Annotated in this window: 63 protein-coding genes and 3 tRNA genes (2 of these 66 running past the window's edge); 13 read left to right on the plus strand and 53 right to left on the minus strand. The window is 51.2% G+C overall.

Annotated features, from left to right (window positions below; genetic code table 11):
• The 8 genes from NST84_RS22355 to NST84_RS22390 form a co-directional block, all read right to left on the minus strand.
• Positions 1-1,256, minus strand: the 5' portion of a protein-coding gene (locus NST84_RS22355) for an ABC transporter substrate-binding protein (protein ID WP_342562339.1). It extends 370 nt beyond the left edge of the window; the window shows 1,256 of its 1,626 coding nt (coding positions 1-1,256); it begins with the start codon at positions 1,254-1,256; its stop codon lies beyond the left edge, outside the window.
• A gap of 105 nt (positions 1,257-1,361) precedes the next feature.
• Positions 1,362-2,258 carry a carbohydrate ABC transporter permease gene (locus tag NST84_RS22360; protein WP_342562340.1) on the minus strand — a complete coding sequence of 299 codons (897 nt, stop codon included), beginning with the start codon at positions 2,256-2,258 and terminating at the stop codon, positions 1,362-1,364.
• Between the two features lie 13 nt (positions 2,259-2,271).
• Complete coding sequence (locus tag NST84_RS22365) at positions 2,272-3,189, minus strand: ABC transporter permease subunit (RefSeq protein ID WP_342566494.1); 918 nt, start codon at positions 3,187-3,189, stop codon at positions 2,272-2,274.
• A 195-nt stretch (positions 3,190-3,384) separates the two neighbouring features.
• On the minus strand, positions 3,385-4,353 hold the full coding sequence (locus tag NST84_RS22370) for a LacI family DNA-binding transcriptional regulator (RefSeq protein ID WP_342562341.1): 969 nt from the start codon (positions 4,351-4,353) through the stop codon (positions 3,385-3,387).
• A gap of 393 nt (positions 4,354-4,746) precedes the next feature.
• Positions 4,747-4,832: transfer RNA gene (locus NST84_RS22375), tRNA-Leu, on the minus strand.
• 607 nt (positions 4,833-5,439) lie between these two features.
• Complete coding sequence (locus tag NST84_RS22380) at positions 5,440-5,967, minus strand: WGxxGxxG family protein (protein WP_342562342.1); 528 nt, start codon at positions 5,965-5,967, stop codon at positions 5,440-5,442.
• Between the two features lie 76 nt (positions 5,968-6,043).
• Positions 6,044-6,724 (minus strand): M15 family metallopeptidase, encoded by a 681-nt coding sequence (locus tag NST84_RS22385; protein ID WP_342562343.1) that lies wholly within the window; start codon positions 6,722-6,724, stop codon positions 6,044-6,046.
• 146 nt (positions 6,725-6,870) lie between these two features.
• Positions 6,871-7,053, minus strand: coding sequence for a hypothetical protein (locus NST84_RS22390; RefSeq protein ID WP_342562344.1), 183 nt, complete (start codon positions 7,051-7,053; stop codon positions 6,871-6,873).
• Positions 7,054-7,180: 127 nt separating this feature from the next.
• On the opposite strand from NST84_RS22390, the gene NST84_RS22395 reads away from it, so the two are divergent.
• Positions 7,181-7,342 carry a hypothetical protein gene (locus NST84_RS22395; protein WP_342562345.1) on the plus strand — a complete coding sequence of 54 codons (162 nt, stop codon included), beginning with the start codon at positions 7,181-7,183 and terminating at the stop codon, positions 7,340-7,342.
• 3 nt (positions 7,343-7,345) lie between these two features.
• Here the strand turns inward: NST84_RS22395 and NST84_RS22400 are convergent, their stop codons facing one another.
• The 4 genes from NST84_RS22400 to NST84_RS22415 form a co-directional block, all read right to left on the minus strand.
• On the minus strand, positions 7,346-7,675 hold the full coding sequence (locus NST84_RS22400; RefSeq protein WP_342562346.1) for a YolD-like family protein: 330 nt from the start codon (positions 7,673-7,675) through the stop codon (positions 7,346-7,348).
• Between the two features lie 225 nt (positions 7,676-7,900).
• On the minus strand, positions 7,901-8,560 hold the full coding sequence (locus tag NST84_RS22405; RefSeq protein WP_342562347.1) for a hypothetical protein: 660 nt from the start codon (positions 8,558-8,560) through the stop codon (positions 7,901-7,903).
• A 159-nt stretch (positions 8,561-8,719) separates the two neighbouring features.
• Positions 8,720-10,183 (minus strand): glycosyl hydrolase, encoded by a 1,464-nt coding sequence (locus NST84_RS22410; RefSeq protein ID WP_342562348.1) that lies wholly within the window; start codon positions 10,181-10,183, stop codon positions 8,720-8,722.
• Between the two features lie 137 nt (positions 10,184-10,320).
• The gene (locus NST84_RS22415; protein ID WP_342562349.1) at positions 10,321-10,740 is read right to left on the minus strand and encodes a cytidine deaminase; all 420 of its coding nucleotides are present in this window, start codon (positions 10,738-10,740) and stop codon (positions 10,321-10,323) included.
• A gap of 140 nt (positions 10,741-10,880) precedes the next feature.
• Here NST84_RS22415 and NST84_RS22420 point away from each other — a divergent pair, with 140 nt between their 5' ends.
• From NST84_RS22420 to NST84_RS22435, 4 genes are all read left to right on the plus strand, one after another.
• Complete coding sequence (locus NST84_RS22420; RefSeq protein ID WP_342562350.1) at positions 10,881-11,318, plus strand: NucA/NucB deoxyribonuclease domain-containing protein; 438 nt, start codon at positions 10,881-10,883, stop codon at positions 11,316-11,318.
• Positions 11,319-11,725: 407 nt separating this feature from the next.
• Positions 11,726-11,902, plus strand: a complete 177-nt coding sequence (locus NST84_RS22425; protein ID WP_342562351.1) for a YjfB family protein — start codon at positions 11,726-11,728, stop codon at positions 11,900-11,902.
• 120 nt (positions 11,903-12,022) lie between these two features.
• Positions 12,023-12,565, plus strand: a complete 543-nt coding sequence (locus NST84_RS22430) for an ImmA/IrrE family metallo-endopeptidase (RefSeq protein WP_342562352.1) — start codon at positions 12,023-12,025, stop codon at positions 12,563-12,565.
• 45 nt (positions 12,566-12,610) lie between these two features.
• Positions 12,611-12,769: a hypothetical protein gene (locus NST84_RS22435; RefSeq protein ID WP_342562353.1), complete on the plus strand. Its 159-nt coding sequence runs from the start codon at positions 12,611-12,613 to the stop codon at positions 12,767-12,769.
• A 137-nt stretch (positions 12,770-12,906) separates the two neighbouring features.
• On the opposite strand, the gene NST84_RS22440 is transcribed toward NST84_RS22435, so the two are convergent.
• From NST84_RS22440 to NST84_RS22490, 11 genes are all read right to left on the minus strand, one after another.
• Positions 12,907-13,683, minus strand: coding sequence for a 2-phosphosulfolactate phosphatase (locus NST84_RS22440; protein ID WP_342562354.1), 777 nt, complete (start codon positions 13,681-13,683; stop codon positions 12,907-12,909).
• A 191-nt stretch (positions 13,684-13,874) separates the two neighbouring features.
• Complete coding sequence (locus NST84_RS22445; RefSeq protein ID WP_139172006.1) at positions 13,875-14,009, minus strand: hypothetical protein; 135 nt, start codon at positions 14,007-14,009, stop codon at positions 13,875-13,877.
• A 98-nt stretch (positions 14,010-14,107) separates the two neighbouring features.
• Positions 14,108-14,944, minus strand: coding sequence for a YitT family protein (locus NST84_RS22450; RefSeq protein WP_342562355.1), 837 nt, complete (start codon positions 14,942-14,944; stop codon positions 14,108-14,110).
• Between the two features lie 147 nt (positions 14,945-15,091).
• Positions 15,092-15,499: a hypothetical protein gene (locus NST84_RS22455; RefSeq protein ID WP_342562356.1), complete on the minus strand. Its 408-nt coding sequence runs from the start codon at positions 15,497-15,499 to the stop codon at positions 15,092-15,094.
• Positions 15,500-15,606: 107 nt separating this feature from the next.
• Positions 15,607-16,101, minus strand: a complete 495-nt coding sequence (locus tag NST84_RS22460; protein ID WP_342562357.1) for a DedA family protein — start codon at positions 16,099-16,101, stop codon at positions 15,607-15,609.
• Between the two features lie 5 nt (positions 16,102-16,106).
• Positions 16,107-16,631, minus strand: a complete 525-nt coding sequence (gene pssA, locus NST84_RS22465; RefSeq protein WP_342562358.1) for a CDP-diacylglycerol--serine O-phosphatidyltransferase — start codon at positions 16,629-16,631, stop codon at positions 16,107-16,109.
• Positions 16,632-16,673: 42 nt separating this feature from the next.
• Positions 16,674-18,422, minus strand: a complete 1,749-nt coding sequence (locus tag NST84_RS22470) for a HAMP domain-containing sensor histidine kinase (RefSeq protein WP_342562359.1) — start codon at positions 18,420-18,422, stop codon at positions 16,674-16,676.
• On the minus strand, positions 18,419-19,099 hold the full coding sequence (locus NST84_RS22475; RefSeq protein WP_342562360.1) for a response regulator transcription factor: 681 nt from the start codon (positions 19,097-19,099) through the stop codon (positions 18,419-18,421). Before NST84_RS22475 ends, NST84_RS22470 begins: the two co-directional genes overlap by 4 nt.
• 215 nt (positions 19,100-19,314) lie before the next feature.
• Entirely contained in the window at positions 19,315-19,521 is a 207-nt protein-coding gene (locus tag NST84_RS22480; RefSeq protein ID WP_342562361.1) for a hypothetical protein, read from the minus strand.
• A 60-nt stretch (positions 19,522-19,581) separates the two neighbouring features.
• Complete coding sequence (locus tag NST84_RS22485) at positions 19,582-20,376, minus strand: methyltransferase domain-containing protein (RefSeq protein WP_342562362.1); 795 nt, start codon at positions 20,374-20,376, stop codon at positions 19,582-19,584.
• Positions 20,377-20,529: 153 nt separating this feature from the next.
• Positions 20,530-21,033 carry a hypothetical protein gene (locus NST84_RS22490; protein ID WP_342562363.1) on the minus strand — a complete coding sequence of 168 codons (504 nt, stop codon included), beginning with the start codon at positions 21,031-21,033 and terminating at the stop codon, positions 20,530-20,532.
• Positions 21,034-21,273: 240 nt separating this feature from the next.
• Between NST84_RS22490 and NST84_RS22495 the strand changes: the two genes are divergently transcribed.
• Positions 21,274-21,768, plus strand: a complete 495-nt coding sequence (locus tag NST84_RS22495; RefSeq protein WP_342562364.1) for an RNA polymerase sigma factor — start codon at positions 21,274-21,276, stop codon at positions 21,766-21,768.
• A gap of 62 nt (positions 21,769-21,830) precedes the next feature.
• Positions 21,831-22,718, plus strand: a complete 888-nt coding sequence (locus NST84_RS22500; RefSeq protein ID WP_342562365.1) for a hypothetical protein — start codon at positions 21,831-21,833, stop codon at positions 22,716-22,718.
• A 116-nt stretch (positions 22,719-22,834) separates the two neighbouring features.
• Here the strand turns inward: NST84_RS22500 and NST84_RS22505 are convergent, their stop codons facing one another.
• Entirely contained in the window at positions 22,835-23,308 is a 474-nt protein-coding gene (locus NST84_RS22505; protein ID WP_342562366.1) for a GNAT family N-acetyltransferase, read from the minus strand.
• A gap of 78 nt (positions 23,309-23,386) precedes the next feature.
• On the opposite strand from NST84_RS22505, the gene NST84_RS22510 reads away from it, so the two are divergent.
• From NST84_RS22510 to NST84_RS22525, 4 genes are all read left to right on the plus strand, one after another.
• The gene (locus tag NST84_RS22510) at positions 23,387-23,578 is read left to right on the plus strand and encodes a transcription initiation factor TFIIIB (RefSeq protein ID WP_342562367.1); all 192 of its coding nucleotides are present in this window, start codon (positions 23,387-23,389) and stop codon (positions 23,576-23,578) included.
• 497 nt (positions 23,579-24,075) lie between these two features.
• Positions 24,076-25,404 (plus strand): cohesin domain-containing protein, encoded by a 1,329-nt coding sequence (locus NST84_RS22515; RefSeq protein ID WP_342562368.1) that lies wholly within the window; start codon positions 24,076-24,078, stop codon positions 25,402-25,404.
• Positions 25,405-25,607: 203 nt separating this feature from the next.
• Positions 25,608-26,459 (plus strand): HipA family kinase, encoded by an 852-nt coding sequence (locus NST84_RS22520; protein WP_342562369.1) that lies wholly within the window; start codon positions 25,608-25,610, stop codon positions 26,457-26,459.
• Positions 26,446-26,961, plus strand: a complete 516-nt coding sequence (locus NST84_RS22525) for a serine/threonine protein kinase (RefSeq protein WP_342562370.1) — start codon at positions 26,446-26,448, stop codon at positions 26,959-26,961. The genes NST84_RS22520 and NST84_RS22525 overlap by 14 nt, the downstream gene beginning before the upstream one ends.
• 41 nt (positions 26,962-27,002) lie before the next feature.
• On the opposite strand, the gene NST84_RS22530 is transcribed toward NST84_RS22525, so the two are convergent.
• The 12 genes from NST84_RS22530 to NST84_RS22585 all read right to left on the minus strand — a co-directional run bounded on the left by NST84_RS22530 (position 27,003) and on the right by NST84_RS22585 (position 38,371).
• Positions 27,003-27,076, minus strand: a tRNA-Ile gene (locus NST84_RS22530).
• Between the two features lie 41 nt (positions 27,077-27,117).
• Positions 27,118-27,194: transfer RNA gene (locus NST84_RS22535), tRNA-Met, on the minus strand.
• 81 nt (positions 27,195-27,275) lie between these two features.
• On the minus strand, positions 27,276-27,440 hold the full coding sequence (locus NST84_RS22540) for a hypothetical protein (RefSeq protein ID WP_167336667.1): 165 nt from the start codon (positions 27,438-27,440) through the stop codon (positions 27,276-27,278).
• A gap of 133 nt (positions 27,441-27,573) precedes the next feature.
• Positions 27,574-28,215, minus strand: a complete 642-nt coding sequence (pyrE, locus tag NST84_RS22545) for an orotate phosphoribosyltransferase (RefSeq protein ID WP_039875901.1) — start codon at positions 28,213-28,215, stop codon at positions 27,574-27,576.
• Positions 28,212-28,928 (minus strand): orotidine-5'-phosphate decarboxylase, encoded by a 717-nt coding sequence (pyrF, locus tag NST84_RS22550; RefSeq protein ID WP_342566495.1) that lies wholly within the window; start codon positions 28,926-28,928, stop codon positions 28,212-28,214. The genes pyrE and pyrF overlap by 4 nt, the downstream gene beginning before the upstream one ends.
• Before the next feature lie 185 nt (positions 28,929-29,113).
• Entirely contained in the window at positions 29,114-32,335 is a 3,222-nt protein-coding gene (gene carB, locus NST84_RS22555) for a carbamoyl-phosphate synthase large subunit (RefSeq protein ID WP_342562371.1), read from the minus strand.
• Positions 32,336-32,337: 2 nt separating this feature from the next.
• Positions 32,338-33,516, minus strand: coding sequence for a glutamine-hydrolyzing carbamoyl-phosphate synthase small subunit (gene carA / locus NST84_RS22560; RefSeq protein ID WP_342562372.1), 1,179 nt, complete (start codon positions 33,514-33,516; stop codon positions 32,338-32,340).
• Between the two features lie 67 nt (positions 33,517-33,583).
• A complete protein-coding gene (locus NST84_RS22565) occupies positions 33,584-34,864 on the minus strand; it encodes a dihydroorotase (RefSeq protein ID WP_342566496.1) in 1,281 nt (426 codons plus the stop codon).
• A gap of 119 nt (positions 34,865-34,983) precedes the next feature.
• Entirely contained in the window at positions 34,984-35,892 is a 909-nt protein-coding gene (locus tag NST84_RS22570; RefSeq protein ID WP_342562373.1) for an aspartate carbamoyltransferase catalytic subunit, read from the minus strand.
• A 2-nt stretch (positions 35,893-35,894) separates the two neighbouring features.
• Positions 35,895-36,458 carry a bifunctional pyr operon transcriptional regulator/uracil phosphoribosyltransferase PyrR gene (pyrR, locus tag NST84_RS22575; RefSeq protein ID WP_342562374.1) on the minus strand — a complete coding sequence of 188 codons (564 nt, stop codon included), beginning with the start codon at positions 36,456-36,458 and terminating at the stop codon, positions 35,895-35,897.
• A 915-nt stretch (positions 36,459-37,373) separates the two neighbouring features.
• Positions 37,374-37,637: a hypothetical protein gene (locus tag NST84_RS22580; protein ID WP_342562375.1), complete on the minus strand. Its 264-nt coding sequence runs from the start codon at positions 37,635-37,637 to the stop codon at positions 37,374-37,376.
• A gap of 92 nt (positions 37,638-37,729) precedes the next feature.
• A complete protein-coding gene (locus NST84_RS22585) occupies positions 37,730-38,371 on the minus strand; it encodes a GyrI-like domain-containing protein (RefSeq protein WP_342562376.1) in 642 nt (213 codons plus the stop codon).
• Positions 38,372-38,558: 187 nt separating this feature from the next.
• Here NST84_RS22585 and NST84_RS22590 point away from each other — a divergent pair, with 187 nt between their 5' ends.
• Positions 38,559-39,125, plus strand: coding sequence for a GNAT family N-acetyltransferase (locus NST84_RS22590; protein WP_342562377.1), 567 nt, complete (start codon positions 38,559-38,561; stop codon positions 39,123-39,125).
• Between the two features lie 88 nt (positions 39,126-39,213).
• On the opposite strand, the gene NST84_RS22595 is transcribed toward NST84_RS22590, so the two are convergent.
• The 3 genes from NST84_RS22595 to lspA all read right to left on the minus strand — a co-directional run bounded on the left by NST84_RS22595 (position 39,214) and on the right by lspA (position 42,067).
• The gene (locus NST84_RS22595) at positions 39,214-40,467 is read right to left on the minus strand and encodes an LL-diaminopimelate aminotransferase (RefSeq protein ID WP_342562378.1); all 1,254 of its coding nucleotides are present in this window, start codon (positions 40,465-40,467) and stop codon (positions 39,214-39,216) included.
• A gap of 129 nt (positions 40,468-40,596) precedes the next feature.
• Positions 40,597-41,571: an RluA family pseudouridine synthase gene (locus tag NST84_RS22600; RefSeq protein WP_342562379.1), complete on the minus strand. Its 975-nt coding sequence runs from the start codon at positions 41,569-41,571 to the stop codon at positions 40,597-40,599.
• Positions 41,564-42,067, minus strand: coding sequence for a signal peptidase II (lspA, locus tag NST84_RS22605; protein ID WP_277471195.1), 504 nt, complete (start codon positions 42,065-42,067; stop codon positions 41,564-41,566). The genes NST84_RS22600 and lspA overlap by 8 nt, the downstream gene beginning before the upstream one ends.
• Before the next feature lie 220 nt (positions 42,068-42,287).
• Between lspA and NST84_RS22610 the strand changes: the two genes are divergently transcribed.
• Positions 42,288-43,019: a TraR/DksA C4-type zinc finger protein gene (locus tag NST84_RS22610; protein ID WP_342562380.1), complete on the plus strand. Its 732-nt coding sequence runs from the start codon at positions 42,288-42,290 to the stop codon at positions 43,017-43,019.
• Positions 43,020-43,053: 34 nt separating this feature from the next.
• Here the strand turns inward: NST84_RS22610 and NST84_RS22615 are convergent, their stop codons facing one another.
• The 14 genes from NST84_RS22615 to ftsZ form a co-directional block, all read right to left on the minus strand.
• On the minus strand, positions 43,054-43,356 hold the full coding sequence (locus NST84_RS22615) for a DUF5665 domain-containing protein (RefSeq protein ID WP_342566497.1): 303 nt from the start codon (positions 43,354-43,356) through the stop codon (positions 43,054-43,056).
• A 461-nt stretch (positions 43,357-43,817) separates the two neighbouring features.
• On the minus strand, positions 43,818-46,910 hold the full coding sequence (gene ileS, locus NST84_RS22620) for an isoleucine--tRNA ligase (protein ID WP_342562381.1): 3,093 nt from the start codon (positions 46,908-46,910) through the stop codon (positions 43,818-43,820).
• Between the two features lie 1,223 nt (positions 46,911-48,133).
• Positions 48,134-48,619 (minus strand): DivIVA domain-containing protein, encoded by a 486-nt coding sequence (locus NST84_RS22625; protein WP_342562382.1) that lies wholly within the window; start codon positions 48,617-48,619, stop codon positions 48,134-48,136.
• Positions 48,620-48,883: 264 nt separating this feature from the next.
• Positions 48,884-49,666, minus strand: coding sequence for a YlmH/Sll1252 family protein (locus NST84_RS22630; RefSeq protein ID WP_342562383.1), 783 nt, complete (start codon positions 49,664-49,666; stop codon positions 48,884-48,886).
• A gap of 4 nt (positions 49,667-49,670) precedes the next feature.
• Positions 49,671-49,940: a YggT family protein gene (locus NST84_RS22635; protein ID WP_342562384.1), complete on the minus strand. Its 270-nt coding sequence runs from the start codon at positions 49,938-49,940 to the stop codon at positions 49,671-49,673.
• A 7-nt stretch (positions 49,941-49,947) separates the two neighbouring features.
• Positions 49,948-50,391, minus strand: coding sequence for a cell division protein SepF (gene sepF, locus NST84_RS22640; RefSeq protein WP_342562385.1), 444 nt, complete (start codon positions 50,389-50,391; stop codon positions 49,948-49,950).
• Positions 50,391-51,083, minus strand: coding sequence for a YggS family pyridoxal phosphate-dependent enzyme (locus tag NST84_RS22645; RefSeq protein WP_342566498.1), 693 nt, complete (start codon positions 51,081-51,083; stop codon positions 50,391-50,393). Before NST84_RS22645 ends, sepF begins: the two co-directional genes overlap by 1 nt.
• Before the next feature lie 11 nt (positions 51,084-51,094).
• On the minus strand, positions 51,095-51,949 hold the full coding sequence (gene pgeF / locus NST84_RS22650; protein ID WP_342562386.1) for a peptidoglycan editing factor PgeF: 855 nt from the start codon (positions 51,947-51,949) through the stop codon (positions 51,095-51,097).
• A 127-nt stretch (positions 51,950-52,076) separates the two neighbouring features.
• Positions 52,077-52,421, minus strand: coding sequence for a YlmC/YmxH family sporulation protein (locus tag NST84_RS22655; RefSeq protein ID WP_342562387.1), 345 nt, complete (start codon positions 52,419-52,421; stop codon positions 52,077-52,079).
• 160 nt (positions 52,422-52,581) lie between these two features.
• Positions 52,582-53,364, minus strand: coding sequence for an RNA polymerase sporulation sigma factor SigG (gene sigG, locus NST84_RS22660; protein WP_039875939.1), 783 nt, complete (start codon positions 53,362-53,364; stop codon positions 52,582-52,584).
• Positions 53,365-53,440: 76 nt separating this feature from the next.
• Positions 53,441-54,163 carry an RNA polymerase sporulation sigma factor SigE gene (sigE, locus tag NST84_RS22665; protein ID WP_068726422.1) on the minus strand — a complete coding sequence of 241 codons (723 nt, stop codon included), beginning with the start codon at positions 54,161-54,163 and terminating at the stop codon, positions 53,441-53,443.
• A 63-nt stretch (positions 54,164-54,226) separates the two neighbouring features.
• On the minus strand, positions 54,227-55,183 hold the full coding sequence (gene spoIIGA / locus NST84_RS22670) for a sigma-E processing peptidase SpoIIGA (RefSeq protein ID WP_342562388.1): 957 nt from the start codon (positions 55,181-55,183) through the stop codon (positions 54,227-54,229).
• Positions 55,184-55,382: 199 nt separating this feature from the next.
• Entirely contained in the window at positions 55,383-56,327 is a 945-nt protein-coding gene (locus tag NST84_RS22675; RefSeq protein ID WP_342562389.1) for an Rpn family recombination-promoting nuclease/putative transposase, read from the minus strand.
• Between the two features lie 114 nt (positions 56,328-56,441).
• Positions 56,442-57,022, minus strand: the 3' portion of a protein-coding gene (gene ftsZ, locus NST84_RS22680) for a cell division protein FtsZ (protein ID WP_342562390.1). 538 nt of this gene lie beyond the right edge of the window; the window shows 581 of its 1,119 coding nt (coding positions 539-1,119); the start codon falls outside the window, past its right edge — the gene reads right to left on this strand; it ends in the stop codon at positions 56,442-56,444.

Here is a 57,022-nt window from a genome sequence, read left to right on the forward strand (position 1 = left end):
AACTCACCTGCAGACGCTCCCTCAGGCAGCGGCAGATTCACGAGCTTACCGTTATCATCCTTCTTGTATACGACATCCAGCGGACCCCAGTGGATTTGAGCAGCCATGTAAGGCTCGTACTGCTGGTCGATCCAGCGCATGGTGATTTCCGGATTGCTGTTCTCTTTGGTAATGACAAAAGATCCGCGTCCCGGCCCGCCGCCATTGGCGCGTCCGATCGTCTGCTCCCCATCCGCGCCTTTAAGCGGGGACAGCAGAACATAATCCTTGGCACGTTCAGTACCGACAACCTCTTCTACTTCCCACCAGACGTAGGAGCCCAGCGTCTCCTCTGTTGTTTTACCTTTGGCCAGATACTGCGCCGCATCCTGAGTGAAGGATTCCGGATCGATCAGACCCTGCTTATACCATTTTTCATGAAAATAATTCAGAGCTTCCTTGTATTCAGGCTGAGTTGCCGTAAAAATAACCTTGCCGTCCCGGACGACACGGTGCTCCAGGTTATCCGGAAGTCCAAAGGCTCCGAAAAGTCCGGCGATATCCATACACCACTGCATGTGCATAAAGCTAAGCGGGATTTCGTCCTGCTTGCCGTTGCCGTTCGGATCCTGTGTTTTGAAGGCCAGCAGCGCTTCCGTGTATTCATCCAGCGTTTCCGGCACCTTCAGGCCCAGCTTATCCAGCCAGCTTTTATTGATAACGTGAAAGAAAGGGTTTGTTCCCAGGTTATTTTCTTCCCAGGAAGGCAGCCCGTAAATGTGCCCGTCTGGTGCAGTAATGGATGATTTGATATCAGGCCGGCGGTCCAGAAGCGCTTTCAAATTAGGGGCATATTGTTCTATTAAATCCTCCAGCGGAATCAGGGTTCCGTCTTCACCGTAATTGATCAGCTCATAATCGGTAAACCCGGCCGCATAAAAGGCATCCGGCAAGTCGCCGCTCGCCAGCAGCAGGTTTTTCTTCTCTGTATAGTCGGTATCGGGAATGTTCTCCCAGTTAATCTTTACATTCGTATCCTTCTCCAGCCGTTTGAAGATTTCCATCTCCGTGAACTCCGGGGCCAAGGCCGCCTTCGGGGCTACCATCCTTAAAGATACTGTTTCGTTTACAATAGGAAGACCAGTTGCATTGAAATTCGCTCCCTGATCCGGATTCTCCGCCTGATTCTCTGACCCGTTTCCGTTACTTGAACACCCGCTCAGCGCAAACGCTCCGGCCAACACCACAATCCCCGCATTTTTGAATAAAGACTTCATTATCCATAACCTCCCTTTTGTTCATCACACCTGTTAACTGTTGCACTGCTATTTTTGGCCTGAATACGGCGGTACATCCCCCCTCTCAAGTGCCGGATATGAGGATCAGCCCTTAATCGAACCGATCATTACGCCTTTGACAAAATACTTTTGCAGGAATGGATACAAAATCAGCAGCGGCAGACTGGATACCATGATGACCCCGTATTTAATCAGTTCGGTCACGCGCATCTTGGCTGCATAGGATTCCACATCGATCATCATCCCGGAGTTAACCTGATTCTGGACAAGAATGTTGCGGAGCACCAATTGCAGCGGATACTTGCTCTCATCATTCAGGTAGATCAAGGCGTCGAAGAAACCATTCCAGAAGCCGACCACGTGGTACAGCACCATCACTGCCAGAATGGACTTGGACAAAGGCAGGACAATGCTCCAGAAAAATCTGGTGTTCGAGCATCCGTCGATCGAGGCCGCTTCCCACATCTCATCCGGTATGGACGACTGGAAAAAGGTTCTGACAATGATGACGTTAAATACACCGCCTGCCCCGGGAATGACCAGAGCCCACATCGTGTTCAGCATGTGCAAATCTTTTATCAGCAGGTAGGTCGGAATCAGCCCGCCGCTGAAGAACATCGTAACCAGCAAAAACCACATAATCACCGACTTCCCGGCCAGATCCTTACGGGCCAGCGGATACGCTGCAAATACCGTCACAGCTACTCCAATTAAGGTCCCCAGCGTTGCGTACAGAATGGAATTCCCGTATCCGATCCAGATGGAGGAGTCACTGAATATCCGCTCATAGCCGTCCAGCGTGAAGCCTTTCGGAAACAGCCAGACCTCACCGGAGTAGATATAATTGGGATCGCTAAACGAGGCAGCCAGCACAAAGTAAAGCGGGTATAGCACGAGCAGCATAATGAGGGTCAGCAAAATATAGTTGATGATGTCAAACCATGCGTCCCCTCTGCTTTTTCGCTTCATTAATTGGTTCATGATTGTTTCCTCCTTACCACAGGCTGGTTTCTGTCATCTTTTTGGCGATCCGGTTTACGGTGAAAATCAGGATGATATTAATCAGGGAGTTGAACAGGCCGACTGCCGTAGAAAAGCTGTACTGGGCCTTCTGAATCCCCATTTCATAGACATAGGTCGGGATAATATTGGAGGTGGCATAATTCAGATCGCTTTGCATCAGAAATGCTTTTTCAAAGCCAATGCTCATAATATTGCCCAGTGCGAGAATCAGCAGAATAACAATCGTCGGCAGAATGCTCGGAATATCCACGTACCACACGCGCTTCCATTTGCTCGCCCCGTCCATGATAGCCGCTTCATGCAGTTCCGGATTGACTCCCGCAAGCGCAGCAAGATAGATAATCGTGGCGAAGCCTGTCTCCTGCCATATCCCTGAGAGGATATAGAGTGGACGAAACCAGCCCTCATCAGCCATAAAGAGGATGGGCTGCCCGCCAAACGCGGTAATCAGGTGGTTAACAAGACCGCTGTTGGGCGATAAAAACACATTAAGCATCCCCACAAGCACAACGGTCGAAATAAAGTGCGGCGCATAAATTACGGTCTGGACAAATTTCTTATAGGACTTGCCCAGCATCTGATTGAGCATAATGGCGATGATGATTGGTGCCGGGAAGCCGAACAACAGCGAAAGGAAACTAAGTGAGAGCGTATTTGTGATGATGGTCCAGAAATTATAAGCATTAAAAAAATCTTTAAAGTGCTGGAAGCCTACCCATTCACTCCCCCAGATCCCCTGGCTCGGCGAGAAATCCTTAAACGCAATTTGCACCCCGTACATCGGATAGTATTTGAATACGAGATACAGAATAATGATCGGCAGCAAAAACAGATACAGCTCATAGTCGCGCTTGAACCGGCTCCATCTTTTGCGTCCCGGTTTGATCATGGTATGATCTGCCGTACTGATTCTTGAATTCACGCTGATACTCCCTTTCAATGTAAAATAACAGTTGATTTGAAACGTTTCCAATTTAGGGTAAAAAATATATTTGAGAACTTGAAACGTTTCCAATTTTGAAAAGAAAAACGCCAGTCGGTGCATCCATACGGATAAGCTGATGTTTCTCTGATCTGCCGAAGATCATGTAGTCTCGCCTTGCCTGAACACAACAGGTATCCGGTACACCTGCTTCTCCAGCGGAATGCCTTCGATCTTGTCATACAGCAGTTTGATCGTCATGCGCGCCATCTCTTCCACCGGCTGCCTGATGGTAGACAGAATCGGATGAAAATACGGACTGTCCTGAATGCCGTCATAACCGATGACCTTCACATCCTCAGGAACCCGGATACCCTGCTTACTGGCCTGATCGATATAACTGGCGGCAAGCATATCGGTAATGGCAAAAATGCCATCTGCATCGCCGTGTTTCTGCAGGAATTCCTTAATAAAGGCTAGATTGTCCACGATCGGATCCGGCTTCTCGTAGATTACATAATCGATGCCCAAAGCCTGCGCCTCATGGATAAAGCCCTCTCTACGGTTCATGGTCTCACTGAATACCGAGGTGACGCTCCCCATAAATGCCGGCTTCCTGGCTCCCGCCTTCACAAGCTCCCTCAAAGCCAGACGGCCTCCCTCATAATTATCCGAAGTGACGCAGGTGATCTTCTTGTTAAAGTGCCGGTCAATGCTTACGATCGGAATATCATTGCTCACATTATTCTCGATATCGTTGTAAGTGATGCCCACGATCCCGGCCACCTTGTTCTGGCGCAGCATATCGAGATAATAGAGCTCCTTTTCGGGCTTGCCGCCGCTGTTGCACAGCATCAGCTTGTAGCCTTCCCGGTCCAGCTCGTCCTCAATATAATAGGCCAGCTCAGAAAAGAAGGGATTCCAGATACTCGGCAGCAATAAGGCGACCATCCTGGACCTCTGCATTTTAAAATTCCGGGCCACTTCATTCGGGAAATAATTCAGTTCCTCTATGGCTGCTTCTACTTTTTGGCGTGTCTTGGGTTTGACGGCGCCAGAGTTGTTAATGACTCTGGACACGGTACCTACTGCAACGCCGGCTAAGTTGGCTACATCTTTAATGCTTGTCATTGAACACCTCCGACTCTCTTCTGAAAATTATAATAGCACCAAAGTGGAAACGTTTCAATAGTTAATTTGGAAACGTTTCAAAATTATTATGCAGGTACTTAAAGTTAATAATGCACGGCTTTAATTATGCAAAGCTTCGGACGAAGGAGTTCCTGGGATGTACACCTGCGCCTCTTTTGGTAAAACTAATGGTAATTTTAGGTTAGACTTTGATTTGGGAGAGGGAGGCTGCTCTGGACAGACAGAATTATATCTGGAGGAGGATGAAATGAACAAGTTTTAGTTTGGGGAGCAACAGTAGTCTCTCTGTGGGGGACTAGCTTAGAGCTATAGCATTGGATGTGTGTTACAGAAAAACAAAAAAACCTTGATTTCTCAAGGTTTTCACTGTAGTGCCGAGGACGGGGGTCGAACCCGTACGAAGGTCACCCTTCGCAGGATTTTAAGTCCTGTGCGTCTGCCTGTTCCGCCACCCCGGCATGTATTGTGTGCGTTCTAACGCGACAAGAAATATAATATCATGTATCCGGTGATCACGCAATCCATATTGCCAATATTTTTTTATTTACATTAGATTGGAGCTACTTTAGGCTAACTGCACGGGTCTTGTCCTATAGAGTAACATTAATTATTGCACTGTGAAGCTGTCACTTCATGAAAAGCACGCCCAAAGAGCAAAGTTACCTATAATGCCCCGCCTTCAGCACCAATCGAGCTAATTCAAAGGCATTATTGCCTTTGATTTTCGCCTTCAGCACCAATCGAGCTAATTCAAAGGCATAAATGCCTTTGATTCACGCCTTCAGCGCCAATCGAGCTAATTCAAAGGCATTATTGCCTTTGATTCACGCCTGCAACGCCAAACGAGCTAATTCAAAGGCATAAATGCCTTTGATTCACGCCTTCAGCGCCAATCGAGCCAATTCAAAGGCATAAATGCCTTTGATTCATGCCCATACCGCCCAAAAAAATTAAAATCAGGGGCATCCCTGCCCCTGATCAGTACTCATCTTCGCCCAACAAAGGGCGGAGCCTCCTGCGTCATCCATCAGCACCCCAGCCGCCGTTACAGCAGCAGGCTACCTGCTAGTGACGCTCACGCTCGCCGCTGCGGCTGCGCATGCCGGCCAGACCCAGCAGGCCGATCAGACCGAGCCAGCCCCAGTTGGAGCCTCTGTCGTTGTCTGTGTTCGTGGTTGTGCTGGTGGCACGGTATCTGCCGGTCTGGGTGTTGTTGGACAACGGGGAGACGGAGCTGTTGTCGTTGCCCCGGACCGCGTTGTTCATCATATTCTCACCTTTACGTACTGTACCGGTGGTTCTGTTCATCAGCTTGTCGCCGCTCTGCTCGACCCGGTTCATCAGTGAATCGCCGTTGCGGTTCATTGTATTGCCGGTCTGATTCATCATCCGGTGATCCGTTCCGTTCAGGATATTAGCCCCTGTGCCGTTCGTTTCACGGATGCGCTCTGTTCTCATACCGGATGTCCCGGTATCCGGAATGGATGATCCCATCCCCCCGCCGGTGCCGGCAGCATTAGCCGCATAACTCGATCCCAGTAAACTCATGGATAATAGTGTAGTGCAGGCAAGGCTAGTGACCAGCTTGTTCAAGTGAAATGCCCCCTTTGAGGAAATTGTATTTCGCTGATAATTTCCCCATGTGGCTCCTCATCTATACAGGTGGTCCTTAATCCCTGACGAGCTTTACCGTTCTAGTGACAGCATCGTAAGTGACGCTCGCGCCCAGTGCTTCAGCAACAGCGCGCACCGGTGCATAGGTTATGCCGTTTTCCAGCAGACCGCTGGTAATTTTAACTCCATTCAGCGTTATCGAAATGGCCTGGTCCGTTCCTGAAGTTGTGCCATTTATTACAGCCAGCGCATCTTTAACCTGCTGTACCGTCGGCTGTCTGCCGGCCCGCAGCTGCTCTGTAGTCAGCCCGAAGGTCATTTCCAGGTGGGAATAATCCTTGAAGGAGGTCCAGTCCCCGCCCCAGGCAAAGCCCAGCTTCTTCGCTTCCTGCGCCACCTGCTGCCAGTCGGCGGTTTTGTCATTGTTACCGTCACGTGACGTGTCCCAGGAGACGTTCTTGCCATCCGGCAGCAGCAGGGCAAAATCAATCGCCAGACCATAGTTATGATAACTGGAGCCGCCTTTGGCATTGGTTACAATGCTACCCGGCTTGGTGCGCCCCTGCGCATACAGTGCATTTTGTTCGGCAATGGTCCGCATACCCTGGGTAATAACGATCGGGATGCCTTTGGCGTAGCTGCGCTGGATCAGGGCACTGGCTCCCGCAAGCAGAACCGGATGGAGCTTGCCCAGCCAGCCTGCCGATTTGCTTTTTACCTGATCTAAAGTAAGCATTTCCTCACCCCCTGGTATAGTAGATGTCCTCCCTGCCTGCTTTGCTTGTACGGTTTGCCTAAAGCATATGCGTCTATTGCACATAACACTCAACACATGACAAAAAGACCCCGCAAAAACAGGGTCATCTCATCCAATATTCATAGCTACGTCAGCCAGCCCCATATCACAATAATCAGAATAAAGATCCCGCCGACAATCAATAAATTAATGGCCTCTGAAAAAAAGCCCGTATGCCGTCCCGAAACAATCCGTTCTTCCTGTTCCTTGGCCCTCAGCTTTGCTGCATCTACGTCAGAACCGCCCAGCGGCGTCCTCGGATCAAACACAAGCCTCACCCCTTCACAGTTTTACATATTATACCATGATTTACAGGTGCTTTGGATGTTTTTCTGCCCAAAAGGCCACACTATTTATGCTGAATTAACTCTACACCCGCGAAAGGTGGATTAGCCAATGGAGATTCACAGTGACAGTTATAAAGTCGCAGCGCTTGACGACAGGGAAGACGCGGTTAAGGTAATCCGGCAGGCCGAGGAGGCCATCGCCCGGTTAACGGGCCGCAAAGAGGTCACGCTGATCGCCTATGAAAAGACTGACGGCTCTGCCTTACTTTAGGCATCAGACGATGTAAGCCTCTGCAATGTCATCCACATGAATCCATTTCCATTCCCCTGCCCACTGCAGCTTAATCTCGCGTGAGTGGGCATGAATGGAAGTGACAAAACCGCTCAGTTGTCTGCCCTCATCATGCAATACCAGTGTTATACGGATATGGCTTCGGAGCGACTGTGCAAGAGTGCTCTCAATCCCTTTCAGTCTCTGCTGACCTGCAGCAGCTTCTTCACGGTGCAATACATCCTCTTCATTTCTGTGAACAGGACTTCCTCCATGTTCCGGCCTGCCCACCCGGCTGCCATCCTGCAGTTCTTCCTCCAGCTGCTTGCTCATCAATGTTCCTCCTTTAAATTGTTAACAAGCTTTCCGCTTACAAAACACGAACATATGTTTGTATTATATCTGCAGGCCCTGCTTATAATCAAGCAGAAAAAAATAACAGCGGTCTGCTGTCATTCCTTCCTGCGTAGCATCCCGCAGACGGCAAGCAAAAGGCGCGCACAGTCAGTCTGTACAGCGCCTCTAATTATTTTCATAATAATGGTTTAAAAGCTTGCTTTAGTTTGCGGAATTACCCGTTCCGGTTCCAGTAACTATCGGGGTTCCGCCAGCATTCCCGCTGTCTGTATCTGCTGCAGCATCCGCATCTGCTTCTGTACTCACCACGGTTCCGGGAACAGTCCCCAGCTCCGTCTCAGCCTCGCTGTCCTCTTCAAGCAGTCCTACAGCGACTCTGGCCTGATTCACTTTGGAGATTCCATACAGCATCGCTACATCCGCCTGCTGATTCATGGCGTTGAACTCGTCTGCAGTAACCTCCGGGGATGCCGCGCTTTGCGAGGCCTGTTCTTTAATGGAATAGGCACTCTGGAATGCAATGGCAGCGTCTCTCAGCAGGGTCTCAACGTTTTCCGGCAGACTCTTGGAAATTTTCACATCATTGACCTGGTCAGCAATATCAGATGCCGTATCCTGGAAAGAATCAAGTGCTTTTTCAAGCTCCTTGTCCGTGGCAGCTCCTGTCGAATAAGAAGTCAGCGTTGTGTTAAAGTTCTCCAATGAGCTTTTGCCCATTTCGTCAAACTTCGTCATTTCATTGTAGAAATTCTGTACAGTCTCCTGTACCTCCTCCTCAGAAGCAGGTGCAGAGCTGTTATTGCTGCAGGCACTAAGGATCATTACCATTAAAAGTAAAGTTGTCAATAAGGCTTTTTTCATCGTCTCAAATCCCTCCACTTAACAGAATAATGGCGGGTTTTGTAAAGCGCAAATGAAATTAATGTAAAAAAAGCTCGAAAACTCCATATTTCAAATTTAAAGCGTCTTCATCGCAAAAAGATCTCCAAAAATTTGGAGATCTTCTGCAAATATACCTCTTCAGGCAAGCACATAAGCTGTAGCTGGAATAACCGCCCTGGGCTGGCTGTGGCTCTCCCACATCAGGATGGCTTTGGCATCCCCCTGGTTTTCATAATACTCGACCTTCAGCTCATGCAGCTTGCCCTGGATCAGCTGAACACTGCCTGTGCGCTCGGTGCCGCTCTGCTTCATCCAGCTGTCAATCACGAGCACTCCGTCGACCCACACCCGTATGCCGTCATCCGAATAGGTATAGAGATTATAGGTCTCACTGAAATCGGGTTTCAGTTTACCGGTCCACCTTACCGCGAAGAAATCGGCATTGATTAACGGGTCCGGGCTTGCTTGTCTCCATGAAAAATTGATGGTAGAATCCGTCCGGACCAATGCCGGGGCTCCGCTCAGTGCGATGTTATTGAAATACTCCCCTTTAATGCCTGGAGGATGCGCCTGCTCTCCTGCAGCAATCAAAGCTATATACTCATCCCTGGTAATAACGAAGCCGTCATTCATAAAAGATTTGATTGCAGCCTCGGTGTTCTGCTCATACAGCAGCTTGGCCCAGGTCAGCTGGTAGGACCACTTGTTCTGCGACTTCGCCAAGTCTGCCGCGGAAGGCAGCTTACCGTTCTCACCGACAGCGATCAGCTTGCCCCGTCCAAGATCCCACAGCGCATCGTGATGACTGGCTTTATAATCCCCGTCGTAAATGTCCAGGGCCAGCACATCCGCTCTGCCGGCGCCGGGATAGTATTTGGCAGGCTCATCGCTCCACTGGTTCTTGGCATTGGGGCTCCATACCCACAGCAGATTGTGCAGATTATGATAGACGGTGTAACGCTCGAACATCAGGTTCCACAGCTCCAGGAAACGGCTTTTCTGCCCCCACCAGAACCAGCCTCCGTTCATCTCATGATACGGTCTCCAGAGGACGGGAACGCCGGCGTCATTCAGTTTTTTCAGGGTAAGTGCCGTTTTGTCGAGATCAGCCAGCAGGGCTGTGTATTGGGTTGTACCTGGCGTTATATATTTGGCAAAATCAGCTTCGCTGAGGTTCATCGAGACATTTGACCAGGCCGGAGCTGTCCCCGGCAGATTGGCATGATAACTCATGGTCACTATTCCACCGGCCTTATGCCAGCGGATGGCACTGTCTGTCACCCACTGACGCTGGTTCGCTATCAGAGCTTCAGTCTGGTTGCCGATTGCACCAAGCTCGTAGCCGTGCAGTCCGGCATATTGACCGCTTGTAGCTTTAAGCTTGTTGCTGAACTCATCCGCACTTTCCAGATAATCATGTATCCCGCTGATGATTCCTTTGCCTTGCAGTGAATATAGATTGTTCAGCAGTTTCAGCGCCGGAGCTGCCAGCTTCTCATCTGCCGGAGCCCGCAGCAGGGCGCGGAAGGCAGTCTGCCACGCTGCATCATTTACCAGCCGGGATGCCGAATCGAGCAGATCCCGGAGTATGCGCTGTTCCATTTGTTCCACCATCCTTTTTTTGTACCATTGTATGGGTACAACCGGTACAGGGAAGCGGCGGATGGCAGGTAAACAGAGATAATATTAAAATTTTTAATGAACTTTTAAGGGTTATCTATGTATGTAAATAAAAAGAATTACTGGCGGGAGTATCGCATTGGCAGCAGATTCAGAATATCCGCTTTCTCCAGATTCTCTTCCCCGGGAACGATCACCCTGCAGTCTTTTCCATAATCGGCGATCAGCTCACGGCACATTCCGCAGGGCGACACTACTTTGATCTCTCTGTCTTCACTGTCCGGGTCTGGGTGCCTTACGGCAACAATGGTATCAAAATCCTTATAGCCTTCTGAAATGGCTTTGCCGATAACCATGGCCTCTGCACAAAGGGTCACCCGCGAAAGACTTGCTTCCAGGTGCACCGCCGTAAAAATCTCTCCCGTCTTCGTGCGCAGCGCCGCACCGACATGGTGTCTTTCCCACTCATACCGCTTTTTGATTATCTCCTGGGCAGCGGCAACAAGTGTTTCATCTTCAATTGAAATTTTAGCGCTCATCTGATCCTCCTCCTTATCATTCCGGACATAATCTGCGTTTCAAGTCTATTTTTCATAATTTAGTATACTAAAATCTGCTAATTGTAAGCTATACTGATTAGACCAAAGCAACAAGATCCCAACATCATCAGGAGGAGCAAGTGAAAAAACAGAAAATCATCCCCAGTCTTATTATCGTTGTTCTGCTGGCCTTGGCAGCCTACTTGTTTGAAGAGAACGGCCCGTCCGTAACAACGCCGTCCACCGGAGATGCCGAGGTAGTGCAGCTGGTCTTCCCCTCAGACCGTTATCCTGAAACAGCGGAGCACATCCAGGACGCGATCCGGAACGGCGAGTCAGCGGTCTGTACGATCAGCCGTGAGGATGCGGAGGAGAACCGCAAGGAATCGCTCAAAGGGGTGCCCACCAAAAAAGGCTATGACCGCGATGAGTGGCCGATGGCTATGTGTGCTGAAGGCGGTGCCGGAGCTGATATTGAATACATAACCCCAAGCGACAACCGCGGTGCAGGCAGCTGGGTAGGCAACCAGCTTGAAGGCTATGCCGACGGAACACGGGTAGAGTTTATGTTCAAATAAGCGGGAACAGCAGGCAGCCCCGTCCGGGCTTTTACCTGACGGAGCTGCTGCTGCCAAGAACGATTTTAGAATAGACAGGCTTTTGTGATAATAACCAGCAAAATGAACAGTACCAGAATGGCATTTGTCGAAGTCATCCAGGGGTTTACAACCGGAACCACAGGAGGCCCTTGATTCACTCCGCCAACATTGTTTCCGCAACCGCAACCGTATTCTGCACCCATTTTATATTCCTCCCTGTAATGTTTATGCCTACAGCACAGAATATGAAGCAGCCAGCCCGGCAGTCTGGGCCAATCGGCAAACAGTTCTGTTCGCCTAATGAAATCTAATGAATGAACTCTTTTAAGTCGATATACATAAGGAGTGCCGGCTATACTTAAATTTCAACAAACAGGAGGTACGAAATGGACATTGCCGCCTTATCCACTGTCATGAGCCAGGCGTCCCTGAAGCAGGCTGCCGGACTCCAGGTCATGAGCATTGCCAAAGATACAGCTGTAATGCAGGCCCAGAATATGGCCCTGATGCTCCAGCAGAGCCCGCATCCGAATCTTGGAAAAACACTTGATATTCAGGTTTAATTGTTTTATTCTTAAATACATAAGAACGCCAGTTCCGGTCTGCTACCGGAAATCCTTCGCCCTCCGGGCTTTTCTTTTACCCATAAATACGAACATACGATCTTATTTAGAGGTGATAATATGCAATCTTACTACCAAATGACTGCCCTTGAGAGCTGGACCGAAGATCTGTACCAGCGTCTGCAGGTAAGAAAACCAGCCGATATTTCCATTTCCTACATAGCTGAACGCCTGAACATCTGGGTTCACTACCTGGATGTGCGCAGCAAGAGCGTTGAAGCCTCTGCCGGCATGTACACCATGTTCCTGGACAACCGCCTTCCGCCGGAGCTGCAGCGCCTGGAATTCCTTCATGAGCTCTGCCATCTGCTCCGCCATGCCGGCAACCGTATTCTGATGCCCGGACATTTCACACAGGCGCAGCAGGATGAATCCGAGCGCTTCATTCTCTACGCTGCTATGCCCTATTCCATGATCTCTGCCAGACCTTTGCCGGAACTGCGCGAGGATGCCGTCTATCATCTGGCCACTACCTTTCAGGTGCCCGAAGAGCTGGCTTTGCAGCGGATTGACCAGATTCAGCGCCGGGTATTCCAGGGTCAGCTGATGGCTGTGATGGAACGGAGCGAGGAGAGAAAATTCATCCAGCGACATATTCGTTAACTTCCGCGGGGACAATATCTTCATAAGTCCTTGAGGGGGAGCGATATGGAAGCTATTCAAGTCATCCGGCTATTACTGTCCCATCCGGATTACAGTGTGGATGCAGTTCATCCGGAGATACCGGATTTTGTCGGCATTGCGGCGATTGAAGTCGATCACGAAACCCAGACCTTCTCAATTCTGCTGCAGGAACCGGAAGGATGAACTGCCTGGCCGGCTCCAAAAAAATGACCCCGCCGGCGTCAGGCAGGGTCCAAATCTATGAATAAGAGGGGTATGTGAATACTTTACAGCGGTTAGCTTAATTCAGTATGAAATCCAGCTGAAGTCCGGCTGAAATGTTATCTTTTCTGTGCCAGGCGTAGTCCATTAACAAACCGGTTATCCTTCAGCACCGGCACGGCATAGCTGATATCCATCTGGCAGCAGTAGGTCACGTCCGCCTCGAACCCCCGTTCACGCAGTTCACGGCCGCTGGACGACTCCCAGATCAGCTCCCCGATCCGTTGCCCGGAGGATTGCAGCGCGCCAATGCAGATCTGGGCTTCCGGTGACCTGCTCCCGGACAGCCTGGAAAGAATCAGGCCGGCCCCCAGGTAATCTTCAATGCCGGGGCGCAGGTTATTCTCAGCCCCGATGGCATCCGGCCACTTCTCACCGCAGGGGACTACTGTGACAGCCCTCCCAAGCTCAAGCTTCATCTTGTTTGCAGTATCGGCAACAGCTGAGACATTCAGCAGACTGCCGATCAGCAGTGCAGGCGCTTGTGCGGCAATCCTTGTGCAGGCTGCACCGTTCAATGTGCACAGAATAAAGTTACGGTCGTAATCAGCGGAACTGAAGGTCAGTGGAGACATGGAATGGCCCCCTGCCCTTACCGCCTCGGCCCGTCCGCGGATAATGTCCGCTCCAAGCTCCTTGGCATACGCCTTCACCTGATCATTGACCGGCGGCGCATGGGTATAGATGTTGGCCTTATGCTGAACCGCTGTTACCACGGTGGACGAGAAGCTCAGTACATCGACGAATATGACGATGTCTCCGCGTTCTGCTGCAGCTCTCGCCCCTCTTTGGCCCCAGTCCAGTTTAAGGTCATAGGGCGACTGGTCAAAAAACACAGGTTTTCCTCCTCTCTTAGGAATTCAGCTCATATGAACCTTCAAAGAGGGAGTTACCCATAGATGACTGCCTGCGAACCGTCAATTTACCTTTTTACATAATTTTTCGGGAATTTTCAGCAGAACCCGTGGCAGCTGCTAAACAAAAAGCCCTGCCGGAAGTCCGGCAGGGCCACATTTTATCGGTTCAATTATACCCAGAATGCCTTAGTGATGATTACCAGCAGGATGAACAATACCAGAATTGCAGCAGTAGAAGTAAAAGGACTGCCGTATCCGCAGTTTGCTCCGCCAACTGGACCTACATTTTCACCATAACAACCCATTTCCAATTCCTCCTTCATGATTGAGAGTACACCATAGCATATGTGATTTGCCCGCTGCTGACTGGGTGAAACGGCAATGACTTTTCGCCCGGGGCCTTTTATTTGGAAATATCAATGAAGCCCTCCCCAAACACATCGCGTACATCATGAATAGTAACAAAAGCATTTTTATCTTCGGCCCGCACGATTTTTTTGAGCATGGATACTTCCTGTTTGCTGATAGCGATGTAGAGCACATTTTTGTCCTCACCCGTATAATAGCCGTAGCCGCGCAGCACCGTAACTCCGCGGTCCATAAGCTCGGTAACCTTTGCAGCAATGCGCTCATGTTCTGCCGAGATGATGGTCACTGCTTTTTTCGGATTCACACCCTCAATAATGAACTCCATCGCCTTGGTGCCGATGAAGAGAATGACGAAGGTGAACATCACCTTCTCGATCCCGATCACAAACACGGACAATCCGGCAACAATCAGATCAAAAAACAGCAGCGCATAGCTGATATTCCAGTCCCAGTATTTATTGGCCAGCCGGGCCAGAATCGTCGTCCCTGCGGTTGTACCGCCAACCCGGATAATGAGTCCAATGCCGCCTCCGGCCAGCAGACCGGCAAAGATCGCGTTAATGACCGGCTCACTGGAATCAATCCGCCAGTTCTCGGTCAGATACAGGAACAGGGAATTGAAGGCGACTGCGATGATAGTATACAGAATCGTTTTCTTATCCAGCAGCCTGTAGCCGATAATCAGCAAGATCCCGTTCAGCGTGAAGCCGACCAGTGCCGGTGACCATTTCAGCAGATAGAAGAGAATGATCGATACCCCGGTCACTCCGCCCTCCCCGAAATCATTAGGGATAATAAATACATTGACCGCCAGCGCAAACATAAACGCTCCAATAAGCAGCATAAACAGCTCAAAACTTCTTTTTTCCATAATAAGACACCCTCCAGTTACATTACAAAGCTCACAAAAAAAAGCGACTAAAGGAGTCATTCATCCTTTAATCGCTTCTGATAAGCTCTTTTGATACTCCTGATCATAACAAGCAATGGCAGGAATGTAAATACACCGCTGAGTATTTTAGCCTATGGATACGCCCGAGTAGGTTACCGGTCCGGTAACACTTGCCGTATTCAGCAGGATGTTCAAGCTGTTGTTAGCGACTCCCAGAGAGTAGGCATGGTATCCGGCAGGGACGCTTCTGTCCAGGAAAGACATCGCAATCGGCTGTATCGCCAGCAGCGCAAGGCCGCTTGAACCCACATTATAGATAGGCTGGCCGTCCCGGTACAGGGTGAACACTACACTCGGTACACCCAAAGTCGTCTGAAACCCGATACTTGCATTCAACAAAGCCGAACCCCCGGTAACTGTGGACAGTCCGAACTCCGCCAGGATTAGGTTTGCGCCTGGTGCCAGAATTGGTATGGAGATCGTCTGGCTGCCGGTTGAGGCCGTACTGCTTCCTACATCAATAATCGTTGCCATAGCAAGTTCACACATCCTCTCATCTATTCTACTTTCAGAATATGTGAGACTCTGCTGCACGGCTTGGACGTATAGACAGCGGTATCTTCCTATTTATGTGAGGTCCTCTATACAAAAGAAAACCTGGCCCCGACAAAGTAGCCGATAGACACGAATAAAATGGACCAGATCAAAGCGCCTGCCGTAGTGATAAGCAGATATTTGCGGAAGGACATGGCGCTGATGCCGGAAATATAGCTGCAGACATGTCTTAGCCCCGGAATAAAATAGGCAATAAATACGGTCCAGTAGCCGAACTTCAGAAACCATCTTTTTACACTGGCAAAACGTCTGGGGGTCAGTCCTACCCATTTGCCGAATTTCTCTACCACCGGCTGCCCCACTCTCCGCCCGATGGTATAGCTGATCAGCGTGCCTGTGATGGAGCCCATGAAGCATACCAGTACGGAAACAGAAAAATTGAGCACCATAAGCGAGCACAGATAGCCTACAAACAGCATCAGCAGCTCGTCCGGCACAGGAATACCGATAATCCCCAGCGCCATGAGCAGAAAGACCGCCAAATATCCGTATTGGGTAATCATCTCGATGATCCAGGGCATGGGCTTCACTTCCTGTTAACGTATTTTTTGAGTGACGGAAACGGAATATGACTAATCATCATGACGGATAACAGCCCCATCATCATGATGACCCATCCCGGTTTCATATATTCAGCGATTAAAGAGAGCATCGACAGAATCACCCCGGCCGCTGTTATCGGCATACCGGTGAAGCCAGTGGAAGGGGCTGATAGATTAAATCTGGCCAGACGCAGGGCACCGCAGATCAAAAAACCAACCGCAGCAGCCGGCCCCAGTAAGTGTACGTTCTCCAGCTTATATAACAAAATGAGAAAGGTCGGTGCTAATCCGAAAGAGATAATATCGGCAAGCGAATCCAATTGTTTCCCGAATTCGCTGGTACAATTCAGCATTCTTGCCAGCAATCCGTCGAGTACATCGCATAATGCAGCGAGCAGAATCATTAATAATGCCAGCTCGTATCGTTCCTCTATCGTGTACATCAGGGACAGTGATCCCAGTCCCAAATTACCCAGCGTGCACATTGAAGGCAGCCAATTCCATTTCAAAACAGTTCCACTCCTTTACCGGCCCCAAGGCCGTATGCCTGTTCAGCCTTCAAAGTACATACTAAAACAGACACCATTCTCTATGTTTTCCACTGCATACCGGCAGCCATGCATATCCAGAATCCGTTTGGCAATGGATAGCCCCAGTCCGGTTCCTCCCGTCAGCCGGCTGCGGGAGGGTTCAGCCCGGTAGAACCGTTCCCAGATCTGCTCCAGCTGATCCTCCGGAATGGGTTCACCCTGATTCTGAATGCTGAATCTGTTGGTCTGCCCTTGACTCTCAATGTTGACGGTAATCGTGCTTCCTTCATCTGCGTGCCGGATAGCGTTAGTCATGAAATTCAGCACGACCTGCTCGATCCAGCTGCTGTCGGCATAGACCGGCGGCTCATTCGCCGGAATAATTACAACCTTCAGCCTTTTATCCTCCAGCAGATGAACCAGCTTGTCTGCCACCTTCTCGGTCAGCTCGCTCAGCATAAAAGAGCTCTTGCGCAGCTTGATGGTGCCTGACTCCAGCCTGGCCAGATCCAGCATATCCTTTACCAGAAACTCCATCTTGTCGGCTTCCTCAATAATTACCTTGATATAGTGATCCTGCTTGCCGGCGCTCACACCGTCCTCCAGCCCCTCGGCAAAGCCTTTGATAATACTGAGCGGAGTCTTCAGCTCATGCGAAGCATTGGCGAAAAAGTCCTGCTGCATATCCTCCATCCGCTGCTTGCGCTCCATATCCTCAACCAGCTGCCGGTTGGCCTCCCGCAGCTCGCGCAGCGCCGAATCCAGACTTACCGACAAGGTGAACATGCTGTTCGAGAGACTGCCCAGCTCATCCTTTTGGCGGATCGAGTTATCTCCTGTAAAATCCAGCGAAACCATCCGTTTGGCAATATTATTCAGCTTGATCAGCGGCCGGGCAACCATCTTGGAGAAGAACAGCGAGAGGATCAGAATCAGCGCGAATCCGCCCAAACCTAGATATAAAAAGAACCAGCGCAGCGCTTCATTCGAATCCTTGACATCCTGCAGCGAAGTAACTGTGAACAGCAGTTCGATCTCCCCGCCGGCCCGCTGAACAGGAAGAATGATGACTGAATTACGGATACCGCTCCAGGGAGCTGTCCACTCCTGCTTCTGCATTTCCATACGCTTCAGCTGTTCAATCTGCCCGGCAGTCAGCGGGAACCAGTCTTCCAGCGCCTCGAACAGGATGCCCTGCCGCGGGTTCCATATTTTGAAATCCGGCAGTACGATCTCAGTGACCGTACCAGACAGCTTCGTCATTTCAGGCTCATGCAGCCCTATTGTTCCGCCGCCGGTAGTAATGCTTACAGGGTAGATCAGGTCGGGAGAACTGCTGTCTTCTGCAAAAACCTCACCTTCCAGCGTCAGCTGATCATCCTCTTGAATATCTGCTGCCCTCAGGGCGTCCCCGTACTCATTCATGAACATCGACAGAGACACGACTACACTCGTGCCGTCCTCCGTCCGCAGCTTCATATGATACGGGTCATCCGAGTTCATTTTGCCGTCCAGCTTTACAATGGCCATCTGTGTCTTGTTGCGCAGCATGAAACGGGCAAGCTCCTGAGACAGCCGGGTGCCGGTCCATTGCTCACTGGTATAGCTTGCACCAAAGTTTTTGAGATGCTTTTCGACCCGGCCTTCCTTCTGCTGCTGGTAGAAGCCGTCAAAGAACAGCAGCTGGCTCAGAATAACCATCCCGTAGAAGCAGAGGAAAAAGATCACCGTCATCACAAACAGCTTAAACGTAATCCCCCGCCGTCTCATGCTTCTTCCTCAAACATATATCCCGTGCCGATCACCGTACGGATACAGCGTGACTCTATCCCCAGCTTGCTGCGCAGCTTCTTGATATGGCTGTCCACAACCCGGGAATCCCCGTCAAATTCAACGCCCCAGACCCGGCTGAGAATGGTATCGCGGGAGACGACAATCCCTTTATTGCGGATCAGCAGCCCTAACAGCTCATATTCCTTGGGGGCCAGCTCCACCTCGGCACTTCCGACCTCCAGCCGGTGGGCAAGCGTATTAAAGACCGCAGAGCCGAATTTGATGATGCCGGAATCCGGCAGATGCCCGCCTTCCACCCGCTTCATCAGTGCATTGGCCCGCGCAACCAGCACCTTGGGACTGAACGGCTTCGTTACATAATCGTCCGCCCCGGCTTCAAAACCATATATTTTATCATCATCTGCAGACTTTGCCGTCAGCAGAATAATTGGAATCGCCGATTTCCTGCGCAGCTCCCGGCATACCTCGAACCCGTTCAGCCTGGGCATCATAATATCCAGAATCAGCAGATCCGGCATCAGGGAATCGAACCAGAGCAGTGCATCCTGCCCGTTGTCTGCTTCGCAGACTTCCCAGCCGTTTTGTATGAAATAGTCTGACACCAGCTCACGGATCCGGATCTCATCCTCCACGAGCAGAAGCTTCTTCTTCAATCCAGTTCCCGCCTTCAAAGATGTTATTGGTAATAGCATAACTGGACGTTATGTCCTTTATGTGCCCTTGTTTTTATACACCCGCTCTGTCTCTTTTACATCTACATTATTATCGTCATCCTCCAACAGTAATAGTAGAGGCGACTGGAAGTTCTGCAGGTCATTCGAATAATAAAAAGCCACCTCCCAAGAGATGGCCTGCTCTGCTATTCCGTTTATTTTGCCAACATATTCTTTAGTATAACCAGCCGCTTGATGCCCTCCGTCCCCGCCCAGCCGCCCGCACTCGCCAAAATCACATTATGGAACAGCTTCATCGCAATCGAGTACGTCATCATTCCAAGCACGATCTCAATCGCGACAAACCGGAGAATATCCCCTTTGGTAACAATATAGACTCTGAACTCCTGGTTACGCAGCACTGGTCCACCACCCTAATCGTGTTTTATTCACCCATATGCTTGCGTTTGGTTGTCTGATTCCTATATTCGGGGATTTAGCGGAGACAGCTGCACATCGATTTTGTCGGCAATAAGTGTATAGAACTCAGGAAAACCCGGGTCTGCGGAATTGGGAATTTCTTCAAAGGTCCGGATATACAGCCCGTTTGCAGCTATCGCACCCAGTATGTCCCCCACCGTCCAGGCTTTTGTCAGCACATGGGCTAGACCCGAACGTTCTGCTTCCGGAAGCAGCCTGGCAAAGGCAACCTCACCTTCACGGACTGTATCGTCAAAATAACGGCCTGTCGGCTGGCGGAGCGTCTCCGTCTTCTTCCACGCTCTGGCAAACGGATGAAAATCCGTCAGCAGCAGCCGGCCATTCACCCCCAGCCTGCGGTTAACCAGCGAGAATAAAGGCTTCAGATCAGTAAAATAATGCAAAATTCCAAACTCCATCAGCACATAATCAAATTGACCAAGCGAGTTTTCATCAGGGATATGCAGAACATCCGCGCAAATATAATTCAGCTCCACACCCGCGGCAGCCGCCACCTCACTTGCATACTGGCGATTCTCCGCAGAGATGTCGACCACGCTCACTTCCGCACCAAGCAGCGCTAACGGTATCGCTTTTCTGCCGTGGGAGCCGAGCAGATTAAGCACTCTTTTGCCGGACGGATTACCTATGTACTTCAACCAGTAGCGCAGCGGATGCCGGGGGTCGTTCTTCAATGTTTCGGCAAGCTCCTCCGGAGTCCCGTGATGCTGTACCCAAGCCTGATAAGCCTTCGTTTCCCACGCCGCTTTGTTGGCACGTGCCAGTTGTTCCTGCATACCTGTACCTCCTTGATAAATATGGGATTAATTCCAGGGATATCAGTTTACTACAAAGGCTGCCGGATAGATAGACGTATTTCGATACTAGCTGCGGTCACGCAAAAAACCAGCCTGATAGGGCTGGTTGTGGGTACCTTCTCAATCCGTGTCTTAAAGCTCCGACCAGGTAATATTAAGCTCAACCACGCCGGGTTCCGCCGACAGCTCGCCACCGATGACAGACCAGACTTGTGTGTTGTCCGGTGTGTTGCCCTGGATGACCAGATTTTTTTCATCGATTGTCTGTGCAGCACTGCTTCCCAGCTTGTCTGCAAAGTACTCCTTGTAGGTTTTGGTTACAGCTTCCATGCTCTCCTTGGTTTTGAAAATAAGCAGTGCTGCCTTCTTGCCTTCATTTTCTTCCGAATGGGACACAGTGATGACCGCATCATCCGGAAGCGGGAAGTCTTCGGGCAGATTCTCCGGCAGTGCTTCCGATGCAGCTCCCGCAGCCGGCTGGGCAGAAGCCTGTTCAGTTGCCGCCGGTGCAGCGGATGCAGTTGGCTGAACTGTAGCGGCTGCTTCCTCCGTAGCAGCGGCTGCTGACGGTTGAACCGTCCCTGCTGCGTTATCTGCATTATCGCTGCTGCAGGCACTTAGAGTAACGGTGGCCAATAACAGACATCCTCCTGCAGCATTTTTAAGGTTAATCATATCTTCACCCCTTCAGCTGTTCAATCTGATCCATTTAACTTCCAAAATAAGGTATGCAGACTTACCGGATTTTACCCCGTATTCTGTCGGCTTAATCAGCATGAAGTGACATCGCCGCGTAATAATAAAAATTTACCGAAACAAAATGTGACCAAATCCCGTTCGTAGTGGTGTTACAGGTATAAAGGAGGTCATTGCATCATGCAGCGATCCATGACCCGGCCGGGAAATCATGTGATAAAGAGTTACGAAGCTTACTCAGATATGCTATTCAGAATTGCTATGGTCCATCTGGGCAGACGCCAGGACGCCGAGGAGGCCGTTCAGGATACATTCATTAAGCTGATGGAAAAAGCGCCGGATTTTAGTGACTCCGAGCACCAGAAAGCGTGGCTGATCCGCGTGCTGACCAACACCTGCAAAACAATGCTCGGCAGAGGCTGGCGCAAGCGCGAGGTTAAGCTGGACGGTGCCGAAGCGCTGGCTGCAGACGGTCCTATGGATCTGGCGCTGCTGCAGCTCGTAATGGCACTGCCATTGAAGTATAAGACAGTGATCCACCTCTACTACTACGAGGATTATTCGGTCCAGAAAATCAGCAGTATTCTGCAAATTAGTGAATCTGCTGTGAAGATGCGGCTTCAGCGGGGACGGCAGCAATTAAAACTGGAGCTGGAAGGAGCGGAAAACGAGTGAATGACGAAAAGTTTCGCCAACAATACAAGAAAGCGGTGGATTCAATGAAACCAACTGAACATATGAAAAACGGATTGATCAGCAAAATGGAACAGCAGCAGGAGCGCAAACGCCCGCGTAAAACAATGTACATCGCAGCAAGCCTGGTAATTGCCGCAGGCATCGGTATCGCCGGACCGAATATCTGGCAGCAAATCAATGGCCCGGCGGCTCCGGCGCAGGTCGCTCAGGTGGACCCGGGAAGCAGCGTCACGATCCCTAAGGTAGAGCTGCCCGATCCGAACGCTCCGGTTAAAGCAAGCATGGTTCCCCTGTTTGTGTATCACGGCAATGTTTACACCCAGTCCGCAACACGCATGGAAGTTGCAGACGCCGTAGCCCTGCGCGGCGACAAGCTCGGAACCACCTCAGGCGGTATCGATGAATGGAGCGGCAAAGACTCTTACACGGAGCTGTCCTCCAACATCGGCGAGGCCGACCTCTACAGCGTAAAAGGCTACGATTCCGATTTCCTGATCATGTCCTATATAGAAGTCGACGGCCAGGCATTCGCTGACCTGTATGAGCATACGAACGGCATCACCGTAAGCAGCGGAGCCGACCTGATTGGCAAGCTGAACCTCGAAGGCCGGATCACCTCGGCCCAGTGGGAGAGCTTCGACAGCTGGAACAACGGTCTGCAGCAGCAAGCACCGCTTGCTGACGGTTCGGCGCTGGATAACTTCGTAACGGCGCTTCAGGCCGCTAAACCGCTCGCAGCCGAGCCGCTGATGGAGGAAGGCATCTATGAGAGCGAAGACCGCAAGATTATCTACCTGGAGCTGGAAGATAAAGCCCAGGTTCAGCTGGTACTCTTCGGCCAGGGGCTTGTCCGTTACGGCAACGCACCGGTATTCTTCGAAGTGGAATCCGGCGCATTCCAGGCGCTGTGGGACAGCATGACTTCATAAAAATGGCTATGCCCCGCGGCAACGGGCTGAGCCTAATTAAGAAAAGCAGCCCTGCCTTTTTAGGCGGGCTGCTTTCTTGTTTTTGGGTTTATTTTTAAACGATTACGCTACTGAAGTCATAGCAACCTTTTTACCATCACAAAATTCTCCAGCTGCACTCCTCTGCGTTCCACCGTCTGCCGCCTGACCACCCGGTAACCCGACTGTTCAAAAAAGGGCTTTGCCGTTATGCTCGCTTCCGTATCGATCTCAACTAAACCCAGTCTGCGCGCCTCCGCCTCCAGTGTACTCACCAGTGCCGACGCAACTCCCTGCCGCTGATAATCCTTATGTACAAAAAGCCTGTCCAAATGCCCCGCCTGCGTCATATCGGCAAACCCGGCAATCTCAGTATTTATCTCCGCAACATAGCTGAGATTTTGGCTTAGAGCTACCTTCCATGTGTTAAGCCGCAGACTCTCATCCTCATACGCCGCCCAGGCGTTAAGTTGTTCCTGAGAGTAATCCCGTTTGTTTATCGAATGTACTGTCCCGTAGAAAAGAGCGACAATCTGTGTGGTGTCCTGCTCGGTGAAGGTTCTGATTATCATCGTTTAGACTCCTTTTCAAGAAACTTAATTACTGAACTAAACGTATACAATTAAAATACTTCTTGCGGGGTGGATATCATGAACCAAGCACAAACAGCTTGTAAAGCATGCGGGAGGACTGAATTTGTCAAAGGCAAGTTAAATAACGGGTATGCCCGGGTCATGCCGATTAATAAGCCTTTTTCATGGGGCTCGGGCGTTATTTATACATTTTGTAAAAGATGCGGCGAAATCGCTTCGATGAAAATTGAGAATCCGGAGAAGTTTTGAGCCCTGCGGGGCTTTTTTTAATATGCTCTGCCAGCTTCCAACGCAATAAACCAAGCAGGAATAAAAATCATCAGGTAGAGTCCTATTGAAGCGAATATAATGTTTCGGATGGACAGATTCTTGCCCTCGTGGATCTTTTTGAACAAGGCAAAACAGTTATAAAGGAACAGTACACAGGATAGTGGCAGAATAAAATACAGCCAAATAAGCAAACCATCACCCCTTTATTCAGAATCATCAATAGATTCTGGTCTTATACCAGGTCTTTATCATCGGCTCCTGATAGATTGTGGAGACAAATTAGTAAGGATCGCAAGGGTAACCAAAAGCTGAATTTTCTTTACTATCCTCACATAGACTCCCTCCTTATTTCAAAAAACATAATAAATTAAAGACTCATTTCAGCAGCAAAATCAAAACTTAATCCCCCAGGTAGAAATACCTATGATGGGGCTGTCACAACAACTACTGATGGAAATGTATCTACGTACTGGGACTTGGTTAAAGCGAATGATCCCAATGCAGGTGCTCCCGGTTATAGATCGGGTTTAGCTTATTTACAACCTAGCTCAAAAGATCGGATGACGGTTAATAGCTACCGTTTGAATGGTACAGGGACTTTTGTCCTCTATTTGTATGACAGCAGCTGGAAAGAATTAAGTAAACAGACAATAACTGCAGATGACAAAATACATACGATTACAACAGTTTCAGGCGTATTTCAGGCTTCTATTTTTAACACATCGAACACAGCTGTTGCAAGAGTTTATGAATTCGACATGTTTGGCACTGTACAAGATTATACACCTCCAGGCATACCGTCAGGACTTACAGGAAGTGCAAATGATGGTCAGGTCATTTTGAATTGGAATGCCAATAGCGAAAGCGATATCGCGGGTTACAAGGTCTATAACAATGGAGTACTTTACACTACTGTTACAACCACAACGTCAACGGTAACTGGTCTGAACAATGGTACGGATTATACTTTTGCCGTATCGGCCATAGATAAAGCAGGAAATGAGTCGGGCAAGGCTAATTTAGTTTTGGCCCCCACTCCGTTAGCCTCGCCAACACCGGCAGCCACACCGGAACCGACACCATTACCAACACCGGTAGCGACAGCTTCACCATCACCAGAACCAACAGCTACGCCAGCACCGACAGCCACACCGGAACCCACACCATCATCAACACCCATAGGGACAGCTACGCCAGCACCATCAGAAGCGCCTACTCTTGACGTAACCATCATGCCTGAAAAAATCGGTTTGGGTAAAGAATTTACAGCTGACATTTCCCTCAAAAATGTGAACAATATTTATGCTGAAGACCTCGAATTGAAGTATGATAAAGAGCATCTGCAATATCTGGGTTTTGAAGAAGTAACCGGCTATAAAGTCTACAATAAGCCAATGGATCAAAACGGAACCATACGCTTTATCGTAGCCAGCCAAGGGGAAGCATACGGCATCAACGAGGATACAGTTATTTTAAAACTAAGGTTTAAAGCAAAAGCACCGGGTACTGCAGTCGTCGATTCTACAAAGGCAAGGATTGCTGATACCGAAGAGGAATATGATTTAGAAGCAATGAATTGTTTGGAAGATAACATCATTATAGAAGCAACTGACGTCAACAAATCAGGCAAATTCACTCTTGTGGATCTTGCCATAGATGCAAGATATTTTAAGTATTTTGCTGCAGATGTTGACCCGGTAAAGTACAACGCGCAGCAGGCCGGCGATGAATACGTGAATGATGATGATTTGCTGTATATTGTAGAGCAAATCCTAGACAATCCGGATTACCTGCCCAACACATAGTATTTGAATTGAATGACCCGTCAGGCGAGAGCCGGCGGGTTATTTTATATATACTTCAAAGACTCATGCTTCTTATAATATTTTCTGATATGTGTTATAGGGATGTGTACACTTCCATAGGAACTTTCATACAAATTAAATACCATTTCGCCTAATCTCAAAATTATTCCGTCTCATAATTTAAGATGAGAAGGTGATTTCTAATGATGCGCGGTGAACATTATATTAAGCCCATCGAATCAGGATACACCCGCCCACATTTAATACGTTGTGAGGACGGCCAAATGTACGTGGTTAAACTCAGCTCCAATCCTCAAGGCAGCATGGTTCTGATTAATGAATACATTAGCTACAGATTAGCCCTTCTGCTTGATCTTCCAGTACCACAAGGAGAGGTCATACTTCTGGATAAGGAGATTATTTCACGTAATTCTGAACTTCAAAGAGAATATGCACAAGCAGGTCCGCATTTCGGGAGCCTCTACATCGAGAATGCTGTAAATGTGACTCCGGACTCTGATTTTTCCAAGGCAGATAATATTGATAAAGCTGCTGATATCATTTTATTTGATTACTGGCTGAACAACAATGACCGGCATAGGTTTCATGATGCAAGTACCAATCTTTTAATGACCCCTTCCCGAATATCCCATCTGTGGATGATCGACCAGGCTAACATTCTGAGAGGACCAGGATGGAATGAACGTTCCATTTTGATCCATCAGCCTTATATTTCTACTTACTGGGGTGAGTTGTATCAGAAATTCGTGCCTTTTCTGGATAGTAAATCTCCTTTTGAAGCTGCGTTGCAGAAGTTTGAGTCTCTTATGCTTCTTGAGCTTAGGCAAGCAGTAGCCGGTTTACCCGTTGAATGGGGGTTCACGGACAGTCAAGATCGTGCAATCGTTCGTTACCTGCACACGAGATTAGCCCTATTACGTGAGGCGATAGAAGCAGTCCGGCTTCATTTCCCTGTATGGAGTAAGGATTTTAACAATAAAGATTTTTCCCGGAATCCAGTATCCAGGATCAAATTACAAGGTGGCTTTTCATAACCCTACATCTCTATCCTTTATTGGAGCCGGTGCGCAAGGCGCTGTATTTCTATTGGATTCCGGCAAATGCGTTAAGATCTATGCGTTTCCCGATGATGCTAAGCTGGAGTCCACTGTGCTTACGCATGTGCAATCTTCTTCATTCTTCCCAAAATTATTTGAAGCCGGAGTGAATTATAATGTAATGGAGTTTATACAGGGGCAGGGGCTAGATGAATACCTTCTTCATAATCCAAGCATTGATGATGCCATAGCCGAAAAAATAATTGATTTGCTGGAGGAAATGAAGCGCCTAGGCCTGCACAGAATCGATGCGGCATTGAGGCACATTCTGCTAACCCCATCACAAAATCTCATTGCCATTGATCTTGTGCACTCATTCGTATGTCACTCCCCAAAGCCTAACATACTTTTGAATGAACTTAATAACCTAAACCTGTTATCCCGTTTCATGGACTTCGTTAGATTTCAAAGACCTGAGCTTTATGAGGATTGGTTATAAACAAAGCAAAAACCCCTTGCTAGGCAAGGGGTTTAGTGAAGTGGGCCCTACAGGACTCGAACCTGTGACCAATCGGTTATGAGCCGACCGCTCTAACCAACTGAGCTAAGGGCCCGGACTAGGTATCCGAATGTACAATGGCTGTAAAAGAATAATTGGTTGCGGGGGCAGGATTTGAACCTGCGGCCTTCGGGTTATGAGCCCGACGAGCTACCGGGCTGCTCCACCCCGCGTCAGTAAACTTATTCAAACAGCGACAATAGTTAATATACATTAAATAAGGCCTTAAAGTCAAGGATGAATTTGTTAATTCCTCAGGGTAAAAACCGAACCCCGTACCGCCCCTTCCGCGAACGGTAAATTTCCACGAATTGCGGGTCATGATAGCCGTAAATCCAGCCGTCCTGCTCCAGTCTTTTGGCCAGACAGCCTGCCTGAAATCTCGTCCTGAACAGCTTAGCAAAGTATATCCAGTTCATGATGGGTGTCTCCTTTGAAGTTGGTTCAGCGCTGCAGTTATAGCATACCCCATCATGGCAGATAAATATGCGGGACCCACGGCTCCCCAACCGGAAAGCCGCAAGTCCCGCAATTAAAATATTTTGAATCAGCTTACACTCCGAATGAAGCCGGATCTTTGCGCCACGATTGCAGCAGGGCTACATCGCTCTCAGCGATCTTACCCTGGCTCAGGGCTACATCAATCAGGGTTGTGTAATTGGACAGGCTCTGCAGCGGCACACCGGCTGCTGCGAACGCCTCGGTCGCCCGGTCCAGCTCATAGCTGAAGATTGCGAGAACAGCCAGCACCTCTCCACCTGCCTCTTCCACAGCCTGCGCTGCTTTGATCGAGCTGCCGCCCGTAGAGATCAGGTCCTCGATGACGATGACTTTTTGGCCCGGAGAGATACTGCCCTCGATCTGGTTCTGTTTGCCGTGGCCTTTAGCCTTATCGCGGATATAAGCCATTGGCAAATTCAGCTTGTCGGACACCCAGGCTGCATGCGGAATACCGGCGGTCGCTGTACCTGCAATAACCTGCGCTTCGGGATAGCTGGCTTTAATCAGCTCGGCAAAGCCGCCTGCAATATAGTTCCGGACTTCCGGGAAGGACATCGTAAGACGGTTATCGCAATAGATCGGCGACTTAATGCCGGAGGTCCAGGTGAACGGGTCCTGCGGACGCAGGGCAACGGCCCCGATCTCCAGCAGATAGGCTGCAACTTGCTTGCTTGTATTAGACAATGTACTCATGCTTGTGTCATCTCCTCAATAATGGATAGTGCTGCTGCGCGCGGGTCGGCTGCTGCGGTAATCGGCCGGCCTATAACCAGGAAGTGGCTGCCTTGACGGATGGCTTGTCCAGGCGTCATTACACGCGACTGGTCGTCCAGAGAAGAACCTGCCGGACGAATACCCGGGGTTACCGTGACGAATTCCGGACCGCAGGCTGCTGCGATCGCTGCCGACTCCTGCGGAGAAGCAACTACGCCGTGCAAACCGGCTTCAGCTGTAAGCTTGGCATAACGCACTACAGTATCCTCTACGTTCCCGGCAATGCCGATCTCTTCATTCATGACTTCCTGGCTCGTACTTGTAAGCTGTGTAACCGCAATGATCAGCGGGATATGCAGCGAAGGATTCAGGCTGACCGCCTTGGCGGCTCCCTCCAGCGCTGCGGCCATCATCGTCTTGCCGCCGGAGGCATGCACGTTGAACATGTCTACACCAAGTCTGGTGATGCTCTCAGCACCGCCCCGGACAGTATTCGGGATATCATGCATTTTAACGTCTAGGAAGACGGAGTAACCGCGTTCCTTGAGCTCTCTGATAAAATCCGGTCCTGCTGCATAGAAAAGCTGCATGCCGACCTTCAAATAGCAAGGGATGCCTTCCAGCTTATCAATCAGGACTCTCGCCGAATCTGCATCCGGATAATCGAGCGGAATCATCAGCCTGCCGGCCATTTCATCCCGTTTTGTAATCTGACCAATCGTCTCATGCTCTGTCTGCTCTGGGATTTGCTGTTCCATGGGTCGTTCTTCCTCTCCTTCAATCATCATCTGCTTGCCCGGGCACAGTTGAACGGTCTGCGCTAACGCAAACCGTCCTCTGTGTGGAACCGTCCGCAGACGGCTCCTGGTATTCTATATTATTGTCCGACAAAAGCAGGCATCGACTGTGACGAGAAGTTGATTGTCTGCAGCATTTTCAGCAGTGCTGCTACGGTATCGAGCGAGGTCATACATACCACGCCGTTCTCAACCGCTTCGCGGCGGATGCGGAAGCCGTCACGCTCAGGTGTTTTACCCTTGGTCAGGGTATTGAACACGAAGTTTGCTTGACCGCTGCGGATCAGGTCGAGGATCGTAGGCTCGCCTTCGTCCAGCTTGTTGACGTTCATCACGTTCAGGCCGGACTGCTCCAGCGCCTGCGCCGTGCCGCCTGTGGCGATGATTTTGTAGCCCAGAGCATGGAAGCCCTTCATTAGTTCAACTGCTTCGGCTTTGTCTTTATCCGCTACTGTAACGATGATCGCGCCGGTTGCCGGGATTTTCATACCTGCTCCGATCAGACCTTTGTACAGCGCCTTGGCATACAGCTTGTCGCGGCCCATAACCTCACCGGTCGATTTCATCTCAGGTCCGAGGGTAGGCTCAACTCTGCGCAGCTTGGCAAAAGAGAATACCGGCACTTTAACCGATACATAGTCGCTCTCCGGCCAGAGACCTTCTGTGTAACCCTCTTCCTTCAGGTTGCCGCCGAGGATGATTTTGGTCGCCAGATTGGCCATTGGAATGCCGGTTACCTTGCTCAGGAACGGAACCGTACGCGAGGAGCGCGGATTCACTTCGATTACGTACACTTCGTTCTGGTAGATAACGAACTGGATGTTCACCAGACCGATCGTCTTCAGCTCTTTGGCAATTTTGATCGTGATGTCGGTGATCTTCTGCTTCAGGCCTTCATCCAGGTACTGCGGAGGATATACGGCGATGGAGTCGCCGGAGTGGACGCCTGCGCGCTCCACATGCTCCATGATACCCGGGATAACCACAGTCTCACCGTCGCAGATTGCGTCAACCTCAACCTCTTTGCCGAGCATATAACGGTCGATCAGGACCGGATGCTCCGGATTGATTTTGACCGCTTCAACCATATAGCTCATCAGTTCAGCGTCGTTATACACGATTTCCATCGCACGGCCGCCCAGCACGTAGGAAGGACGCACCAGCACCGGATAGCCGAGGGATTGGGCTGTTTCTACTGCCTGGCTTGTATCGGTTACTGTCTTGCCTTTCGGCTGTGCAATATCCAGACGGGCCAGCAGCGCTTCGAACCGCTTGCGGTCTTCGGCTTCGTCGATGCTCGACAGGCTGGTTCCGAGGATGTTCACGCCGGCAGCCGCCAGTGGCGCAGCAAGGTTGATGGCCGTCTGGCCGCCAAACTGCACGATAACCCCAATCGGATTCTCCTGGGCAATGACGTTCATTACATCTTCAAAGAACAGCGGTTCAAAATACAACCGGTCCGAGGTATTGAAATCCGTAGACACTGTCTCCGGGTTGTTGTTGATAATAACGGCCTCATAGCCGGCGTTCTGAATCGCCCATACCGCATGTACAGTGGAGTAGTCGAACTCAATCCCCTGACCGATACGGATCGGGCCCGAGCCGAGTACTACAACCTTCTGCTTGTCAGAATGAGTCACTTCGTTTTCGGTTTCATAAGTCGAGTAGTAGTAAGGTGTCGATGCTTCGAATTCAGCTGCACAGGTATCTACCATCTTGAAGACCGGAGTCAGACCTTGGGCCAGGCGCAGGCTGCGGACATCCGCTTCCTTCGTCTGTGCGCCGCCAGGACGGCCTTCAGCGCGGATCTCGGCGATAGCACGGTCAGTAAAGCCTTTGCGCTTCGCCTGGTACAATGTTTCAGCGCTCAGCGTTTCTTCGCTGCGCAGCACATCCTCGAATTGCACCAGTCCTTCAATCTTGGACAGGAACCACCAGTCTACCTTGGTAATATCCTGGATTTCCTGCAATTGATAACCGCGGCGGTAGGCTTCGGCGATCAGGAACAGGCGCTCGTCATCCGCTTTTGCCAGACGGTTACGCAGGACACTGTCTTCCAGCAGCTCTGCACCCGGCAGACGGAAGCGGTGAACTCCGATTTCCAGGGAACGGACAGCCTTGTGGATCGACTCTTCAAAAGTACGGCCAATCGCCATAACTTCGCCCGTCGCTTTCATTTGTGTACCAAGCTTGCGGTTCGCCGAGGTGAACTTGTCAAACGGCCAGCGCGGGATTTTGCTGACGATATAATCCAGTGTCGGTTCGAAGCAGGCATACGTCTGACCGGTAACCGGGTTGACGATTTCGTCGAGCGTGTAGCCGAGGGCGATTTTGGCTGCCATCTTGGCGATTGGATAGCCGGTTGCTTTGGAAGCAAGCGCCGAAGAGCGGCTGACACGCGGATTTACTTCAATTACATAATATTGATAGCTGTACGGATCAAGTGCGAACTGTACGTTACAGCCGCCTTCGATGTTCAGCGCACGGATGATCTTCAGTGAAGCACTGCGCAGCATCTGGTATTCACGGTCGGAGAGCGTCTGGCTCGGTGCCACAACGATACTGTCGCCAGTGTGCACACCTACAGGGTCAAAGTTCTCCATGTTGCAGACTACGATACAGTTATCATTCGCGTCACGCATAACTTCATATTCTACTTCCTTCATGCCGGCGATGCTCTTCTCAACCAGACACTGGCCGATCGGGCTGTAGCGGATACCCGCTTTGACAGTCTCACGCAGCTCTTCCGCAGTGTCGCAGATTCCGCCGCCAGTTCCGCCCAGTGTATAAGCCGGGCGTACGATCAGCGGAAAGCCGATTTCTTCGGCGAAGCTCATCGCTTCATCTACGGTAGTAATAATGATACTTTCCGGAACCGGCTGATCCAGCTCGCGCATCAATTCGCGGAACAGGTCACGGTCTTCTGCCTTCTCGATTGAATGCAGCTGAGTACCCAGCAGCTTCACGTTCTCTGCTTCCAATACGCCGGCACGCGCCAGTTCAACCGCCATATTCAGACCGGTCTGGCCGCCCAGTGTCGGCAGCAGTCCATCCGGACGCTCCTGCCGGATGATGCCTGTTACGAACTCCAGGGTGATTGGCTCGATATAGACTTTATCAGCCATGTTAGTATCGGTCATGATGGTGGCCGGGTTGCTGTTGATCAGTACAACCTCGACGCCTTCTTCTTTCAGAGCCTGGCAGGCCTGTGTGCCTGCATAGTCGAACTCGGCGGCCTGGCCGATGACGATCGGACCAGAGCCGATGACGAGGATTTTTTTAAGTTTATCATTCTTAGGCATGATTATAGAGCTCCTTTCACGGCTTCAAGCTTCGTTGTTAGTTTAGGTGCCGTGATTCTGGCATTGGCAGCAAGCTGTGCCTGGCGTGAACCGGCAGGCGTCTTCGCTTTGTGATCGGCAATCATCTGCAGGAAACGGTCGAACAGATAGCTGCTGTCATGCGGTCCCGGCGCTGCTTCCGGATGGTATTGCACCGAAAAGGCAGGGTACCGGCTATGCTTCAGCCCTTCAATGGTCTTGTCATTATTGTTGATGTGCGTCACTTCAAGCTCGGTGCTCTGCACAGATTCTTCATTAACGGTGTAGCCGTGGTTCTGCGAGGTGATGAAGCAGCGTCCGCTTTCAAGCTCCTTAACCGGGTGGTTACCGCCGCGGTGGCCGAATTTCAGCTTCTCGGTGTCTGCGCCGCAGGCAAGTGCGAACAATTGGTGGCCCAGGCAGATGCCGAAGATCGGATATTCGCCAAGCAGCTCGGAAATGGTGTTCACAGCATAAGGTACATCTTTCGGGTCCCCAGGGCCGTTGGACAGCTGGATGCCGTCAGGGTTCAAGCGGCGGATTTCGTCCGCAGTTACATCATGAGGCACAACCACTACATCACAGCCGCGGTTGTTCAGTTCACGGAGGATACCCGTCTTCGCGCCGTAATCAACCAGCACGATCCGCTCCTTTGTTCCAGGGCTGCTATAGCTTGTAGTAGTAGAAGTGCGGGCAACCTGGTTGCGCAGCTCTTCAATAGTCGTGTCGCCCATCATTTCCATCAGTTCTTCTACACGCTTGTTAGAAGTAGTCAGAATGGCTTTCATCGTTCCGTAGTGGCGGATAATGCGGGTCAGCATCCGGGTATCGATCTCGCTGATCCCTGGAATGCCGTATTCCTTCAACAGGTCATCCACACTGTATTCAGCGCGCCAGTTGCTTGGCACATCTTCATGGCGGCGTACAACAAAGCCGTGTACAAAAGGACGCACGGATTCAAAATCATCACGGGTAATACCGTAGTTCCCGATCAGCGGATATGTCATGGTTACGATCTGTCCGCAGTAGGATGGGTCCGACAGCACCTCCTGATAACCTGTAATCCCTGTGTTAAAAACAACCTCGCCTGTCATTTCGCCCTCAGCGCCAAATGCGGTCCCTGTAAACAGCGTTCCGTCCTGAAGCAGCAATCTTGCCTGCATTTCCTTCCACTCCTTCTTGTTTCTGTAGTCTGATTCTATTGTCTCTATCCTGATCCAGTCAGGATCGTTAGTTAGCTTTCGTCCAGACGGCCTTGCCGTCTACCCAGGTTGCTACCGGCCAGCCTTTCAGCTTCCATCCGGTGAACGGTGTATTGCGTCCCTTAGTAGCAAAAGTGGCCGGGTCTACCACCTGCTCTTCATTCAGGTCAATCAGTGTCAAGTCAGCCGGCGCACCTACTGCCAGACTGCCTGTGTTCAGCCGGAACACGCGGGCCGGATCAGCGGTCATCCGCTGTACCAGCAGGGACAGATCCCATTTGCCTGTCGCTACAAAAGCGGTATACAGCAGCGGGAAGGCTGTCTCGAAGCCGACGATGCCAAACGGCGCAAGCTGCATGCCCTTGGCTTTTTCTTCTTCGCTGTGCGGCGCATGGTCCGTTACGATGATGTCAATCGTTCCGTCCAGCAGCCCCTCGATGCAGGCTTCCACATCGCGGCGGGAGCGCAGCGGCGGGTTCATTTTCCAGTTGGCATCCATTCCCGGGATATCCTCTTCAGAGAGCAGCAGATGGTGCGGACATACCTCAGCGGTTACTTTAATGCCGATTTGCTTGGCCTGGCGGATCAGCCGAACCGACTGCTCTGTGCTGACATGGCAGACATGGTAGTGTACGCCTGTCGCTTCAGCGAGCAGAATGTCGCGTCCGACATGAATGGCTTCCGACTCGTTCGGGATCCCCTTCAGACCATGCTTCGTGGCAAAAGTACCTTCATTCACCGCACAGCCCTCGACCAGCGAATCATCCTCACAGTGAGCGATGACCGGCATATCCAGGCTTGCTGCCAGCTTCATCGCATCCTTCATCATCTGAGCAGTCTGTACACCCACACCGTCATCCGTAAAGCCGATCGCTCCGGCTTCCTTCAAGGCGGCAAAGTCCGTCAGCTCGCGGCCAAGCTCATTTTTGGTGATTGCCGCATATGGCAGTACTTTAACGAGTCCGGCTTCACGTGCTTTTTCCTTTACCAGCTCGACGATTTCGGGAGTGTCAGTCACCGGCCGGGTGTTCGGCATGCAGGCGATGGTGGTGAATCCGCCCTTGGCCGCAGACCGTGCGCCGGTTTCAATCGTTTCTTTATGCTCAAAGCCCGGCTCGCGCAGATGCACGTGCATATCGATCAGGCCCGGTACCAGCAGCTTGCCTTCCGCATCTACAATCTCACCGGATTCTTCTGCCGGAAGCTCACTTTCAACCGCTGTAATGATTCCGTCCTGAACCACGATGTGCTTGACTTCCAGTTCGCCGTCTTTGTTCAATATGCTGGCGTTTCTAATGATCACGATGATGATTCTCCTTTTGCCTGCAAGCCGCAGCTCCAAGCTCTGTTTGTATTATATAATAAAAATTCATCTTTGTGTATATTTATTAATCCATTTATGTCAGGTTTTTTTGGTGCCAATCTCTTCTACTGAAGTGCACGCTCCATGACAGCCATTCTTACCGGTACACCGTTCGCCATCTGCGGGAAAATCCGTGACTGGCCGCTCTCGACCACCGCATCATCGATCTCCACATTGCGGTTCACCGGTGCCGGATGCATGATGATTGTGTTCTTATCCAGCTTAGCCGCCCGCTCTTCTGTGAGTCCGTACTGCTTGCGGTACTCATCAGCTGACTGTAGAATGCCCGTTGCGTGGCGCTCCAGCTGCACTCTCAGCATCATAACCACGTCCGCCTTCAGTGCTTCTTCTATACTAACGTAGGGTGCATACTGTGCCAGTTCAGGTGCCTTCATACTGTCCGGTGCGCAGAACTGCACGCTTGCTCCCAGCTTCGTCAGTCCCCAGAGGTTCGAGCGGGCCACCCGGCTATGCATAATGTCCCCTATAATCGAAACTTTGAGGCCCTTCAGCTCGCCAAAATTTTTGGTCATCGTATACATGTCCAGCAGCGCCTGGGTCGGATGCTCGTTGTTTCCGTCTCCGGCATTGATCAGCGGGATGGATACCTTCTCCGCCAGCTGCTGCAGCACGCCTGCAGGCTTCAAACGCACAACTCCGGCGTCGATCCCCATCGATTCCAGTGTGCGCACTGTATCGTAGATCGACTCGCCTTTTTCTACACTGGAAGCTGCCGCCGTAAAATTCAGCACTTGCACCCCAAGGCGTTTCTCAGCCATTTCAAAGGAAAAGCGGGTCCGTGTGCTGTTTTCAAAAAACATATTAGCTACAAACTGTGATCTCAGCACCGGTGTCAGCTTCTCAGCCTGATTATCCCAATACGCGGTTCTGTTCAAAAGCTGCAGAAGCTCTGTCCGGTCCAGCTCTTTAATCCCCAGCAGACTGCGTTCCTTCACCTTGGTTGCTGTCATCATTGTTATCTTTCCTCCCGGTTGGAAATAATGTAAACCTCGTCTTTGCCGTCGTATTCCGTAAGCGAAACTTCAATTTCTTCATGCCTGGAGGTCGGCACGTTTTTGCCGATGTAGTCCGGCCGGATCGGCAGCTCGCGGTGTCCGCGGTCGGCCAGTACAGCCAGCTGAATCATCCGCGGCCGTCCGCAGTCCATCAGGGCATCCATCGCTGCGCGGATCGTCCGTCCGGTGTACAGCACATCGTCGAACAAGATCACTTTCTTGTCGCGGATGCCGCCGCTGCCTTCCGGAAGCTTCAGCATGCTCTCGGCTGCCTCCCGGTTGTCTCCGCCTTCGCGGTCATCCCGGTAGTGCGTGATGTCGAGCTCACCCCAGGCGATTTCTACGCCCTCAATTTCTTTGATCCGCTCTGCGATCCGTTGTGCCAGATACACCCCGCGGGTGCGGATGCCGACCAGCAGACAATTCTCGATACCTTTGTTTTTCTCCAAAATCTCGTGCGCAATGCGCGACAGCGCCCGGCGGATTGCCGTTTCATCCATAATTACGTTTTTCTCGGTAGCCATTTATCCAGCCATCCTTTCGCTTGTACGCCCGTTCAAGCCCCCGGAAAACAAAAAACTCCTTGCCCAAAGCAGGCAAGGAGTGAAATCCGCAGATTAAAAAAGATGGCGTGTCCGCGCGCATAAAGAGGCTATCCGTACTCATACGGATCCCATCCATTTGTCGCGAACCTCGATTCACGTTACCTTGCCAGCCTCACGGGACTGAATTAAAGGCGCATATTCAACTAAAGGGAATTATGACAGAAGTTTGTCTTGGTGTCAAACCGGGAAATATTTACAGGTGATGGGAGCGAACAGGTAAAGGTGAGTGACGCTATTGAGTGAGAGGTATGCTGGTAGCTTATACTGTTTGGTGCCGGGCGCTGCTGGAGGGGAGTGGACTTCCGGCCGCTGTTATGTTTGGATTTCCTGATTTAAACCGCTGGCCGCGGCAGAAATCCAAACTTTGCTCATGCTTACGAAGCGAGCTTTCCTGCGGAAAGCTTTCAGGCGGACGCTCCGCTCCTCCAGTTCCAAAATCCCCTCCGCGCTTCCACCTGAACAGTAGACTTTCCCAGTTCGGGGAGGAAGAGCAGCAAAGTGATGACGGCTGGGGCTGTGCCCCCAGCGTCACCAGGCAAATACTATAGGCGAGGCGTCCCGGATCTCACTTTGTTAACAAATAAGTCTATCTAAGTGGAAATTTGCCATCTAATTTACCGGTGAAACCCTCTTCCCAGAGACTAGTTGGAAAAACGACACTTAATTATGCTGAAATACCCTATCGCGCGATAAATAGCCCGATCTAGATGCCTTTTTTCCAACTAATGGCCGCAGATAGCGGAAAATACCGGATTTAAGTGGCAAAAATCCAACTAGATTGGTTGGGACCTTAAACACAAACGGTAGGAGACATCAGCGGCAAAAAACGCCGGCTTACTTTAAAAGACTAATGAGGATTAGAGCTACGACGATCAGGGGGATGCCATACACAACAGCATAGCCCATGTAGCGAATTGGTGTAGGGAAGCTGCTTAAGCTAACCCGCTGCAGCGGGCCACCGGCCTCAATCCGCTGCTGGAGCAGCAGCTGTTCGTCAATATAAGCTCCTGTATGACGTTGCATAACAGGGAGGGAAGCCAGCTGCCCGGCGGGTTCAACGTCGTCATTTTCAAGCTGTCTGGATTCTGAATGCTTCACGCACATCACTCCTCCGGTTTACACTGCACAGGCTCACTCTGTACTTACCCAATCCCCGATCCCATTACCTGCCGAGCTCAAATTTAACAGTATTAATCAGCCTTCCGCACAGGATGCCGCACAATCGTTTTCAGCTTTGCTATATCCGACTTGCGCGGGTCGGACAGATAAATCTCATGATGCTTCCGGATGTCCGACAGGTCACACAGCAGCCCGTTAGCAGCAATGTAGCTGTTCATTTTCTCCACTGTCGCCGGTTCATCATCATAGCTGCCGATATGCATGCACTGGACACACAGTCCCTCCGTAAAGGTTACAAGCCGCGCTTTAACAACATCGACCTGCGGTTTTTTACGGCTTACCGTCTCCACAGCAGCAGCATACACCTGCTCATTCACAAACTCAGGCTGACGGATCATCGCGGTCCAGCAGAACTTGTCCTTTCGTGTGTAATCCACCCCGTGAATGCCCTCCTGCCACCACTGGCCCTCCAGCGGAGGCACGACGTACTCGAAGTATCCCTCTGGCGCCGGACCGCTTTTAGGAGCCATTTTAATCGCATACGACAGCGCATAGAGGATTTCTACAGCCCGCTGGTATTCTCCCGCCGGCTCATTTGGATCACCCTGTCCGTCCACCTGGATGAAAGTCATTTCCGGCACATCAATAACACCAGGCACAGTTTTGGGCTGGTATAGCTCCTTATTTGCTTTTTTAAAATCCAGCTTCTCCATATGTACACCTCTTCATTTAGGCTTATACCAGCATTCTACCCCATTGAAGTAGACATCTATATGTCATATTCCGTGTCAGCCGGTAAAATAAATGATCACTCAGCGGCTTTTTCCTATCCCCTCTGCCTTGCCTTTTTTTACTATCCCCCTCCTCGTCTGTTATGATCATTCCGGAGGCGACTTGACGATGAACATGGAGCTAATAACGATTGCAGAGTGGAATGATGAGCTGTGGAAAGCCGTAGAGCCGGTATACCGAGAAGCTTTTCCCAGCGGAGCCAAGCCGGAAAAGATCCTGCACAGCATGCTGGACCGGGGAATCGCTTATCTGCACACAGGGATGATAGATGAACAAGCAGCCTCGATGGCTGTTACAGGTGTCATTAATGGAAAAGAGGGCTGGCGGCTCATCATTGATTATCTGGCAGTCAGCCGGGAAGTGCGCGGACAGGGAGCCGGTACGCTACTGCTGAATAAGATCGTGGAATGGGCGCAGAAGGAGCATGGCGTGCAGGGCGTCATTATCGAGGCGGAATCCGGAACGTCAGAGGAGCATCAGGAGCGGATTCATTTTTGGGAAAAGAACGGCTTCATCCTTACTCCTTACGTGCATCAGTACATCTGGGTACCGGAGCCGTACCAGGCCATGCTTAAGCCGCTTGCACCGGAAGTTACAGTAAATGATAACGGAGAATCTTTGTTCAAATACATCAACGCTTTTCACAAAAAGGCGTACCGTCCGCCGGCAAAATAATCCTGCAACATCTGCTTCCACTATGACCTTACACTACCTTAGTCAAAAAAAGCCGCCGCAGTCTGTTAAGACCGCAGCGGCTTTATCATTAAAATTCGAATTCAACGTCGCTCAGACGTCTTTGAATTTCGGAGATTACACGTTTCTCTTCTTCCTCACCCTTAGCTACAAAGGTAACGGAGAAACGCACGAACGGGCCGGCATCATCCCAAGGCACGGTGGAGATCAGCTTTTCGCGGATCAGGAACTGGGAGAAATCTTCACCGGATTCGAAGCGGCGTCCGCCTTTGACACCCTTAGGTGCGGCTACATACAGGAAGAACGATCCCTTCGGTTTCTCGGCTTTGAAGCCCAGGCTGTTCAGTGCATCCACCAGCATGTTGTGGCGGCGGGAATACTTGTCAGCAATCGCTTCAGTAATCTGCGGGTTAGCCAGACCGTAAGCGGCAGCCTTCTGGATCGCGATGAACTGGCCGGAGTCGTTGTTGTCCTTAACGTCACTGAACGCTTTTACGATCAGCGGGTTACCGGCAACAAAACCAATTCTCCAGCCGGTCATGTTATAGGACTTGGACAGGGAGTGCAGCTCCACGCCGACATCCTTGGCACCAGGTACGGACAGGAAGCTCAGCGGCTTCACGCCGTCATAAGTTAATGCTGCGTAAGGAGCATCGTGAACGACTACAACATCATACTTCTTAGCCCAGACTACTACCTCAGCGAAGAACTCAGGAGTTGCACTTGCGCCGGTAGGGTTGTTCGGATAGTTCAGGTAGAGCAGCTTCGCTTTGCGGGCAATGTCCTCCGGAATGGAGTTCAGGTCAGGCAGGAAGTTGTTCTCCTTCTTAAGCTCGACAGTATAGACTTGTCCGCCCAGGTATTTGGTGTGGGTACCAAGTACAGGATAACCCGGAATGGTCATGATCGTGATGTCGCCCGGATTGATAAAAGCGGATGGCAGCATAGCCAGGGCCGGCTTCGAACCGATGGAGTGAACCACTTCTGTTACTGGATCGATGCCTTCAACCTGGAATACTTCCTTCAGGTAAGCAGCTGCTGCCGCTTTGAATTCAGGAATCCCGTTATCGGAGTATCCGCGGTTTTCTTCTTTCGCTGCTTCTTCAGCCAGCTTGGCAACAATGCCTGCGTCTGCCATTTCGTCCGGCTCGCCTACGCCCATGTCGATCAGTTCGATATCAGGAAAGTCCTGTTTTGCCGATGCTTTGGCGCGTTTGATTTTTTCAAATTTATAGATGTTGGTATCCTTGCCGTAGTTAGCGCCGCCGATGCGGTCAGCAAAATTACTCTGAATAAAAGTGTTCTGGTATTGTTCAATACTCATATCCTTGTTCTCATCTCCTGGCATTATTTATATCCATGAAACCCATGAAGGACTATTCTACATCCTATAATATAAATATGAACCAAAACTGCCGGCAAAACCATGGATTTATCATCACTTGATTTGTACTTATCTGCTTCTCAGCTGGAGCAGCAAATCTTCCATATCTGCAGGGATCGGCCGGCTGTACTCCATATATTCACCGGTTGAAGGATGCACAAAGCCGAGTATAGCCGCATGTAGTGCCTGTCCGTTCATAGTAATGCCTTTGCTGCGGCCGTACACCGGATCTCCTACCAGCGGATGACCGATAAATTTCATATGCACACGGATCTGATGCGTACGGCCAGTCTCCAGCTGCAGCTCCAGCAGGGTACAATCTCCCAGTCGTTCCAGCACGGTAAAATGAGTCACCGACTTCTTGCTGTTCTTCTCGGTTACGGTATACAGCTTGCGGTCGTGGGGATCGCGGCCGATCGGCGCATCCACTGTTCCCTTGTCGTGCGACACGTTACCGTGTACAACAGCGATATAACGGCGGGTCACGCTATGCTCTTTCAGCTGGGCAGCGAGCGAGGCGTGGCTGGCATCGTTTTTGGCGGACATAATCAGTCCTGAGGTGTCTTTGTCAATACGGTGCACAATACCCGGGCGGATCTCGCCGTTGATGCCGGACAGATCCTTGCAATGATACATCAGCGCATTGACCAAGGTACCTGAAGGATGCCCGACAGCCGGATGCACAACCATGCCGCGCGGCTTGTTAATTACGATAACATCGCTGTCTTCGTAGACAACATCAAGCGGAATATCCTCCGGCACCAGGTCAGCCACTTCCGGTTCCGGTACGGATACAGCAACCAGGTCGCCCGCTGACAGCTTATAATTCGCTTTTACAGGAGCGCCGTTTACCGTAACATGTCCATTTGTAATCCATAGCTGTACCTGTGAGCGGGAAATGTCCTCTTCCCAGGATTCGGTGATGTATTTATCAATCCGTTCCTTGGCGTTTTCTGCTGCAACCGTCCACGCGGTGACGTCCTTATCCTCCTCAGAGGCTCCTCCAGCCGCCAATTCGCCAAAGTCCTTGTTCAAATCATTCATTCCCTTCTTTTACTTCCTTCGACTCTTTCACTTCGGTAATTTCCTCTCCGCCCTTCACATCACGCAGCGTGTCCAGAATAATCAGCGCTACCCCGATTACAATACAGGAGTCGGCCACGTTAAAGATCGGGAAGGTGTAGCTGCCGAAATTGAACATGAGAAAATCTACGACCTCTCCGTTCAGCAGCCGGTCCAAAAAGTTGCCGATTGCTCCGCCAAGCACCAATGCCAGCGCTGTAGGCAGCAGCTTGCGGGTCTTCCGGGCTTTGTTCAGGTACCAGATGATGCCGATCACAACAACAGTTGTAATTAGAATAAAGAACCACTGCTGACCCTGAAGAATGCCGAAAGCGGCTCCACGATTGCGGTGTGAGGTAATAATGAAGAAATCATTAATAACCGGAATCTGCTCACCGAGCTCCAGCCGGGTAGCAATCACATATTTGGTACCCTGGTCAATCAAAAACACAATTAGCGCAATCAGAAAGTACACCACAGAAGTTGTCACTCCGTTCTTATTTTTCCCGCAGCAGCGGTACGAATACTGAATAAAGACTTGTATATTGTAGCACAGGCCTCAAGAACCCGTCTATTAATGGCTTAGGCAATCTGCACCAGGCTAAAAACATTTTCCAGCGGTAAAATGGCGCCTCTCCGGTCAAGCTATCCTTGAAGGAAGGGTTTCGATAAAAGCAATTGAGAGGAGCAAAAGTCCCATGAGTCACCTGACATCAGAGCAGCTGGCCCACCTGCACCAGGAACTGCTTCAGCAGCAGGAGGACATAAGCCACCGTCTGCAAAATAATGAGCACTACGGACTGCAGGAGTCGCTGCGTGATCATACCGGCGAGCTGTCCGTTATCGACAATCATCCCGGTGATGCGGCAACAGAGCTGTACCACCGCTCAATGGATATCTCGCTTGTAGAGCGGGATGAACATGAGCTGGAGGAAATTGATGATGCCCTGGGCGCAATGGAAGAAGGCAGTTACGGGAGCTGTGCTGTCTGCGGCGGGGATATCCCGTATGAACGGCTGTCCGTTGTTCCCTCGACCCGGTTCTGCAAAGAGCATAACCCGCGCCAGTTCTCGCCTTTTACCCGGCCTGCGGAGGAAGAGTTCCTGTCTCCGCCATTCGGGCGGACAAGCCTGGATGAACGCGAAGAACAGAACGGGTTCGACGGCGAAGATGCCTGGCAGATTGTTGAAAGCTGGGGCAGCTCGAACTCTCCGGCCATGGCCGAAGATAATGAAATCCGCTCCTATAATGACATGGAGATTGAGGCGGACGAAACCGAGGGCTTCGTCGAGCCGTGGGAGAACTTTGTTGCAACCGACATCGCCGGCAATCATCTGACCATCATCAAGGGCAACAGCTACCGTCACTACATGGACACAGAGGAAGGCGATTACCTGCTTGACCCGAACGGAAAAAGATCAAAGGAGTAGCTGCGGCTGCTCCTTTTTCTATTTTGAAAGCATGCTAAAACGTCTTCAGCTCCAGCTGATGCTGCACGATCCGCACAATATCAGCGATGTAATCCCCGATAATCGGCAGATTAAGCGCACCCAGCACCTGCAGAACATAAATGATTGTCGCTGCAAAAAAGGTGAACCCAAGCGCAATCCCCACCCCGCGTGCCGTCCCCGATAAAACATTCAGCCAGATCAGGCGGAACGGGGAGTGCAGCAGCTCGGTATACTCGGCAATCCGCGCCTTCTCCATCTGCTGGGCCAGTCCGGTTGTCAGCCGGTAGACGGCATTCAGCTTTTCCTCCGGGCTAATGGCGGGTTCCTGTCCCTGTCCTGCTCCAGAATGCTCCCGTCCCGTCTCCTGCGGGTTCTGCCCGGACGTTCCGCCGCCATCCCCGGTTGTCTTAACCGTGATTCTCCCGCCTTGTACAGATTGCCTGCTCTCCTCATGCCTGTCCTTCAACCTTACCAGCTCCCTTACCCAGCATAACTGCATTCCCTGACAAGTAGAAACGGCTATGCCGTCCTTCAGAGAAGGCGGTAACCGTTTCTGCGAGAAATATAAGGATTATTGATAGCGTACAACATATAAATTCTTATATTCACATAAAAAGCCCGCCCCCCCGGAGAAAAGCTCTCCAGGGACACGGACTGCTCATGCGGCGCATACCCAAGAAAGTACATGTCCCTGAAGTCAGGGCTATCTGGACTTTTCTTCTTATGCCGCTAGTATATGCCAATTCGGGACAGGTAATGCACCTGCTGCCGGGGGGCTTAGCCTTTGATAAAAATGCCGATTGTTTTACCGCTGACATCCACGGTTTCGAAGCTATGGTCACCGTCAAAAGCAAGCTCAGCAACCAGTACGTTGTCACGCAGCACATGCTCAAAAGCAGTTACTGCCGCTTTCAGCTCCTCGTCCAGCTGCAGGGTCAGGTCGATTCGCTTCTCGATCGCAAGATCCAGGCGTTTGCGGTAATCCTGCACCGCACGGATGATCTCACGCACCCAGCCCTCCTGCTCCAGCTCAGGCGTGATCTCGGTGTTCAGCGCTACAGTCAGACCGTAGCCGGAAGCTGCAGCAAAGCCGGATTTGGCCTGCTTCTCAACCAGCAGCTCTTCCGCTGTAATCTGCAGCTCTTCGCCTTCCGGTGAAACAACATTTACAACACCATCAGTAACCACTTTGCGGGTAGCATCGCTATCCATGCCTTTCAGGAAGCCTTGGATGAAGCCGACGTTTTTGCCGTATTTTTTACCGGCTACTTTGAGGTTCAGCTTCAGGGTGAAGTCAACAAAGCCGCTGTCGCTGTTCTCCAGGACAATAGATTTTACATTGATCTCATCCTTGATGATCTCTTCGTAGTCGGCGATATCAAAGTCACGGTCCAGCGACACGATCAGCTCGGACAGCGGCTGGCGGTTCTTGATCCCGGTCTCGTTACGCACGTTGCGGGCCAGCTCGACAATGCCTCTGGCGCTTTCCATATCGCGTTCCAGCTCAAGGTCGATCAGGCTTTCGTCCGCTTTTGGATAGTCAGCCAGATGCACGCTTTCCCCGCCGCCCAGGTTCGTAAAGATATCCTCGGACAGCATCGGTGTGAACGGAGCCATCAGCGTAGCTGTCTTGAGCAGAACGTGAGTCAGGGTGCGGTAAGCATCCAGCTTCTCTTCGCCCAGTCCGCTGCCCCAGAAACGGTCACGGGAACGGCGGATGTACCAGTTGCTCAGCTCATCGACGAAGTTCTCAACCGCTTTGGACGTGTTAACAAAATCGTTAACGGCCAGGCCTTTATCCACGAGCAGGATCAGGCTGTTCAGGCGGGAAAGAATCCAGCGGTCCAGCTTGTGCCCGGATACCTTGAACGGATGCTCCGCAGGATCATAGCCGTCGATGCCGGCATACAGCGTCAGGAACGCATGCGTATTAACAAGCGTATCCACTACCTTGGATTTGGTCTCACCGACCAGGCCCCGCGAAAAGCGTTTGTTATTCCAAGGCGCACTGTCGGACAGGATCGCCCAGCGGAACGCGTCAGTACCGTATTCGTTCATGATTTCCCACGGGTCGATTACGTTGCCTTTGGATTTGGACATTTTTTGGCCGTTCTCGTCGAAGATGTGGCCGTGAGCGATAACTGCCTTGTAAGGCGCTTTGCCCTTGAACAGCGTCGATACCGCCAGCAGGCTGTAGAACCAGCCGCGCGTCTGGTCGATCCCTTCACAGATCATATCCGCCGGATACTGGTCTTCAAAGGTCTCATTATTTTCGAACGGATAGTGGCTCTGGGCGAACGGCATCGAGCCGCTGTCGAACCATACGTCAATTACTTCCGGTGTGCGTACCATCACGCCGCCTTCACTGAACGGGCTGCGCAGCTGGATGTTATCCACATAAGGCTTATGCAGCTCTATGTCCTCAGGCACCTCGCCGATGGCCATTGAACGCAGCTCCGCGATGCTGTGCGGCGCAAATTCCTTGCCCGTATCCTGACAGACCCACACGTTCAGCGGAGTTCCCCAGTAGCGGTTACGGCTGATGTTCCAGTCAACCAGCTCTTCCAGGAACTTGCCGAAGCGGCCTTCACGCACATGGTCAGGGTACCAGTCTACCGTGTTATTGTTAGCGATCAGCTGATCCTTGATCGCTGTTGTCTGAATGAACCAGCTGTCTGTTGCATAATAGAGCAGCGGTGTATCGCAGCGCCAGCAGAACGGATAGCTGTGCTCGTATTTTTCTTTATTGTAGAGCAGTCCTTTTTCGGACAGCACCTTGATGATATCCAGATCAACATCCTTCACGAACCGACCGGCAAAATCACTCACCACAGCGGTATACTTACCGGAAGTGTCTACTACATTCACGAAGCTGATACCGTTCTCGCGGCAGCTCTTGTAGTCATCCTCACCATGCGCAGGAGCCATGTGTACGATCCCTGTACCGCTTGAATTCGTAACAAAGGATGCGCCTACGATTACATTGTGCTTCTCAGCCTTGATGTAGCTGAACGGCGGAGTATAGCTCTGGCCGATAAAGTCCGCACCTGTGTGAGTGGACAGGATCGTGTATTCGCCCTTCAGCACTTCATCCACCAGGTTCTTCGCCAGGATATACACACCGTCTTCCTGCTCTGCACGTACATATTCCATCTCAGGGTTCATAGCCAGCGCCATATGCGCCGGAAGCGTCCAAGGTGTAGTCGTCCAGGCCAGCACATAATCTCCACTGCCTTCGAGCTTGAACTTGGCTGTAGCACTCAGATCCTTAACGGTCTTGTAACCCTGCGCCACCTCATGGGAGCTCAGCGTCGTCTGACAGCTAGGGCAATACGGGCTGACGCGGTGTCCGCGGTACATCAGGCCTTTGTCATGAACAGTCGCCAGGATGTTCCACACGCTCTCGATGTACGTGTTATCCAGTGTTACATACGGATTATCCAGGTCAGTCCAGTACCCGATCGCTTCCGTAAATTCACGCCACTGCTTCTCGTAGCCGAAGACACTGTCCTTACATTCCTTGATGAATTTCTCAATGCCGTACTCTTCGATCTCCTGCTTGCCGGAGATGCCGAGCTTCTTCTGTACGCCGAGCTCAACCGGCAGGCCGTGGGTATCCCAGCCTGCTTTACGCACGACGCGGAAGCCCTTCATTGTCTGGTAACGGCCGATGAAGTCCTTGATAACGCGGCCCAGCACGTGCCCGATATGCGGCACTCCGTTCGCTGTCGGCGGTCCTTCATAGAACACATAGTTCGGGCGGCCCGCCCGGTTCTCCATCGATTTGCGGAACGTATCCTCGTCGCTCCATTTCTTCAAGATGCGGACATCTCTCGCCCGCGCCTTTTCTTTGACGTCTACTTTTTGCATTTGAGGGTCAATCCTTTCAATGGTGTAATCTGAAACCCAGTTTCAACAGCTTTTTCGATCCCCCTAAATCCCCCTTAGCCAAGGGGGACCCCGAGGGCCCCGGCCCTCTGGACACCCGGAAAGTTGTCTAGTTCCGGGACAGAGCCGGTATGGTTGTTAATTTGGTTGTAAGCCCCGCTTACCGCCGCAAGCGGCCCGCTCTACCTCAGGCACGCTAGTCGCGCCGCTTGCTTGTGCCTTTGCTCTTGTAGGGGCACCCGCCCCGCGATCCCGTAGGGCAGCGCCGGGCGGGTCGCCTTGGGCGGCGGGGCGCAGCCGCCGCTTGCTTGTGCCTTTGCTCTTGTAGGGGCACCCGCCCCGCGATCCCGTAGGGCAGCGCTGGGCGGGTCGCCTTGGGCGGCGGGGCGCAGCCGCCGCTTGCTTGTGCCTTTGCTCTTGTAGGGGCACCCGCCCCGCGATCCCGTAGGGCAGCGCTGGGCGGGTCGCCTTGGCGGCGGGGCGCAGCCGCCGCTTGCTTGTGCCCTTGCTCTTGTTGGGGCACCCGCCCCGCGATCCCGTAGGGCAGCGCTGGGCGGGTCGCCTTGGGCGGCGGGGCGCAGCCGCCGCAATCCCTAAGGGCAAGGCCCCGCAGGCGTCCCCGCCAGGGGAGCCTAAGAAGGGCCGCTCCCCCGCCGCAATAATCCTTCCCGTCTGCCACCGTAAACTCCACACTCGGAGCCCTTGTTGCGGGTGTCCAGAGGGCGGCCAGCCCTTGGGGTCCCCCTTCGGAAGGGGGATTTAGGGGGATCGCGTCCCGCAACGACAAACAAGCGTCCCCCCGCCCCCAAAGGGGCGAGACGACGCTCGCGATACCACCCTAATTCTGTGCCTGACGCACTTCCTTAGGGGGAGTGAATGCAGCACAATCTCAGTTCCGCACAAATACTGCTATGCGGGTCCGGGATAACGTCCGGCAGACGGCATAAACCTACGCACGATTAAATCGCTTCGGCTCAGCTTCTAGGGGAAGATCTTCCGTTAAGGCTTGAACAACCGGCTCGCAGCACCGCCGGCTCTCTGGAGAACATAACCTTATCGTACTTGGTCCCGTCATCGAATACATATAAACTTTACACAGATATGTTCTAGTTATAGACGTTTTAAGAAAAAATGTCAACACCGCAAACGTCTAGTCATCTTATCATTCCATGCATACTGGCTCATCTTAACGCCGGCAGTCCTGATCAGAGTAGGTTGTCGCTGGTCTCACGGCCCTCAAGCGCGCTCCAGTCATCCTGGGAGAGCAGTTCCAGCTGCGCTTCCACCAGCGTCCGGAACCGGGTGCGGTAGATGGAAGCCTGCTTGCGCAGCTCTTCGGTTTCAATCGAAATCTTGCGGGACTTGGACAAGGCCTCATTGATGATCCGGTCAGCGTTTTTCTCGGCTTCCTTGATAATCAGCTGGGATTCCTTCTTGGAATTGTTCTTTACATCATCGGCTGCTTCCTGGGCGACAATAATCGTTTTGGATAAGCTTTCCTCAATGTTCACAAAATGATCGAGACGATCCTGAATGGACAGAAGCTGGTTCTGCAATTCTTTATTTTCGCGAATGACGCTTTCGTAATCCTTGATAACCTGATCAAGGAATTCATTGACCTCATCTTCATCATAACCACGGAGTCTCCGGGAGAACTCCTTGTTATGTATATCGAGTGGCGTTAATGGCATGCTGTGCACCTCCTAGAAATTTCGGACCTTGTGCGACTCTGGACGTTATTGTGTCCCGATGACGCAGAAGAAAGACTAAACTGCAAAAAGAATCGAATGCTTCGTCCCGTTTGAAGGAGGCAGCCGGTTCTCCTGCCAGAATCCCATTCCGGATGAAGCTCTAGGAGCGCCTTGGTTACAAATAATGGCGTCCGACTTTCAAAACATTTGCATCCCCTGAGGATAATGAATTTCGACAAGCGCCTGCAGATTCCTGCTGGACGCTCAGACAAATTTACCGACCCGGACCCGGTAACGGCCTTTTTTGGTCAGACTGCCAACCTCCAGAACCTTAAACCGGCCAAATCCCTGAATAGACACCATATCCCCGTCTTTCAATCCACAGGAAGGATCTTCCTCTACTTTCCAGTTGACCCGGACGCGCCCGGCTTTAATCGGAACCAATATTTTGCTCCGGCTAAGCCGGGTCACATCCGCAGCAATTCCATCAAGCCGTAAAGAAGCGACCGTAAGCTCCACCGTTTCCAGCTTGGCCGCCATTGTGCGTAAGCCGGAAACGGGCAGAATCTCTGTCGAAACATTAACCCGGTGCACACCGGTCAGATTCATGGACAGGTAATCAGCGATGTCCGAGGCTACGACAACATGACATCCGTCCTCCAGCACATGAATATCACCGATCTTGCCTCTTTTGATCCCAAGTCCCAGAATAGCCCCCATGTAGTCGCCATGCTCCAGGGTTAGAAACTTCTGCTCTCCGGAGGAAATGCTGAGAACCTTCAGCTCCATGTCTTCATCCGTTAGATCACGGTAATCGGGAGCAACCAGCGCCCGCTTCCGTTCAGCATCTTCAGATCCGCCTTCCCAGCGCACTTCCACATCAGGATGGCGGTTCACCAGTGTCTGCAGAATATAGCCCTGCCGGGGGTCCAGAAACTCTGTCAGCTTCATCTCATGATATTCTCCGGCATGGCTGACCCATTCCCAGGCTTTATCCACAAATTGCCGTTCATCAGGATGAAAATGCCCGTAAACTTCATTTCTCATCATTTTAGCCGAAAATCATTGCCACGATGGAGTGAAGTCCGACAACAGCAAAACGCAGCACGAACAATGCAACAATCGGGGAAATATCCAGCGTCCCGAACAACGGGGGAATGATCCGCCGGAACGGGCTCAAATAAGGTTCAACAAGCTTGCCGAGCAGTTCGCCGATGAAATTTTCCCGAAGATTCGGCAACCAGGACATGAGAATGTATATAATAATCATGAAATAGTAAATCTGAAATAGAATGTTAATAATGGAAGATATTTCGTTCAAAGCCTGTTCACCTCATTTTATTGTAATCTTGATCGTCTCCCAGAATTTCCGTTATGGAGCCTTGAATTTCAACGGTATCCGGTGTGCACATAAATATATTGCCCCCAATCTTGGATATTCCTCCACCCAGGGCATAAACAGTTCCGCTAAGAAAATCGATAATCCGCATCGCCTGGTCATTGCGCACACGCTGCAGATTGATTACAACGGTGCGGTGCGAACGCAGATGATCGGCAATTTCCTGTGCTTCCTCATAAGAACGGGGCTCATACAGTACGACCTTCACATTTTTTTGTGAATGGATACTGACGACATTCGCCCGCTGATTTTTGCGGGTTTCTACAGGGGCCGGTTCGTACTCTTCCTCATCACGGGCAATCTGCTCCCGTTCCACAACTTCCTCTTCCTCCTGCAAGCCCAAAAAATTCATAAACCGGTTCATCACGCGCATCAAGCTCCCTCCTCGTGACCTACTAATACCGTACCCAGGCGCACCCAGGTGGCTCCTTCCTCTATCGCCACTTCAAAATCATTCGACATTCCCATCGACAGCTCTTGTATAGGCTCAGGTGTCAAAGCCAGCAGATTCAGCTCATCACGCAGCTGGCGCAGTCCGCGGAATACCGGACGTGTAAGCTCCGGATCCTCCTCATGCGGTGCCATTGTCATCAATCCGATTACCTTGATCCGCTGCAGCGGGGCAATTTGCCGCAGGAATTCCGGCACAGCTTCCGGCGGCAGTCCAAACTTCGAATCTTCTCCGGAAATATTCACCTGGAGAAATACCTTTACATCAATACCGGCGGCATCGGCTTTCTTCTGTAGTTCCTGTGCCAATGATAACCGGTCCAACGAATGTATATATTCAAATTTGCCGATAACGTCTTTAACCTTATTGGTCTGCAGATGACCGATGAAGTGCCAGGTCCCTTTGTCTCCCAGTACATTCCACTTATGCTCTGCATTCTGCCAGCGGCTCTCGGCAATATCCTCAAGACCTGCCTCCAAAACTTCCGCCACCGTCTTCAGCGATACATATTTCGTCACTGCGATTACCTTGACGTCATTTACATCCCGGCCGCTTGCCGCGCAGGCCCGTGCCACACGTTCTTCTACAGCGGCGATTCTTTCCTGCAGTGTCAACACAGCCAACTTCAACTCTCCTTTATTCCGATCCAGCTCGTCATTCTTCCTGTTACTCCCTGTTCCTTACGGTATGAAAAGAACACATCGGGATTACAGCTTGTACACCATGTTGTACATTCGATATGAGTCGGCAAAATTCCTGCTTTAATCATAATGCGTCGGTTCATTTCTTTCAAGTTCAGCATCCTTTTGTCCTTAGCACTCTGCGATAAGCTGTACAATAGCGGTGCAGCCTCCGCTGAAGCCGGCTCAGGCAGCGTATCTTCCAGCGCACGGACAGGATTCATCACGAAGTCATCGACCTCATAGCAGCAATCACCGATTGACGGGCCTATAGCAGCTAAAATATCCCCGGGACGGCTCCCATAGGATTCAGCCATTTGTTCTACCATTGCCCCGGCAATTTCCGCCACGGTCCCCTTCCAGCCTGCATGTGCCAGGCCTGCCGCCCGCTGTACAGGATCATAAAAGTACAGCGGCACACAATCCGCATAAAAGGAAGTAAGCAGCACACCCGGTACATTGGTCAGCAGTCCGTCCGTAGACTGGAACGCTGAAGCCCTGTCCCGGCTGCCGCGCCCGCGGCCGGCTGCCGTCACGACCGCTATATGTTTTCCGTGGGTCTGCTCCCCACAGGTCCAGTCCTCCAGGCTAAAGCCCAGACTCTCCGCAAGCAGCCGCCGGTTGCTGAGCACATCTTCCGGATCGTCACCAACATGAAAAGCACAGTTAAAGCTGTCATACGGCGCCTTCCCGGCTCCGCCCTGTCTTCCTGTAAACCCGGCAGTAATCTCTGTATACTCCTGCCAGGGCTCCAGCTGCAGCCGCACAGGCAGCCCCTTAGTTTGAATAAACGGTTCCATTCTCTCACCTCCGCTTAAGTGTACCCTACAATATGAGGCCAGGTCTACGAGGCCTGCTTGAGCGCCTGGTACGGAAGCATCCTTTCCCAAGCTCTTTACCACAAAGAGATAAAAAAGACGCACCTCATTAATAAGTGCGCCGTTCACTGCGGTCCCCCCGCTCCAGGTACATCGTTTCACGCTCATCCTGACCCTGCGGCATCCTGGCCTCTTCAATTTTGACAAGCACAACATCCGCACCAATCTTGACGATATTCCGCCATGGGATAATCAGGTCGGTCCCGCCTCCAAACAGCCCCATAAAGCGGCTGTAGCCGGGAACAATGACTGCATCAATCACACCCCGGCGCAGGTCCAGCTCGAGATCGCTGATCTGTCCCAGCCGTTTTCCATCCACAATATTGATGACATCCTTCGTCTGGAAATCAGAGATTTTCATTTTTTTGCCTGAATTAAAGGAATCCTCGTTCATCCCACCACTCCTGTACAATCAGACCTATAGCTGAGTATATGTCCTTCAGGCTTGGCAACATGCAGAATGAATTGCGGAAGATGCTGTGCCGCATTACAAAAGGGTATCCACCGGCTTGAACACGCCTTATGCGGATACCCCTGTTTTTTTATCGTCAGCTTTAAGACTTTACATGCTTCTGCATCTGCTGGATGGCCGACTTCTCAAGCCGTGATACCTGGGCCTGTGAAATACCGATTTCATCCGCCACTTCCATCTGGGTTTTGCCTTCGAAGAAGCGCATGGACAAGATCCGTTTCTCCCGCTGGCCCAGCTTCCGCATAGCTTCACGCAGGGCAATTTCCTCGATCCATGAGACATCCTTGTTCTTGTCGTCACTGATCTGATCCATAACATAAATCGGATCTCCGCCGTCATGATAGATCGGCTCGAACAAAGAAACCGGGTCCTGGATAGCATCCAGTGCGAATACAACATCCTCTTTCGGTACGCCCAGCGCCTGGGAGATTTCAAAGATCGTCGGCTCCCGCGAATTCTGGTTGGTCAGGCTGTCACGGACCTGAAGCGCTTTGTAGGCAATATCCCGCAGCGAACGCGAGACCCTGATCGGATTGTTGTCCCTGAGATACCTGCGGATTTCACCGATAATCATCGGTACCGCATAGGTGGAGAACTTCACATTTTGCGATAAATCAAAATTATCGATGGCTTTCATCAGACCGATGCAGCCTACCTGGAACAGATCGTCCACGAACTCTCCCCGGTTGTTGAACCTCTGAATAACGCTAAGAACGAGTCTAAGGTTACCATTTACTAATTTCTCTCTGGCGGATCGCTCGCCCTGCTGCTGTAGCGAAGTGAACAGCTCCCGCATTTCCACGTTCGTCAGAACGGGCAGCTTGGAAGTATCCACACCGCAAATCTCGACTTTATTTCGGGTCATGATGATTTACCTCCCAAGGAGAAACATTACTGTACATTATCTCCCCGGCCCGGCATTTTATTCCTTGGTTTTTTGCTCACACCATCTTGTTGAATTCCTTGCGTAGCCGCTTGATAATTCTCTTTTCCAGCCGCGAGATATAAGATTGCGAGATTCCCAGCAGGTCGGCAACATCCTTTTGGGTCTTCTCCTCACCACCGCGCAGCCCAAACCGCAGCTCCATAATCAGCCGTTCCCGCTCGCTCAGCTTTTCCAGCGCCTTCTGCAGCAGCTTGCGGTCCACCTGCTCCTCAATATTGCGGTAAATCGTGTCATTTTCCGTCCCCAGCACATCCGACAGCAGCAGCTCATTACCATCCCAGTCGATATTCAGCGGCTCATCAAAAGACACCTCACTGCGTGTCTTGCTGTTACGGCGCAGATACATCAGGATCTCATTCTCAATACAGCGTGAGGCATAGGTGGCAAGCTTGATTTTCTTGTCCGGATCAAAGGTGTTCACAGCCTTGATCAGCCCTATGGCGCCAATGGAGACCAGATCCTCAATGTTGATGCCTGTATTTTCGAATTTGCGGGCAATGTACACTACCAGCCGCAGATTGCGTTCAATCAGCATGGCCCTCACCGCCGCGTCACCTGTAGACAGCCGCTGCAGGAGGTACTCCTCTTCTTCCCTTGTCAAAGGCGGAGGCAGCGCCTCGCTTCCCCCGATATAATAAATTTCCTGGCTTTTCAGCCCCAGCAGAAACAGCATCCGATAGTACTGCAGCTGCAGCGCAAGCTTCCATTTAACCATTATTGTTCCTCCTCCAAGAAGTGCACAGTTACCCCGGACGACCTCAGCCATCCTCGTGGGGTAAAATCAACAAGGCACTGCAGCTTCAGCCGCGTGCTCTCTTTGGGTCAGGTCAGGATGTATGACCGCCCGGTACGCGCCGTCTCCCGACAGTGTCCCGCCATCCAGCCCGATGAGCACTCTTTTGCTGCAGAAGATTTCCTCACCAAGCTTTATCTTCACCAGATCCGGCTTCATAGCGAGCATAAAGGCTGCCCCGCGGTTAATGCCCCTGTAAGGTACAAGCCGCATCCGGTCCTGCCATGCAAAAGACTGCCCGTCCGTTTCCAGTAAAAGCTGGTCCGCGCCCATTTGTGTCAGCTTCCCTTTCCAGGCGGCCGGCAAATGACCCTCCCATAGCGATGCTTCCATCACCATAACCGGAATGCGGGTCAGAGGATCATTCAGCCGGTTGCCTGTATCCAGCAGTCCGGGACAGACAACGCTTACGCCCTCAATTTCCACTGTTACCTCACCGATGTAGGATTCCAGCTGTTCTCTGCGTATCCGCGAAGAATGGATTAGCTTAAACAGCAGCAGGACGACAGGAAGCACTGCGAGCACGAACCAGAATCCGATTTTCAGCCGGTGGGCTTGGCCTCCGGTACTGGTAAACAGAATGCCGTTCCAGATGTCCCCTGAGCTCTGCAGCAGATAGTGAATGCCGAGAATACCGCCGGCCGCCGCGAAGTTAATGACATAGAAAGATCCCAGCGCGCGTAAATATCCCTGCAGGCTCTTGTATCTAAAGGCAATCAGCAGCATCATCACCGACAATCCGAACTTGATCAGAAAGGTGTAGAGAAAGGAAAGCTCCGGCACAAACATCATCACGACATACAATGCGCCGACCAGAGCAGAGAGCCCCAGCCTCCACCAGGAGACCTTAATCTTTACCAGCCAGGCGGTCAGCCATATGAGCACTCCGTCGATCAGCAGATTGGCGGCGAAAATCAGATCAATATAAACTACCAGTATTCTCACCTGCCTAAGAGCTGCTGTCTTCCAGGATGGAAGCAGGCTCTCTTTTTGGACGATAAGATTAGTATAGAAACTCCCGCTTTCAAAGTCTGTCTAAACATGGGGGGCGCTCAGGCGGTTTTTTTGTCGAGTTATAGGCGGGGGTGGGAAAATCAACGCAGAAAAAAAACAGCCCGGAAGGCTGGTTCATATACGCTGATATTCAAATTAATGACTTTATTTCTTCCTCCGTCAGTCCCGTGGCGGCCTTAATGGCCTGTAAATCCATTCCCATCTGGAGCAGATTTTTTGCAATCTCCAGCTTGGCTTCCCTCATACCTGCTTGCAGCCCTTCTTTCATTCCTTCTTTCATTCCTTCTTTCATTCCTTCTTTCATTCCTTCTTCCAGTCCCTTTTTAATGCCTGCTTCTTTGCCTTCTTCCAGCCCCTTGGCAAAGCCTTCCCTTTGCGCACCATCCCTTTGCGAGGCCTCATCGTGCAGGAACTTCTGACGGTCTTCATATCTGCGCCGGGCTTCGGGATTCTGACTCAGGTATTCCAGCGTTTCCATTGCTTTTTGCAGTGCCGGTTCATTCATCTTCAGTACCTCCCAATTATCAGTGTCGTTCCCCTTTAAAAACAGCAGCCAGTTGACCAGCCCTTTCTCGCCGGGAACAGCAGCCTTCTTCAGCTTCGGCAATTCCAGAAAATGAATTTCTATATCATCAATAAGCGGCGCACCGCTGCTGTCCTCCCGCAGATGAAATACACTATGGGTGTATTCATTAGGCAGCACATTATAATTTAATATATTAATGGTTATACATTTCTTGAGCTCTATATACCGGCCGCCGGTCTGCAGCTGGCTGGAATAACGTTTACTCCAGTAGTATAGTGTCCGCTTTTCCATATCGTACTGGTTGAACAGCTGCATTTCAATATTAATCAGCCTGCCGTCAACCGTCCTAGCCCAGATATCAAAGATGGACTGCTTGTCCTGCGGATCCTCTTTATCCGTGTAAGGATTCAGCAGCACAACTTCTTCAAGCGGCGGTGTGCCCGCATCCTGCAGGACACGGTTCAAAAAAGCCTGCAGAACATCCTTATTGCTTTCACTGGCAAAAATCCTTTTGAATACAAAGTCCACCCGGGGGTCAAGCAGCTCCATTTGTTCATCCGCTCCCGTTATCCGTATTATATCAGCTAAAAGACAAAAAAACACCGCATCCTTCCCGGCCTTCCGGCCAGGGGATACGGTGCTTCCGTAAAGTAATTAGATGATCTAGTCGTTATTACCGCGTGTACGGTTGCGCAGGAATGTCGGTATGTCAAGCTGGTCAGAAGCCGTCTGATTACCGAACGGGCGCAGGTTACTGCTGCTGCTTTTGTCTGGTGCAGCAGGTTCACTGCTGACAGCCGGACGGCGGGTCTGATTAACCGGTGATGGCTTATGTTCGAAGCCGGTAGCGATAACCGTGACCTTGATTTCGTCCTTCATGCTTTCCTCAATGATGGCACCAAAAATCATATTAACTTCAGGATCGGAAGCAGCGGTAACAATCTCAGCCGCTTCATTCACCTCATACAATGAGAGGTTGGACCCGCCTGTAATATTCATAATTACACCGCGCGCACCTTCGATTGAAGTCTCAAGCAGCGGGCTCATAATCGCTTTGCGGGCTGCTTCAGAAGCACGGTTCTCACCGGTGGCGATACCGATCCCCATTAGTGCAGAACCACGTTCTGTCATGATTGTCTTCACATCAGCAAAGTCAAGGTTAATCAGGCCGGGAACCTGAATAAGGTCAGAAATACCTTGTACAGCCTGACGGAGCACGTTATCCGCTTCACGGAATGCCTCCA

This window comes from Paenibacillus sp. FSL R7-0345 (assembly GCF_038595055.1).
Lineage (GTDB): Bacteria > Bacillota > Bacilli > Paenibacillales > Paenibacillaceae > Paenibacillus_AQ.

Bases quoted from the DNA above. Each gene is read 5' to 3' on its own strand.
- NST84_RS22360 (WP_342562340.1), bottom strand. From the start codon at position 2,258: ATGAACCAATTAATGAAGCGAAAAAGCAGAGGGGACGCATGGTTTGAC.
- NST84_RS22365 (WP_342566494.1), bottom strand. From the start codon at position 3,189: ATGATCAAACCGGGACGCAAAAGATGGAGCCGGTTCAAGCGCGACTAT.
- NST84_RS22370 (WP_342562341.1), bottom strand. From the start codon at position 4,353: ATGACAAGCATTAAAGATGTAGCCAACTTAGCCGGCGTTGCAGTAGGT.
- NST84_RS22385 (WP_342562343.1), bottom strand. From the start codon at position 6,724: ATGCTTACTTTAGATCAGGTAAAAAGCAAATCGGCAGGCTGGCTGGGC.
- NST84_RS22395 (WP_342562345.1), top strand. From the start codon at position 7,181: ATGGAGATTCACAGTGACAGTTATAAAGTCGCAGCGCTTGACGACAGG.
- NST84_RS22400 (WP_342562346.1), bottom strand. From the start codon at position 7,675: ATGAGCAAGCAGCTGGAGGAAGAACTGCAGGATGGCAGCCGGGTGGGC.
- NST84_RS22405 (WP_342562347.1), bottom strand. From the start codon at position 8,560: ATGAAAAAAGCCTTATTGACAACTTTACTTTTAATGGTAATGATCCTT.
- NST84_RS22410 (WP_342562348.1), bottom strand. From the start codon at position 10,183: ATGGAACAGCGCATACTCCGGGATCTGCTCGATTCGGCATCCCGGCTG.
- NST84_RS22415 (WP_342562349.1), bottom strand. From the start codon at position 10,740: ATGAGCGCTAAAATTTCAATTGAAGATGAAACACTTGTTGCCGCTGCC.
- NST84_RS22425 (WP_342562351.1), top strand. From the start codon at position 11,726: ATGGACATTGCCGCCTTATCCACTGTCATGAGCCAGGCGTCCCTGAAG.
- NST84_RS22430 (WP_342562352.1), top strand. From the start codon at position 12,023: ATGCAATCTTACTACCAAATGACTGCCCTTGAGAGCTGGACCGAAGAT.
- NST84_RS22435 (WP_342562353.1), top strand. From the start codon at position 12,611: ATGGAAGCTATTCAAGTCATCCGGCTATTACTGTCCCATCCGGATTAC.
- NST84_RS22445 (WP_139172006.1), bottom strand. From the start codon at position 14,009: ATGGGTTGTTATGGTGAAAATGTAGGTCCAGTTGGCGGAGCAAACTGC.
- NST84_RS22450 (WP_342562355.1), bottom strand. From the start codon at position 14,944: ATGGAAAAAAGAAGTTTTGAGCTGTTTATGCTGCTTATTGGAGCGTTT.
- NST84_RS22455 (WP_342562356.1), bottom strand. From the start codon at position 15,499: ATGGCAACGATTATTGATGTAGGAAGCAGTACGGCCTCAACCGGCAGC.
- NST84_RS22460 (WP_342562357.1), bottom strand. From the start codon at position 16,101: ATGCCCTGGATCATCGAGATGATTACCCAATACGGATATTTGGCGGTC.
- NST84_RS22470 (WP_342562359.1), bottom strand. From the start codon at position 18,422: ATGAGACGGCGGGGGATTACGTTTAAGCTGTTTGTGATGACGGTGATC.
- NST84_RS22485 (WP_342562362.1), bottom strand. From the start codon at position 20,376: ATGCAGGAACAACTGGCACGTGCCAACAAAGCGGCGTGGGAAACGAAG.
- NST84_RS22495 (WP_342562364.1), top strand. From the start codon at position 21,274: ATGCAGCGATCCATGACCCGGCCGGGAAATCATGTGATAAAGAGTTAC.
- NST84_RS22500 (WP_342562365.1), top strand. From the start codon at position 21,831: ATGAAAAACGGATTGATCAGCAAAATGGAACAGCAGCAGGAGCGCAAA.
- NST84_RS22505 (WP_342562366.1), bottom strand. From the start codon at position 23,308: ATGATAATCAGAACCTTCACCGAGCAGGACACCACACAGATTGTCGCT.
- NST84_RS22510 (WP_342562367.1), top strand. From the start codon at position 23,387: ATGAACCAAGCACAAACAGCTTGTAAAGCATGCGGGAGGACTGAATTT.
- NST84_RS22520 (WP_342562369.1), top strand. From the start codon at position 25,608: ATGATGCGCGGTGAACATTATATTAAGCCCATCGAATCAGGATACACC.
- NST84_RS22540 (WP_167336667.1), bottom strand. From the start codon at position 27,440: ATGAACTGGATATACTTTGCTAAGCTGTTCAGGACGAGATTTCAGGCA.
- pyrE (WP_039875901.1), bottom strand. From the start codon at position 28,215: ATGAGTACATTGTCTAATACAAGCAAGCAAGTTGCAGCCTATCTGCTG.
- pyrF (WP_342566495.1), bottom strand. From the start codon at position 28,928: ATGGCCGGCAGGCTGATGATTCCGCTCGATTATCCGGATGCAGATTCG.
- carB (WP_342562371.1), bottom strand. From the start codon at position 32,335: ATGCCTAAGAATGATAAACTTAAAAAAATCCTCGTCATCGGCTCTGGT.
- carA (WP_342562372.1), bottom strand. From the start codon at position 33,516: ATGCAGGCAAGATTGCTGCTTCAGGACGGAACGCTGTTTACAGGGACC.
- NST84_RS22570 (WP_342562373.1), bottom strand. From the start codon at position 35,892: ATGATGACAGCAACCAAGGTGAAGGAACGCAGTCTGCTGGGGATTAAA.
- pyrR (WP_342562374.1), bottom strand. From the start codon at position 36,458: ATGGCTACCGAGAAAAACGTAATTATGGATGAAACGGCAATCCGCCGG.
- NST84_RS22585 (WP_342562376.1), bottom strand. From the start codon at position 38,371: ATGGAGAAGCTGGATTTTAAAAAAGCAAATAAGGAGCTATACCAGCCC.
- NST84_RS22590 (WP_342562377.1), top strand. From the start codon at position 38,559: ATGAACATGGAGCTAATAACGATTGCAGAGTGGAATGATGAGCTGTGG.
- NST84_RS22595 (WP_342562378.1), bottom strand. From the start codon at position 40,467: ATGAGTATTGAACAATACCAGAACACTTTTATTCAGAGTAATTTTGCT.
- NST84_RS22600 (WP_342562379.1), bottom strand. From the start codon at position 41,571: ATGAATGATTTGAACAAGGACTTTGGCGAATTGGCGGCTGGAGGAGCC.
- NST84_RS22610 (WP_342562380.1), top strand. From the start codon at position 42,288: ATGAGTCACCTGACATCAGAGCAGCTGGCCCACCTGCACCAGGAACTG.
- ileS (WP_342562381.1), bottom strand. From the start codon at position 46,910: ATGCAAAAAGTAGACGTCAAAGAAAAGGCGCGGGCGAGAGATGTCCGC.
- NST84_RS22625 (WP_342562382.1), bottom strand. From the start codon at position 48,619: ATGCCATTAACGCCACTCGATATACATAACAAGGAGTTCTCCCGGAGA.
- NST84_RS22630 (WP_342562383.1), bottom strand. From the start codon at position 49,666: ATGAGAAATGAAGTTTACGGGCATTTTCATCCTGATGAACGGCAATTT.
- sepF (WP_342562385.1), bottom strand. From the start codon at position 50,391: ATGCGCGTGATGAACCGGTTTATGAATTTTTTGGGCTTGCAGGAGGAA.
- pgeF (WP_342562386.1), bottom strand. From the start codon at position 51,949: ATGGAACCGTTTATTCAAACTAAGGGGCTGCCTGTGCGGCTGCAGCTG.
- NST84_RS22655 (WP_342562387.1), bottom strand. From the start codon at position 52,421: ATGAACGAGGATTCCTTTAATTCAGGCAAAAAAATGAAAATCTCTGAT.
- sigG (WP_039875939.1), bottom strand. From the start codon at position 53,364: ATGACCCGAAATAAAGTCGAGATTTGCGGTGTGGATACTTCCAAGCTG.
- NST84_RS22675 (WP_342562389.1), bottom strand. From the start codon at position 56,327: ATGGAGCTGCTTGACCCCCGGGTGGACTTTGTATTCAAAAGGATTTTT.